Raw genomic sequence first — 57,671 nt, forward strand, 5'->3', positions numbered from 1 at the left:
TCCGCACAACAATACCCGACCAGCTATCCATTACAGCGCTCGTGGCCGTCGCCGGCCAGGTGGCCAGCGTAGGCCAGTTTGTACGCCGTGTCGGTGTCCAGCTGTCGCCATTCAGGCTGGTATACAGGTCTTTTAATGCCGCCAGCTCCACCGCATCAGGCACCACGTTCGTCTGTCCGAAGGAACGAATGCTCACCAACAGGCAAGTCAATATAATGATCAAAGAAAGTCGGCCAGCTTGTAGACGTTTTATCATAAAGGACTCGCGTTAGCGGTTTGCAGGGTTACTGGTTGGGTGCTGTAACATTTGGTGGTATAACGGGCTGCCCGCACTATAATCTTCGAGGGTGGGAAGATCTGTGCTGACGCCAGATTGTGGCGTCGGCAGGAAGCGAAGCAAAGGTGCGTGTGTCGTGGTCGTGCTGCGCAACGCCACCGGCACACTGTGGCCCCGGTAAGGGTCAGCCATGCCAGCAGTCGGAAACAAATTATCCATGTCGCTTTCATAATAATCCAGCACCATGCCGAAGGCGTCGTTTGTATCGCCGCCGGGATCTTGCAGCGGATCGGGGTGGTTGATCTGTCGCAGCCAACCCTGAATGTTATACACAAAGTCTACGCCCTGCGTTTTATTACCTAGCTCTATGCGCTTCAACGGGCCGTGCAGGTAATATTGATACGTTGCACGCAGGTACTTCTCGCCTGTTTCGGTCTTGCTCGTATAGGCCTTATTTAGCCGTAGATCTGCATCGTAGGTGTAATGATGATAGAATTCCTCCTGAGGTTTTTCTCCCCCAATGGCATATGTCAAGTTTGCGACTTGTTTCACGTGGCCAACGAAGTCATAGCTGTATTTTACGACAAAGACCATCGGCAGCTTCGCGGCCTTCTGCGCCATCCACGTTACGCGCCCCAGCTCATCATAGCTATACCAGGTGCGATTGTGCAGATTCTCCGTCATGGACACTGCCCCTAACACAAACTGCTGCTGATACGCCGTTGGCAAGTGCAGGTCATTTAAACCCGGATCGGCAAAGTCGTACGTAGTCTTAGACCAGCTACGCTTGTCGGCAGCTGACCAACTGATATCCGCATAGATTTTCTCTAATAGGCCATTTAGGCCCGACGATGCAAAAGCAGGATCGCTCATCGGTACGAACGTCAGCCCTGCACCTATATACTCACCCGACTCCACGGGCCGGTTTTGCGCATCGTAATGTGTATACGAAAAATGTTTGTCTTTGGCCTGTTGGGCGTTTTGTGAAAAACGAATGCCCCCGTCATTGCGATAAACATAGTGGGTGACGCCAGCATCCGTTTCCTGCATTTTCAACAGCCAACCCAGGAAGTTATACGTGTACGTTGTCTTATCGATACCATCGTAATGTATCCCGGCACTGGAGACGGCTTCCCAGGCCTTCATACCGTTGGGTGATATAGACGATAACAGACGACCTGCATCGTCGTAGAACTGGTAACTGGCTTCGCTCAGCGGAATGGCGTATGAAAGCGTAACGTCCGGGCCACTCTTCCATTGTGCGCGATAAAATCCGGGCCGCCAATTCAATTTGCCGTCGCCGTTGTCATCCTGCGGCACATAGGCCGCACCCGTCGCGATGTCGGTAAATTCCAGGATCCCCGCCCCCAGCACCGATACCTCCTGGGCTACCGGCATAACGACCAACACCACCGGACGAAGTGACGACACTTTTTCTGTATGGGGTAGCAACAGGAAGGCTGCTCCGGTCCCTGCATACCCCTTCACCAGTATACGGCCCGCCTTATCAACATAAGCGCACGTATATTTGCCGTTGACATCTTTTGTAATCTGTAACACGGCCTCCCCACGAAGCGGATCAAGGACAACCTTACCATCCGGGATGCCAATCTGTCGTCGGCAATCGAGGTAGTGATTCAGGTCGCCCGATACGTTGAGTGTCGCTCCGATCGTTTCATGCCCCTGCCCGAGTCTGTGTTGCTCGCCGGGCGCCGACACCAGCGAAATGGATCCGTTCAGCATCCCCTCCACCGGGTAGGTCCTGGTGTAAGGAAATTTTGATGCCGGTACGCGAGTCTCAGCCACATGCCCTCCATAATACCATCCCAACGTACCGGATACGCCGGTGCCTACTTCGGCCGGGCTCAAAACGTTATTGACATTATCAAAATCCTGGTAATCGTAGACGCCATTCACCGCATTCATTACAAAGTCGCGCTGGTATCGAAAATTCCCTTGCGACATCGGCGCGGGCAACGTCTGGCCTGCCGGTTGATCATAGCGATTCCATAGCGGCTGCTCTGCCAAAATCTCACCCGCGGAAAGATTGCGCGTTTGCGTCTGTAAGGCCTTGCCTGTGGGGCTATAGTACACTTTCGATTGGGCTACGATATGCTCTGTGGTGGCATTCTCGTCGTACGTACCATCATAGGCCGTGGTCACAATCCAGTTCAGGAGGTCCTCTGCCTGGCGTACCTGTATCGACAGCGTAAGCGTAGGCCCCCAGGTACCGGTCTCGTTGTCACGGCCTTTCAGGTAATGTGTACCCGCCGTTGACAGCCGGTCATACCGCATCATCTCCTGACTATTAAAGGGGGTTGATATCTCGGGGTTATCGCTTCCATCTTTCACCCAGTAATAAGTAGCATTCGTCAGCAAAAAGCCTTTGTCTGGATTGGTCATGATCACTTCCGTATAGCCTTCACGCTGTACCAGGCTCACCGTGGCCAGCGTAGGCCGGTAATCGATACTTACCATGAGTGGCCCTGTGGCGGCCAGCCAGCAATTGAGTGAGGACTCATAGCGACGTATATAATAATTGCCGCCCTCACTTACAGTCCAATCCGTGTTTGCTAGCCACGATTGATCCATGCCATCAATTGATCGCTGCCAATAATGAGGTCCCAACAGGTCGAAACCACGAAGCACCGTTTTGCGATACGACACGCTTCGTATCTGGGGGGTCACTGTCGTTTTGTAGATCGTTACATTGTAACCGTCGCTTTCGGGCCCTGCGCAGGCACCTGAACCAGGCTTTACATAATAAAACGCAGAGGTCCGAATATTGGAAATAGTCACCGACGTGCCCGTGGCGGTAAAACCAGCTGGATCCGAACGCCAGGTATAGGTTACACCAGCCATCGGATTGGCGACAGAGAGTGAAACGCTGCCAACATCACAAAACTTATTCGCACCTGCATTTACTATGGTCGTCGTTGCCGGAACACCCACCACATTCACGGTTTGTTGCGAGGACAACCAGGAAGTAAGCGAGCATCCTGGCACATTTTCACATTTTGCTTCCAGCGTCACCGTATGCGTTCCTCCGGTTGGAAACCGATACGTAAAGGAGGGTACATTAGGACGCGGCGGGTTTGTCACCGGAAACGACTCCTCATGCTTTACCACGCCGTCTACAGACCATTTGAATTTATTAAATTTCTCCGTTATACAATCGCTAAAAAAATAGGCATCCGTGCTCGTGCAGATCTGGACCGGCGCCTCAAAGCAAACTTGTGCACGCAATACGGGCGCATACGACAACACCATCATTGCAGTTAAGCACACTGTGAGTAATCTCTTTGTCATAACTTCCAGTATATTCAATACTCTTTCCGTACGATGATTATTTATTTTCTTGGCAAGGACACGCCGGTTTATCGTGATTAAAGGCGCAACAATTGCCAGGTGTCTGCTCCCATAACTCGGTGGGTATAGTTGACTTGTCTGTTGTGACATGCCACTGTACCTCTTCGCCGCAGTCGTTAAGATAGGTCCAGCGATAGGCGCCAGTAGCACAGTAGTTATTACCGTCCAATACACATTCAACTTTTCCGCCCGCCCGCGGAATAAAGAAAGCGTGTAGGGAGTGCGATGACTGAATATTCTTGAACGTCACAAGTGCTCCACCTTGCTCGATCAACACGATCGTGCCATCTACCAGTGTCAGCGATGGCTGCGATAGGTCAATCAATTTCCCATCGACAGCAATCGTCCACAAGCTGGATCGGCTACACGTACTTTTTACTTCGAATGCTTGATCACGATTCGGTCGGAGGCTTACCGTAGAAGGATAAATATTGCCGGTCGGACCTTCCGTGGAAACAGTAATCTGCACCTTGTAGTTTTCGGATGAACGGTGGCCGTAGGCGATATCTTTCACTTTTGCCACGCCGCCTGCGCCGTACTCCCGTTGGAAGCTTTCCTGGTAGACTGAGGTTAAACGCCCCAATCCGTCATACTGATAGGCGGTATACAAATTATTAGTTCCCAGTATGTGAGACAGCTCGCGCGACGTGTTGTAGGCATATGACATAATCCTCGCATCCGTGGCGTGTACGCGTAGATCGTCTACATACAGTGCTGTTGCATCGACATTGCCGATACGGCTTTGGAAAAGCGCTCCCGCGGCCAAGCCACCGGGTAGGGCCACATCCGCTTCACACAGATACCAATCTCCGGCCCGACGTTCTTTTGACGTCAACAGTGCCACCGTCGTTTCTGCCGAGGCTGCACCGCCACTCGGGACAAAGCGGTATACCAACGAAGCTTTCGGCTGTTGATCGGCGTCCGCACTACGCACCCAGGTGCTGATGTGCATTTTTCGGATACCATCGGCCGCTCTTACAGAGACCGATGAATACAGTCCGCGTGTACCGATGGGCAATCGGATGCTTTGAGAACCTGTATGCGCATAGTCCGCAGTAACAGCGCCCGCCTCAGACACTATACCACCTCCCGAGCGGCCATTCACGATATCTTCTCCTCCTGTATAGGCATATTCATTATACGCAGCATTTGACGCCGCCGCCAACACCATTTGTTGATCTGCTGTCATTTTGTTGGACGTATACTGTTCGTTCATATCTTTCATTTCCAGCACGTGCGACTGCGCATCATACAAGGTGATTTCGTCATTTTTTTGCCATCCCGTCGGGGCCGCCTGGCCTGCCCAGGCTGCAAAAAGCGGTACGCTACCTGCCGGGTAGAAGCCGTTGGCATTTGGCAGTGCTCCGGGCTGACCGGTAAACACATAGTATGCGCGCTTTCGCCAGATGCCCGTTTGTTTAAAATTCGTTGCTAACGTTTCGGGGTTTGCTACATTCACAGCATCCGACCACGTCTGCGCCCAGCCACTCACCAGGCTTTCACGAACCTCGTTATCTTGATTACTCATTTTGTAGGTATAACCGGAACGCAACTGGGTAAGCATGTTTGCGCCACCACTTGCCGTTGGGCCCATGTCACCATATTGTTTATACGCCGGCGCTGTTTCGCTTTCATAGGTGTTACCATAGCCATCCTTGTATCGCTCACGCGTTACGACGCCCGAATAAAAGTCGAACGCTTTACGGCTAGAAACTGTTTTTATACCAGTCTTAAAATCGGTCGCCGTTTGACCGGTTGCAATAGACGGATAGTACTCTCTTTTTGAAACAACACCGATCAAATTCGTTTCATCAGCCCTGAGGACATTACCGGCATCCGGACCGTAGGGAATTCGTCTTTCTTTCTCATACAATACCAGGCGCGCACGCACGGTACTTTCCTCCAGTACACCCTGCTTATTATAAATATTCAGGTGATCCTCGTATGCCTGATTGTCAACGAAATCATCGTGCGCGAAGCTATACTTTACTTGTGAAACAGGCATTCCGGTATCGCGGTCGTACACGTTTACTTCCCGCAAGTTTCCAATACGCGAGGTATAATCTTTCAGCGTCATTTTGTTTCGGTGTATCTTGGTGTAGGGAAAACCCTCGCCATAGTTACCGGCCACGGGCCAGGTAGATTGGGGGTGGCCCGGGTCAAGCGAAATCATGTCCTCCTTAAAGACATCAAATACATACTGCATATAGGTGGGAAGATTGACTACGACGCCGATTTTCGGAATAGACTGTTGCTTCACGGTGACCCGATTATACATCACTCCGGGCCCGGGCAATTCACGCGAGACCGCTAATAGTTTTGAGAAATTGGGCATCACCAGGTTGTAATATGCACCACTGGCCTCGCGAATCCGTTTATACTCGTGCCATCCGACCAGCGGAGACAATTCCCATCCGGAAAAATCTAAATGAACATGGCCTATTCCGATCGGTTCGTATGACGTCACGCCTCCTTCATACGTATACGAGGTTACCATCTGTTTATCCATATCGCGTACGCGGATCTCCCGCACCCGCGTGCCGCCACCGTAGCTCTCCGCTGCTGTAGGATAATAAAACAAATTACCGGCCACCAGCACGGGATACCGTATAGAGATTTCAGGGTCGATTGCCCGGCCATCACTATCATAACAGTCCCCATCCGCGTCGCGGTAGAAGCTCTTGACCTTCTTATCGCTCACAACCATATATAAATAGTCGTACAACGCCTGGTCGGTAATTTCGATGGTGTTATTTGTGATTTTCTCGATATTCGTATTCGTGAGTGTCACACTTTTTGTTTCGTAGTAACTGCCCAGGTAATTAAACTTTATACCATCACAAATACAAAACTGCTCCGGTGTGATCCATCTCCGGAACATAAAATCTAATTTGGATTGATTGAGCAGTTCCCGGTAATCCGCCAGGTTAGCCGGCGGGTTTGCGAATTTTATTACCACGGTCTGGTCCGCTACGTTCACCTTGGCGGAGTCGACGGTCATCACGTTTCGTTTATGCAATGTCGGCGTTTGGTAACGATCGCTTTCGTATGCTATTTCAATATCCGCGCCGGTCGGTGTCTGTATATTGGTAAGTGACCATGCGTCCACATCTTTTGCCGACGTTTCCGTTGTAAAGCGGTCGAGGTTTTGATTTTTCGAATCCTTATAATCGCTTTTGTAATAACCCCACATGTCGAATTTACCACGCTCATACGGTTTGTTTTTCGCATACTCAAAGGAGATTCCCGGCATTAGGTCAGCGCCGTCTTTACCCAGAAACTTGACACCTGTGAGCGTTAGTTTGCCCAAAAGCTGCACAGCGGCTGAGCCGAGCGTGGGATAAAAACTATTGGATGTATGAGGTGCCAGTGAGTAATTATAGCTAAACGAGACCGTGCGAATGCTGTGTGTCATATCTTTCCGGTCATACAATGTAATCTTGTTCAATCCCAGCAGCGACAACGACCTGCCTGGCGTGCCGGCAAATCCTCCCGTCATCAAGTCCGACACCTCGTGTCCATCCGGCCGGCTGAACGTTTCAAATACCGCTACGTGAGACTGGGTTTGGATCTTATTGAGATAGTATATTTCTTTTTTACCGGCGGAAAAAACATCAAATCCATCGATGTCGGGATTATAACCCTCGCCGGGATTACGCCATTTATAGTCATCCAGGTGTTTTTTATAATCAAACCGGACCCAGTATCCCCAGTCGCCGTCATTGACCATCCCGTCATTATTGCGGTCGACAAAGTCGGGACCGGTAACACTGGTCAGGTGCCATGTGTAGGCATACTTTTCCGGTCGGGTCACCTGGTTGTAATATAAGCCCCCTTTTTCTTGCTGGAGCTTGGTATTTTGTGATCGCGTGACCTCATCAAAGCTGTAGGCGGGCAGGGCGTAGTGGTACGTCACGCCGCTTTCATTGGTAATGGAAAAACCACCGATTTGCGCGTCGTTCGGTCGTGTGACACCAACGGCGTTCATAAAACCCTCGCGCGAAGCGGCATTCGACGATAAAATATCGCTATTCTTATACCAGTTTATATGCCGTGATCCGATCAGCCGACCGTCGTCGGTGTACCCGTCGTTATCGGTCAGGCCGGTTTTCAGATCACCACTAAACGAATAGCTCAGAGCCGTGCCCGACACCTCCAGCTCGGGAGCATCGTATTCTATCCGATTGGAAAAATCTCCGATAAATCGAAAATCGTTTTTGGCTCCGTTCAGCGCCCCTTGTAACACATAGCTGTGCACGAATGTCTTTTGTTGAGTGTCCGACACCTTCGTCTGGTGGTAAAGTTGTCGCTGGTAGAACATCGGCTTGATCGCACCTCCTAATCCCTGCGCTGTAACCGAATAAGAATCTACATCAGAAAAGCTGCCGCCCAATACGGTTTCGCCGTCGGTGTGATATCCCATACCCAGCTGGGTATCCAACAGGTCATAGGTATCAAATGCCACATAGCGTCCAGGTGTTACGTTCTCTCCATAGAGTGAGCCATACGTGCTGATGTCTTCACTCTCATCGATCCAATACCGCTGATAGGATCGCCCCAAGCGCAAATTGATGTTGGCCTGTACGATGGGAATCTCGAGTACGTCGTCCTCGTTTTTAGTGCTCACTTTCCCGGCACGGCCATTGTGCACGGAGCTGACGCCGCCCAGGGTTACGCCAGGCGTATAGTGCCCTTTAAAATCCGTCCTGATGGAGACGTCCATAATAGACTTACTGGATACGCCTACACCGCCGCTTAGCCCGCCAGCCGTGTTAAACATGACATTTGCACGGACGCCTGTTTCTGTGCCGCTACCAAAGCTCCCCCCCGCTGTGACGCCTACCTGTGTGTATGCTTGTCCGTACGGCGTCTGTCCCGCCCCATAGGTGATGCCATTAACAGCGGCCGTTGCCGACCATCCAATGCCATTGCCGCGATACGTATCGTTGGCGTAGCTCAGCGAGCCGCTCACACTGGCGGCTTTGGCTAGGCCCACGGAAACACCCACGGTATACTCGTCTGTCTCGCCACCTTCCCAAAAATCACGCGTGATGTTGTTGACGCCACTGTGATCGTCCGGATAGCCGTTTACCATACGGTTGATCGCACCGGGGTTTACATTCCACGACAAACCCACCCAGGAGGCTTCCTGATCCGGCTGAACATTTCCGTGATGCGACAGTACCACCGGATAGCTACCCGCTGGACCCGGCACCTCTAACAGTGGTACATTGTAGGTAAAGTCTCCGGTTTTTAGATCTACCACATCCGTCGTATCCACTGGCTCAAAGGTCGTCGCCTCCGGCGCTGTCGGCCCCGCCGTCAACGCCCACGATACCGCCGGTGCGACGGTACTGGCAATGATCTCCAATAGAAAAAACACGGCAAATGCCTTCAGCAAAAAACGGCCACGGATATATTTCATAGAAAAGACGAATTCAAAATCACAGACAACCTACAGCCGGCATCCGGTTCATAGCGAACAACTCATGATCGACCACGCACGATAGGGTCAACGCAAACGAGGCGTTCTGAACAACGAAAACAACAACAGGTCGCGATAGATAGATAACCCCATGCAGCCTCAAAACAAATTGACGACGCGATTTGCAACGGAGACGTTATTGGGTAGCGCGAAGATAAAAACAACTTCGGACACATCCTGTTCAACGGTAAAAAAATATCTTCCATCGTCAAAAAACACCATTAAACAGGATTCCTTTCGTTTGCGCTGTTTTGCATAATGGACAAGGAGGCATTTGCCATGCATGGAATACACGAAGACACGGCAGTACCTTTAGTTTTGGTTATGCGGATTTTTTAACATACTGCGTCAGTATAACAATCTGCTGACCATTAATACGACCTTCAATCTGACCAGCATTATCCTCCACGAGCGCGATGCCCTTCACGGCAGTACCACGCTTCGCCGTAAAACCACCTCCCTTTACATCAAGGTCTTTGATCAGCACAACCGTATCTCCCGCCGTTAGTATAGTGCCGTTACTATCCTTATGTACCACGTGCTGTTCCACTGCGGACTCCTCCTCACCTACACCACTCTTCGCCCACGCGAGCGTGTCGTCATCCAGGTAAAGCATGTCCAGAAGATCTTGAGGCCACCCGTGATGCGATAGCCGGGTGAGCAAACGCCAGGCTGTTACCTGCACCGCCGGTACCGTGCTCCACATACTGGTAGTAAGACAACGCCAATGGTTGGCGTCCAAAGGTTTTATGCCTTGTAGCTGCTCGAGGCACGTCACACAAACAAGAATGCTTTTATCTGCGTCTCCCGTACCGGGCGACACGTCATAGACTTGTAACGTTTCAGTATTTCCACAAAGCTCGCATATCGATCCGCTTCGTTGGTGCAGTAGTTCTTCTCGTGTCATCATTCCGGTAAATCTGGCCGCAATAATACACTTCTGCCTATATTCTTCCTATGACAAATGTCCGACTTGCAATCACTTATTCACCTCAACACTTCCCTCCTGCCCATCCAACACCCGCAGGTACTTCGGCGACCGCATCATCAGCATCAACGACTTTAAATAATCGTTGCCAAACCCCACCGAACGAACCACGTCGTACGAAAGGCTGCGCGTACCCAGAATAATCCCGCGACGATCGACCAACCGCAACCGGAAAGACCGCTCGTAAACCTCCTCTACCCAGCCCACCAAAATGCTGTGCTCCACGTGACGTGCAACCGAAATAAGTGCACCTTTTTTCTGGAAATGAGCGAAAAGCTCGCGATCAGCATCGAGATTCAGATCGAGATAATTGTCCGGGAACTCGCCTTTCAGATCGAAGATCTCACGTTTAAATGTGACGGCTTCCGACTCCACTTCGCGCAAAAGGAATTTCCTCCGCACAAATACAAATCCATCCAACAAATAATCATACGGATTATCGCGCAACAACGTCCACGTTCTCCCCGTCGATACCAGCAAGCCATCTAATAACCCCTTGTATCCCTTGATTTTAATACGCCTGAACCGCCTCATGTCTTCTCTTAATCCGTTTCCCCCCGCATCTGTAACAGCGAAATGGCCGCGCAAGTAACGGCAACGTAAGAAAAAAGACACTATTCCATGTAAATAAATTTCACGCATCAGCCGGCACTTTACTTGACAGGCACTAACTCACATCCCGACACCACATTAGCAAAAAAAACCACGGCAGCACCTGCTGTCATTTAAGATCCGAGTTTCCACAGGATCATAATGCCCGTGACGATAAAAAATACCGTAGCAAAACGCACCAGTGTTGTAAACTGCGCAAAGCCCGGATCCGCGTACAGCGAAGCATAGTGGCGATGATCCGGTAGCTTCACATAAAACCGCGTCCGCCCCGACCACTGGCCATACAAAGCTTTATACTCCGCGGCCGGCAGCAATCCCTTTTCCTGAAAATGCTGGAGATAACGCAACATGCCCGCTACCTTATACTGGCAGAAAAAAATAAATAACAAAAACCAACCGGCAATGAACCATCCTGTCATACAATCTTTCCTTTGCTCCGCCAGAACATAGCCAATGGTATGCTGACAAGGGCCAAATATCCTCAAAAACCCAGTACCGAAAAAATACCATAGCCCGTGATTCAACCCATCATACCCGTATCAATCCCGGGGATTAACCATACATAAGCCGTACTAAAGCCATGGTTGACGTATCCCCGCCCTATCCCCGACAGTCTGTAAAGGATTTAAACAACAGTTATAGCAAGGGGACATACGGGGCGACCGCAGGGTTTATGCAGGATAATCATTTGAACCTATTTATGACTTCTCCACAATTTTCCCACAATCTTGCATAGAAAAAATCCAGAGTATAAATTCAGGGGTTACCACACTACACGAACTGTATAAAACAAAAATACGACACGCAAGCATGGGCAAACAAACAAGCATCATCAAACTGGAAGGCAAATGCGGCGACAAGGTATACTACTGGCATCCGAAATACGGTTGGCTGATCCGTAACGTCACATCCGTGAACGCCGAACGTATCCTGACCGATCCCGCCTTTGCCCTCGTGCGCGAGCACAATGCCCAGTTTGCGCGGGGCGCGATGTTTGTCAAAGCGCTACGCGCTGCATTCTATCCGCTATTCCAGCCACTGGCCGACACACACATGACCAGTCGCATAACCAGCGCGATCGCAAAAGCGATCAAAGCCGACCCGGCAACATCTCTCAAAGAACGCCGCCTCGCGTACGGCGACCTTCGCTATCTGATCGATCTGAATTTTAACAACGAAACGTCGTTAAAGAAAATACTCACCGCCGATTATAGCACAACAAAAGCCCTCCACACCCACACAACGACCTTCACACCGCAAGGCCGCCATTTCATAAAAGCCCCCAAAAGCGCCACACACTTCCGGCTCGTCAGCAGCATAGCAACCATCTCCTACGAAGCCACTGCGGTGGCTGTAGACACTACCTACAGTGACTACATCCCCACACGACAAGGCGACGCAACGCCCATTATACTGACCAACACCTGCGCGTCGCTTCCCGAATCATTTATGACACACGCAGTGGGCGTTGAGTTTTTTCAGGAGACAAATGGCGGATATTATCCCCTGAATGCCAGGGCCTGCAATGCCCTGGCTATAATCGCTGCGGAAAAAGTTATTCAGCCAAAACGCAAAAATGTATATAAGCGAGGTGCGATCAATGTCCGAAAACATTGTCATGCTCCTCGTATACCGCTATTTGTTAGGATCGCACGGGAAAGATCGCCCGTAACCGTGCGTCGCGCAGCCAGAGACCACCCCAACCCAGGATCGCCAGGTATACCGGAAACAGAATATGGCTGAACAACGGCTCGTCTATACGGAAATTAGCATTCATCGCACCGCCCCAGAAGCCGGTCAGCAGGACGATGCCCAGAATGGCCGTTTGAGGAATCGCATACAGAATCGTCGGGATCAGCGCCAGCAATCCCATCCACACGATGTGATGATCCTGGTACCCCAGTTTGACAGTGGTCGTGATCACCGGCTCGGGCTTGACAAATTTCATCACGCCGTCCATCAGCATAAACAGGATAACGATGGCGCTCATGATACGGCCTGTCCACAGACGTGGCTTAGAGATGGTGTTATTGGTTTCCATGGTATTTTGGTTGGTTTATGATACAAAGATACCTTTCCACACCTATACCGCCGCGGTGCCCTTACGACAACAATACGGGCAAAAAGTGACAACTATCTAAAAAAACGTGAGCGAGAGCGAACTCTTTCACTCCGCTCTCACGCTCACACCCGATGGCTATCGGGTCACTCTGTTTTCTTCGTCTGTGGAACATCCGAACCGTCGCGCACCTCTTCGCTCGCCGCCAGCACAATCTCATCGCCCACGTGCAAGTCACCATAAACCTCGGTCTTACCGTCTACCGTGCGGCCTGTGCGCACCGGCGTCCACTGCGCCTTACCGCCCACCACCTTAATGACAAAGACCTTCTCCGGCGCATTGACCACGGCACGCTTCGGTACGACGAACGTGCTGTCCTTCGCCGGCAGCGGCACCACCACGTCGGCGATCATACCCGGCAGTAGTCGCTTGTTATCATTCATCACATCCATCTCGATGCGCTCCGCCCGCAACCGTGCATCCAACGCACCCGCCAGACGTGCCACACGTGCATGAAATGCCTTGTCGGGTTGTGACTTCACAAAGAAATCAACGGTATCATTAGGCGACAGATAGGCAGTATACGCTTCCGGCACCGACACTACCAACCGCAGCTGCTTTTGCTCTTGCAACGTAAACATCGGTTTCTCCGAGCCACGTCCCGACGGTCCCACGTAGGCGCCCGGGTTTACATTACGCGCAGTGATAACACCCCTGAACGGCGCGCGGATCGTCAGGTAATCACGTGTGTTTCCCACCTCACGTTGTGTGGCGCGGGCCGCCTCCAGCTGCGCCAGATCGGAGTTCATGCGGGCACGCGCCTGGTCGAGATCGTTGGGCGAAATAGTACCCGGCGTTTTGCTCGTCTCCAGCAAGCGGTCGTAGTTAGCTTTGCTCGCCAGGTATACCGCCTCCTGCGACTTGCCGCGCGACTCCGCCCCTGCCAGGCGTGAAGAGATCTCCGGCGCCTCCAGCGACGCCAGCACCTGTCCTTCTTTTACTTCCGAGCCGACATCCACCAATATCGTTTTCACAAAGCTCGTCTCACGTGCATACAGGTCCACCTGCTGGTACGAGATCAGCTCGCCCGGCACATTCAGTACCGACGACAACAACCCCTTCTTCAAGGACACCGTCTCCACGGCCGGCGCCGCCTGGGGTTTAGTTGAACCGGCCTCGCCCGCGGACGTGCTGCAACGCACCAGCGTGGCGGCCAGTACCAACGCGCCGGTAACTTTCAGGGTATTCAGATAAGCATTCATAGGATGTGCGATCATAGCGAAGTCGATGTATTCGGTATATAAAATTTGCTGTCTTTGTCTTCCGGGTCGAGCGACACGGAGTCGGTAGTAGTTTTTCCCTGCATCCAGGCAAAGGCCATCGGCAGTACGATCAGCGCGGCAAACGTCGAGGCAAACAGTCCGCCAATCACCGCCCGCGCCAGTGGCGCCACCTGGTCGCCGCCTTCGCCGTGGCCGATCGCCATGGGAATCATCCCCGCGATCATTGCAATCGACGTCATCAGGATCGGGCGCACGCGCAGCGCGACAGCCTCTTTCGCAGCCTCCAGGGCATTGCCCGTCTGTAACCGCAGCTGCTCGGCATTCGTTACCAGCAGCACCGCGTTCGCGATCGACACCCCCACCGACATGATGATTCCCATGTACGATTGCAGGTTCAGTGTCGAGCCCGTGATCAGCAGCAGCAACAGCGCACCCAAAATTACCGCCGGCACCGTCACCAGCACCACCAGCGAAACTTTGAACGACTGGAAGTTCGCCGCCAGCATCAGGAAAATGACGATAATCGCCACCAGCAAGCCCGACTGCAGGCTGTCCAGTGTTTCTGTCAACACTTTACTTAAGCCGATGGTTTCCACCGTCAACCCGCGCGGCAGCTCGCCCAGCGACGCCAGCGCCTTGTCAACATCCACCGTCGCCGCGCCCAGGTCTTTACCCGTCAGGTTCGCCGTCACCGACAGCACCGGCATGGCCCCCAGGTTATCGGCCTCTCCATACACTGTATCGGGTTCAATAGTGGCCACATCACTCAGGATCGGGCGCGTTGTATTGCGCAACAGCGGGATCTGACCTATGTCAGAAACATGCGTCATCTTATTTTCAGGTACTTGAATTTGTACACTATAGCTCAAGCCCGCCTTCTCATCCAGCCATACGTTCTTTTCGGTATACCGCGACGACGACGTCGAAGCAATCAGCGATCGCGATACATCACTCATATCCACTCCCAGCTGTGCCGCACGAACGCGATCGACGGTGATGTTCAGCGCTGGGTACTTCACCGACTGCCCCAGCTGCACATCGCGCAAGTAAGGTATTTCTTTCAGCCTGGCGATCACCTTGCGCGCATAGGCTTCGTTCTGCTTTTTATTCCGGCTGGCCACGCGCACTTCAATGGGCGTCGGCGAACCCTGGCTCAGGATCTTATCAGTAAGCTCGATTGGCTCGAAGGACACCGCCACGTCGGGCAGGTGTTCGTGAATCTGGTTCCGGAATCGTTCTTTTAAGTCGTCCATGTCGAAGTGATGCTCCTTGTTCAAGCTCACTTGCAACACCGCTTCCTGCGGACCGCCCGTAAAGGTATAGATCGGGCTGATCGAGAACAGGGACGGGTGTTGCCCTATATACGCAGAGCTGACGCTGATGTTTTCTTTTCCTACAATCCCCTCCAGCAAATGAATGGATTCCGTCAGCTTTTGTTCCGTCCGCTCGATACGGGTACCGTCGGGGGCCCGCAGGCGCACCTGGAATTGCCCGGAGTTCGTTTTCGGTAACACGTCGCGGCCGATGCTGCTCAGCAACCACGCCGCCGCGCCGATCACCACCACCAGGTAGCACAGCACCACCAGCCGTCGCTGTGGAAACAGCCGTTCAATAAACGCCACGAAGCCTACGCGAAAGCGTTCGAAGCGACTCAGCTTACCACCACCATGAGTCGCCAGTTCCGCCGCCTGGTGTCGATCGAGCACCTGCTGATGCTTCGACGCATGATCCTTCATAATCCAGTTCGCCAAAACCGGCACGAACGTCTGTGACAACAAGTACGATGTAATCATCGAGAAGCCGATCGCCAATGACAGCGGCAGGAACAATGACCCCGGGATGCCGCTCATCGACAGCGCCGGTGCAAACACCGCCAGGATACAGAACAAGATCAACAGCTTCGGAAAGGCAATCTCCTTACACGCATCCCAAATCGCCAGCGCCTTGGGTTTCCCCATATCCATGTGCTGGTGTATATTCTCGATCGTCACCGTCGACTCATCCACCAGGATCCCGATGGCCAGCGAAAGCCCGCTCAAGGTCATGATATTAATCGTCTGCCCAAACAGCTGCAGGAACAACACCCCCGAAATGATCGACGTCGGAATCGTCAGGATCACGATCAACGCACCGCGGAGATCGCCCAGGAACAATACCACCATCAACCCCGTGAGTATCGCGCCAATCACACCTTCGCTGATCAGACTCTTCACTGCGTTGATCACATACGTAGACTGGTCGAACTCATACGACAACGTAACGTCTTCCGGCAGCTGCGCCTGGAACTTGGGAATGGCCGCTTTCAGGTTCTGCACCACCTCCCAGGTCGATGCATCGGCCGACTTGGCAATACTGATATACACCGAACGCTTGCCGTTCACCTGCGCATACCCCACCGTGATGTCCGCGCCGTCCTCTACCGTGGCCACATCGCCCAGGTAAAGGTTCTGCACGTCGCCTTTAAAGAGCGGGATCTTTTCAAAGTCCTTAATATTCTTGATCGTCGTATTCGTGGGCGTGATATAGTTATAGTCGCCGATACGCACGTTACCCGACGGCGCCGTTTGATTGTTGATGCGCAGCGCCTCCACCAATTGATCGGGTGTCAGGTTGTGCGCACGCATGCGCTCGGGGTCCGCCTTGATCACGATCGTACGGATGTTCCCCCCAAAGGGCGGCGCTGCCACGAGGCCCGGAATCGTGGTAAAGGCCGAGCGCACATAGACGTTGGCCATGTCGGCCAGCTCATTATTTGAACGGCTCGGACTACTGACTACCAGTTGCCCTACCGGCAACGTCGAGGCGTCGAAGCGTATAATAAACGGCGGGTTGGACCCCGGTGGAAAGATCGCTTGCGCCCGGTTCGCAAAGGCACTCAGCTCCGCGGCCGCCTGCGCCATGTCTGTGCCCGGGTAAAAGGTAATCTTCATCAGGGTAAGGCCCTGAATGTTTTTGGTCTCGATGGCTTTGATCCCGTTCACAAACAGCATGATGTTGATGTACGGTTTGGCAAAGAAAGCTTCCATCTGCGCGGGAGTATAACCGCCGAACGGGTGAGAGAGATAAATCACCGGCAGGTTCATCGCCGGAAAAATGTCAATCTTAATGGTACGCGCGGCGTTAACGCCGAAGAACAGCATACCGGCGACAAGCACCAGGATCGAAATAGGCTTGCGAAGAGCAGATCGTATTAAATTCATAAACTAGTGAGCCTGATTGATAAATAAGGTAAAGTCGCCCGAAGCGGCTGCTTTCAGCAACAGCGCCTGCCACACATTGACATAGGCCACGCTCTGGTCGATCTCGGCGCGGTTCAGCGCATACATCGACTGCTGCAGGTCCACGATCGTCGTCAGTCCGTTTTTATACAGCACGTTCTTCTGCGTATAGGCATCCGAAGCAGCGTTATATTGCTGTGGTGCTTCTTGCAAGCTCTGCAGGCCGTTGGCCAGCCGCTGGTCCGCCAGGATCAACTGGTCCTCCAGCTGCACGCGCACCTGGTTGTATTCATGCCGGTATCCTTCTGCCACAAACTGTTGCGCCCGCGCCTGCTGCCGAACTTTGATCGGGCTGATCAAATTCCACGAAAAACTAATACCCGCCACATAGTTGTACCGCGACGGGTCTACCCCATCGCTATACCGCGACGAATAACGATCGGGAAACTCCGGTGTATAATTATAGTCGAATCCCGAGCCACGGGCCTGGTACACGCCAAAAAGCGAAATGCCCGGCAGAACACTGCGGCTCGCCACGCGGGCCGCCTGCGTAGCCTGCTCGATCCGCGCCTGATAAAATTTTACCTGGGGGTTATCCGCCACGGCCACGCCGGCATCCAATTGTTGCGGCGACTTACCCAACAACGTGCTATCGAGGACAAACTCCGTAGGCGGTACATTTAAAAGCTGCGCCAGTTGATTGCGCACCTGCTGTTCGTTGGTCCGTAGCTCGATCAGCGACAGCCGCGCCCGCGACACTTCCGCATTCGCCAGCGACGAGTCCACCCCCGGATTCAACCCTGTCCTCGTCCGCGCCCGCACGGTGCGCTGCACCGCTTCCGCCCGTTCGAGATTAGACCGGCCGTTGCGCAGAAACTGCTGCGCCACCAACAAGTTGAGATAGGCCCCGGAAATGCGCACGCGCTGTACAAACTCCTCCTGCTCCAGGTCCGCCGAATCACGATGCACCTGCGCCTTCGCCAGGTCGATGCGCGACCGCACACGACCGAACGTAAACACCTCCCAGTTGGCGCTGACAATATACAGCGCCCCAAACGCCGCATTCCAACGCTGATCACTGTACGACGGCCCCGCCGACGCCACCCCCAACACCCCCACGGCACCAAGCGGCCCAAACTGACCATTCACGGTACCATACGCCTGCTGTACTGCCGCGATCACGTTGGGCAGGTACTCATTGCGCGCATTGCGCGTAAGCGCCTCCGACGCATGCAGGTAACTGCGCTTCGCCTGAATGCTTTGATATTGTTGAACACCGGTCTCCACCGCCTCCGGCAGCGCAAGGTATTGCGCCGGATGCTCACCGGCTGCCTGCGACTGCTGAGCCTTCGCACTCAGCGTACTGGCAAGCGCCAGCAAGACCAGCGCAGCGATCTTATAAATTCGAAAAGAAGGATGAACGGCAATCCTGCCATCCGGGATCATTAACTGCATAAGAAATATATAGCGTGTGTTGCGTTCAAAAAAGCTACGACGTGGGGGAAACGTCGCGACTCGAATACTCGTTCAATCGTTTTCTAAAGAGGTAGGCTTTGGAATAGCGTAGAGCCTTTATATAGTTAAGTATACGTCTATTTCCATCGTTCTGTATGCGTTATTACAAAAGCGGTTGAAAGGCCCGTCGCGTACCTGGTTCAAGTCTTCCGACCGAAGGGAGGGCGTTCCGATAGCTATCGGAATGGACGTACCCCAATGCCAGTCTTCAGACTGGCGTGGACCACAGCCCACACCCTCCCCTAACGTCAGTTATTCACCAACTTCATCATACCCTCATTATACCGCGACCCCACATCCGGATAGCGCCGCAGAATATCTGCAACCCAAGCCAAATCCCCAACACTCAGCTGAACATCCGCAGCTCCCGCATTCTCCTCCAGATACTTTCGCTTCTTCGTCCCCGGAATCGGAATCACATCCTCTCCTTGCGCCAGCACCCAAGCCAACGCCAGTTGTGCCGGCGTAATTCCCTTCTCCGCAGCAAACGCCGCCAACGCCTGCGTCAACTTCAAATTGTTATCCAGGTGCGCGTCCTGAAACCGTGGCAACGTGCGCCGGAAATCATCCGATGCCAACCCGGCCGTATCCAATGTCGCCGTCACCAACCCGCGGGCTAGTGGACTAAATGGTATCAAGGTTATGCCCAATTCACGGCACAGTGGCAGGATCTCCGCCTCCACATCACGTGTTATTAACGAGTACTCATTTTGCAACGCCGTGATCGGATGTACCGCATGCGCCTTCCGGATAGACGCCGCCGAAGCCTCCGACAATCCAAGGTAACGCACCTTGCCTTCCTTCACCAGCTCCGCCATGGCGCCCACCATCTCCTCTACCGGTACCGCAGGGTCTACGCGGTGAGCGTAATAGAGGTCGATCGTATCGATGCGCAGGCGCTTCAGGCTGGCCTCGACCGCGGTCTTCATATAGGCCGGCGAGCCGTCAAAATACGTCGTGCCGTCCGCGCGGTAGCGAAAGCCAAACTTGGTTGCCAGAAAGATCTTATTACGGTTCGGCACTAATACCTGCGACACCAGTTCTTCGTTGCGACCCTGACCATACATGTCGGCCGTGTCCCAGAAGTTGATGCCCAGGTCGAGTGCCCGGTGTAACGTGGCGATTGACTCCGCATTGTCGAGCGGCCCATAGGCATGGCTCATGCCCATACAGCCTAATCCGACGGCAGAGAGTTTTTCAGAAGTGTTGCGTAGGGTTCTGTAGATCATGTCGCAAAGCTAGGATGTCAAGCTTCGCAACGGATTATGGATTTCAAACCAAAAATTATAAAATTCGAACAATTATTTTCGCAGCGAACGAGGGGTCGCTTGGGTTTGCTTCTTGAAAAAGTTATTGAAATACGCCGGGTATTCAAACCCGAGCGAGTAGCCGATCTGCGACACGCTCCAGTCGGTATGCATCAACAACGCCCGGGCCTCCCGGACGATGCGTTCGGAGATGTGATCAGTCGTAGTCTTGCCGGTAATTTCTTTCACCGCGCGGTTCAGGTGATTGGGGTGTATAGACAATCGCTCGGCGTAATCGTTTGCCGTGCGCAGCTTCAGCGAATGCTCCGAGGCGACCGGAAACTGACGCTCCAGCAGCTCTATAAAGAGCGACGCGATGCGCCCCGACGCGCTGGTGGGGTGATGCGTCTCCGCCGGGTGCATCTTCAGGGCCTCGTGAATGACCAGGTTGACGTAGTTACGCAATAGCTCAAATTTGTGCACATAGTCCGAATCCCGCTCGCAAACCATCTTTTCGAACAGCTCACCGATGTGCTCATCCTGCTTGGGTGATAAAAAGAATACCGGGTTGCATCCCACTTGAAACAACGGCGAATCCAGAATGCTCTCGTTGCCTTTTGTATGGATAAAACCGTCGGTAAACAAACAAAAATGGCCCGCCTGCACCTCCGAGATCGCTTCCCATGCATACGGCACCTGGGGGTTAAAGAACACCAATGCATTCCGGTCGATCTCGATCGTCTTGTCTGCAAAGTATAAATTGCCCTGCCCGCGGATCAGCGAGATCTTATAATAGTCCCGGCGGTTATAGGGTGCATAGCGGTTGCAGCTGTCGCGGCGGTATACATTAAAATGCCCGGTTTCCGAAGGCTTCGTGGGATCGTATGCCGCCGGCCGTTTGGCGGGGTAGCGGTTATAAAAATCTTCGAGCGTCTCGCTTTTTGGCTGCATCCTCAAAATTATAAAATTCAAATAACAAACGGAAGTTTGCGACGCAGGGTTACACCAACCTGCCCGGCGGCGCCACAAAAGTGATGAGCGGCAGTCTTTTGGTGACGGACGCCTTTTCTCATTGGCCAAACAATAAAAAAACGATATTTTGCCCGCATGACGCACCTTCCGCAACTCATCACCGACCTCGGGCTCATCCTGGCAGTAGCAGGCATCACCACCCTGCTCTTCAAGAAGATCCGTCAGCCAACGGTGCTGGGGTACATCCTGGCTGGCCTGCTCGTGGGGCCGTACGTCTCCCTCCTGCCCACCGTGGCAGACGCGGAAGGCATCCAGGTATGGTCCGAGATCGGCGTCATCTTCCTGCTCTTCAGCCTCGGTCTCGAGTTCAGCTTTAAGAAGCTTGTCGCCGTGGGCGGATCCGCCTCCATCACCGCCATCACCGAGATCGCCATTATGATCTTCGTCGGCTTTATCACCGGCAAGCTCCTGGGTTGGACCACCATGGACAGCATCTTCCTCGGCGCATTGCTGTCGATGTCGTCTACCACGATCATCCTGCGCGCATTTGACGAGCTCGGTGTCAAATCCAAGAAGTACGCTACGCTGGTCTTTGGCATCCTCATCGTCGAAGACCTCGTCGCCATCCTCCTGTTAGTATTGTTATCGACCATCGCCGTCAGCCAGCAGTTCGCGGGCGCGGAGCTCGGCATGCAGTTGCTCAAGCTCATCTTCTTCCTGATCCTGTGGTTCCTGGCCGGCATCTTCTTTATACCGACCTTCCTCAAGCGCACGCGCAACCTCATGAGCGATGAAAACATGCTCATCGTCTCCATCGGCATGTGCCTGCTCATGGTCATCCTCGCCGTCACCGTCGGCTTCTCCGCCGCCCTCGGCGCCTTCATCATGGGCTCGATCCTCGCCGAGACCACCCAGGCCGAACGCATCGAGCACCTGGTCAAGCCGGTAAAAGATCTCTTCGCCGCCGTATTCTTCGTCTCGGTAGGCATGATGATCAATCCGCAAGTGCTCATCGACTACGCCGTACCGGTGTTGGTGGTAACGCTCATCACCATCTTCGGCAAGCTCATCAGCACCACCATCGGCGCGATCATCTCCGGCCAGTCACTCAAACACTCGGTACAGGCCGGCATGAGTCTCGCACAAATCGGCGAATTCTCTTTTATCATCGCCTCGCTCGGCATCAGCCTGAAAGTAACCAGCAACTTCCTCTACCCCATCGCCGTGGCCGCCTCGGCCGTCACCACGTTCACCACACCCTACTTCATCAAAAAATCCGAAAGCGTTTATATTTTATTGGAACGGATGTTGCCCACCCGCTGGGTAAACGGCATCAACCGCTATAGCTCCAGCACACAGCAGCTGTCCGCCAGCAGCGATTGGAAGCTCCTGCTGCGCGCCTACGCCTTAAACATCGTCATCCACACCGTGCTGGCCATCGGCATCATCGTGCTGTCGCAGCGGTACCTCTACCCATTCATGCACACACGCATCACCGGCAGCCCGCAAGACAAGATCATCACCGTGGCCATCACACTCATCGCCATGATCCCGCCCATCTGGACCATTGCCGTGCGCCGCATCGAACGCGAGGCCTATGCGCACCTCTGGCTCAACCGCAAGCTAAACCGCGGCCCGCTCATCATGCTGGAGGTCACGCGCATTGCTGTCGCCGTCGCCCTGGTCGGCGTCTTACTTGATCGCTACTTTTCCACACCCGTGGTCCTTATAGTAGCCGTGGCCGTCACCAGCCTGGTGGTCGTCCTATTCTCGCGCAAGCTGCAGCAATTCTACGACCGTGTGGAAAAACGGTTCCTGGGCAACCTCAACGAGCGCGAGACACAAAAGCGCCGCCCGGAGATCGCCCCCTGGGACGCTCACCTGGCAGAATTCGAAGTCCCCGCCGAATCGCCCCTCATCGGCAACACCCTGCAAGAGCTCTCCCTGCGCGAGCTGTACGGCATAAACATCGGCCTGATCGAACGCGGCAACATCACCATCCTCACCCCCGACCGCTACGAGCGCCTATACCCCGGCGACCGCGTCTCCGTGATCGGCACCGACGAGCAGCTCACAAAAGTCAAAGGCCTCTTCGAAGAGTCCATCAACGGCCGCAACGAAGAAGAAGCCGCCAGGAACGAGATCATGCTGCTAAACATCACCCTACAGAAGGATACCTGCCTGATCGGCCAATCCATCCGCAGCACCGGCATCCGCGAGCAAGCCAAAGCCCTCATCGTCGGCATCGAACGCAACGGCAACCGCATGCTTAATCCAGAATCAACGGCGGTATTGGAAGAAGGCGACGTGCTTTGGATAGCGGGCAACAAAAAACGGATCAAAGACTTTATGAAAGCGCAGAAGTTACCCGCGAAGAAGTCGTCCGAAAAAGATACTTAAAACGAAAAAATTATAATGCTGTCGCTAGCTACGCAGCAGGCACGGGCGATAAATCCGTAACCCTTCACCGCACAATCCAGTTAAATACGACTATACTATAGCTAAAAAAGTTAACCATATGTACCTCGACTGGAAGAGCCGAATGTTTTTCCTCACAAAAGAAGACGTTACCCCCATCATCACCGTCATAGAAGAAGAGTTTGACGTCTGCTACCACCAGGCCGGCATGTTCAGCCGCCAGCACAGACGTGTCTTTCCTGCAGCGAAAAAGCTCCCCCACTTCGGAGCTCCCATCGCCGAAGACTGGTCCAGAGACAACCGTTACCTCATGCTGCCGCAAAAGCAGAAGCTCATCGTCCGTGACGTGCCCCAACAAAAAGGAGGAATTCGGTATGCCGTAGACATGGAGAAAAACAAAAAGAACGTAGTATACTTCCAGTTCGGCGGAATCGTCCGTGACGGCTTATTACTCGCCGGTAAAATCTCCATTTCAGACCAGGGCGGCATAGAATGCAAGATCCTCAAACGATTTGCCTCAATGCTCCGCAAGAACACCCGCTACATGGCGCCCTTCTACGTCGGAAGAAATGCCGAAGAAAAACTAAAAGCCGGCTGGCGTCTCGTCTGCTCTGAGCTACAACCCGAAGCATGCGACATGGTATGGTATAAGCCAAAAAAAATCAGAGTCGTCCGATAACAGTCAAACTAGTTAACTGAATCTATGCACAGAAAACGTTCCATGTTCTTCACAACAAAAGAAGACATTTCCCCGATCATAAACGCCGTAGAAGTTCCCGAGGGTACTTCGAGTGTCCCTCATAGATGTCCCACGGATGTCCTACAGATGTCCCACGGATGTCCTACGGATGACCTTATCCTTTAAAGGGGTGGGACATCCATGGATCAAGCGAGGATCTTGGTAAGGAAGGGGGAAAATTAAACTGGAAATATACTGGCATCGTACGGCCTTGTTTGACACGTTGGATGACCAATCACAATTCGGTAGGTATCCCACACATCCTTCGATCACCACAGCCCAGCGTACGGCCACCGATGCCGACAATCGTAATTCGCCGTTTCCGGTCAACGGGCGATCGCCGTACCGGCTGTTTTCACAAAATTCCGCCAACTAAAAATACTCCTGGTGTGCCTGATAACGGGGTTAGTGGTCATATAAAGACCGAAATTAAGGCCCAACGTCAATTTCGCGATCGGGCCTAAACCGTTTGAAATCCGTCAGAAATCGGTTGATCTTGATGATAGTTTAGCGAAAATTTTTAAGATTGCAGGATGAGAGGTCAGACTATGGAGTACATCCACCCGATACGGATCGACAGCGAGTCGCGCATTCCCAAATATCACCAGATCGTCAACTCGATCGTCGGCGATATCGAAAAAGGTATTTTGACCGTGGGCCAGCGCATACCGTCCATCAACGAGATCAGCGAAGAATATTACCTCTCGCGCGATACCGTCGAGAAAGCCTATAATTACCTCAAGGAAAAACAAATCATCGTCTCCGCAAAGGGCAAAGGCTACTACGTCGCCCGCACGGTGCTTCCCTCACGCATCAACATCCTCTGCCTGCTCAACAAGCTCAGCTCCTATAAATTACAGATTTACAATTCCTTCGTCAGCAGCCTGGGCACAAACGCCCACGTAGACCTCACCATCTTCCACGCAGATCCCAACATTTTTCTCACAGCCCTGCGCGAAGGCACCGGCCGCTACGACTACTTCGTCGTCATGCCCCACTTCAAAGACGAGCACCTCGCCCACGAAAGCACCACCGCCGACGTACTCGAAGCCCTGCGCAAAATCCCCGAAGACCGGTTGTTATTACTCGACAACTATCTCCCCGAGCTCAAACGCGACGTTGCCTCCGTCTACCAGGACTTCAAAACCGACATCTACGATGCCCTGCGCGAAGGCCAGTCACGCCTGAAGCAATACGACAAGCTCATCCTGGTATACCCGCGCAAAACCGTCTACCCTTACCCTCTCGAAATCCTCCAGGGCTTCCAAAAGTTCTGTTCCGACGCCGGCTTCGACTTCGAAATACTGGAAGAACTTTATAACGATATGGAGCTGCAGCCTAAGGATGCGTATATTACCATAGAAGAAAATGATTTGGTGCGGCTGATCAAGCAGGTGCGTGATAAAAAGTTTGTATTGGGGAAGGATATAGGAGTGATCTCGTATAATGATACTCCGTTAAAAGACCTGCTCGGTATAACGGTAATCTCCACTGACTTTCAGGTCATGGGAGAAACCGCAGCCTACATGATTTTAAAGAAGAAACGCGAAACCGTAAAAAACGTATTCCGCTTCATCGACCGCGGATCCGTATAAAAAATCAGCGCGAGTGTGAGCGACCGCCAACTCTTTCACTCCGCTCTCACACTCACACTCACGCTGATTCCATGATAGTACATGACAGTTGTGCCCACGCTCAAACACTACCTTAGCCCAACAACCCCTACGTTATGCAGGCAGTCCTTGGCATCATCTTCCACTTCATCGGCGGCTTCGCCTCCGGCAGTTTTTATATTCCCTATAAAAAAGTACAACGCTGGTCCTGGGAAAGCTACTGGATCGTCGGCGGCTTCTTCTCCTGGCTGATCATCCCCCCCATTGCGGCGTGGCTCACCCTGCCCGGCTTCGCCGAGATCATCTCCCATACCTCCGCCTCCACGCTCCGCTATACTATTTTATTCGGCGTACTCTGGGGCATCGGCGGACTCACCTACGGCCTGGGCGTACGCTACCTCGGCATGTCCCTCGGCAACTCTGTCGTCCTCGGCTTTTGCTCCGCCTTCGGCGCCTTGCTGCCTTCTATATACTATACCTTTGTCCCTACGCCCGGCAAAACAAGCTTCACGGAAATGATCACCAACCCCTGGGGCCGCGTCATCCTGGCCGGCGTCGCGATCTGCCTGCTCGGCATCTATATCTGCGGACGTGCCGGCGTGCTCAAAGAAAAAGAAATGTCTGCCGAAGCGAAACAGCAAAGCGTATCCGAGTTTAACCTCACGCGTGGCCTACTGGTCGCCATTACCTCCGGCATCCTCAGCTCGTGCTTTAACTTCGGCATCGAAGCCGGCAAGCCCATGGCCGACGAAGCCGTCGCGCTGGGCTACAACCCGCTCTACCAAAACAATGTGACGTATGTCGTATTACTCTGGGGCGGCCTGGCGACAAACCTGTTCTGGTGCATGCTGCTCAATTTCCGCCATCGCTCGTTCGGTGACTATACCAACAGCGACACGCCCTTGCTGCGCAACTACCTCTTTTCTGCATTGGCCGGAACCACCTGGTTCCTGCAGTTCTTCTTTTACGGCATGGGAGAAAGCAAGCTGGGTAACGGCGCCAGCTCGTGGATTCTCCACATGGCGTTTATCATCCTGATCGCCAACCTGTGGGGCATCTGGCTGCGCGAGTGGCACGGCGTCAGTAAACGCACGAAGACAACCATCGTTGCCGGCATTTTCACGATCGTCCTGTCGGTCCTGGTGGTGGGCCTGGGCAACGCCATTAAATAACCCGGCGGGAGGCCGGTAAGCACAGGATGCCCCCCGTCACAACGGTCGGTAGTTTTACCGCACGAGCAATACAAAGATTTGATACATGATGGAAATTCTTGAGAAACCCTTTCAATACGTAACCTACTCCTGGGACAAGGAAAAGGCAGCCGCGCTGCAAGGTGACGAAGTAGCGTTATTGATATACCGTTCCAACCTGCTGGGCGCCGACCTGCGCATTACTAACTATGGCGGTGGCAACACCAGCTGCAAGACGATTGAAAAAGATCCGCTCACCGGCCGCGAGACACCCGTCATGTGGGTAAAAGGATCCGGTGGTGACATCGGCACCCTGACCAAAAGCGGCCTGGCCGCCCTCTACGTCGACCGGCTCCACGCGCTGAAGAATATATACCGTGGTCTCGCGCACGAAGACGAGATGGTCGGGCTGTTCAACCATTGCATCTACGACCTCAACTCCAAGGCGCCGTCCATCGACACGCCCCTGCACGCCTTCCTGCCGTTCAACCACATCGACCACTTACACCCCGACGCCGCCATTGCCATCGCGGCCTCGAAGAATGGCCAGGAAATCACGCGCACGTTATTCGACGGCCGGATCGCCTGGGTGCCCTGGCAGCGCCCCGGCTTCGACCTCGGCCTGCAGCTGGCGAAAGCGCTCGAAGAAAACCCGGGCATCCGCGGCATCATGCTCGGCGGCCACGGCCTCTTCACCTGGGGCGATACCGCGTACGCCTGCTATCGCAATAGCTTAGAGGTAATCGAAAAAGCCTCAGCGTTTTTATATAAAAACTACGGCAAAAAACGCGCAGTCTTCGGCGGCGCAAAGCTCACGGCGCTTCCCGCGGAAGAACGCCGGCAACAGGCCGCCATACTCGCCCCAGTACTACGCGGACTGGCCTCCAGCCACGCCCGCATGGTCGGCCACTTCACCGACGACGACAAAGTACTGGAATTCATCAACAGTCACGACCTCGAGAAGCTTGCCCCGCTGGGCACCAGCTGCCCAGACCATTTTTTACGAACCAAGATTCGTCCGCTGGTCCTCAACCTGCCGCCCCATGCCGATCTCTCCAACACAACGGCCCTGCGCGAATCGCTTACAAAAGATTTCGAAGAATACCGGCAGTACTATACGCAGTACTACGAAAAACATAAACACCCCAACAGTCCCGCCATACGCGATCCGAACCCGGTCATCATCCTGTGGCCCGGCGTAGGCATGTTCTCCTTTTCCAAAGACAAACAGACGACGCGTGTCGCCAGCGAGTTTTATATCAACGCCATCAACGTCATGAAAGGCGCCGAGGCCATCTCGGAATATGTATCCCTGCCGTTGCAAGAAGCCTTCGACATCGAATACTGGTTGCTGGAAGAAGCCAAGCTGCAGCGCATGCCCAAAGAGAAACCGCTGTCGCGGAAGATCGCGCTGGTGACCGGCGGCGCCGGTGGCATCGGACTGGCTATCGCACGCAAGCTCGCCGCAGAAGGCGCCTGCGTCTTCCTGACCGATATACACGAAGGAAACCTGGCGCTCGCCGTAAACAGCTTCTCCAAAGATGTCGCCGCGGGCGCATCCGCCGATGTCACGAGTGGAAGCTCCATCCAACAAGCCCTGCGCCAGGCATGCCTGGCGTTTGGGGGTATCGATATACTCGTCAACTGTGCCGGGCTGGCCATCTCCAAGCCGCTGGAGCAAACCACCGAACAAGACTGGGACCTCCTGCAAGATGTGATCGTAAAAGGGCAATTCTCCGTATCGCAGCGTGGCGTGGAGATTCTGCGCGCCCAGGCACTCGGTGGCGACATCGTCAACATCGCCAGCAAGAACGCGCTGGTATCCGGCCCGAACAACGTCGGCTATGGCACCGCCAAAGCCGCGCAGGTACACATGAGCCGCCTGCTGGCCGCTGAGCTCGGCAAAGACAAGATCCGCGTCAACATCGTAAACCCCGACGCCGTAATCGAAGGCAGCAAGATCTGGGAAGGCGAATGGGCCGCCGGCCGCGCCAAAGCGTATGGCATTACCGTAGACGAGCTACCCGCATTCTACGCCAGGCGCACCATCCTCAACGAGATCATCACCACCGGCGACATCGCCAACGGCGTGTTTGTCCTCGTCGGCGGCCACCTCAGCAAAAGCACTGGAAATATTATCAACGTAGACGGCGGCGTAGCACCTGCCTTTGTTCGATAGCCTATGAAACTCGACGCACAACACCTTCAGGCACACAACCAGCAGGCGATAGCCGATCACCGCGCAGCCTTCGATTATACGGCCGCCCGTCTGACCGGGCAAGGCCTCGACGTCCCACAACTCCTCGACAAGATCGCGGCACTGCAGATCGCCATCCCGTCATGGGCGCTCGGTACCGGCGGCACCCGCTTCGCCCGGTTCTCTGGTGGCGGCGAGCCCCGCACGCTGGAAGAAAAGATTGCCGACGTCGGCCTGCTGCATGCCATCAACCGCTCCAGTGGCGCCATCTCCCTGCACATCCCCTGGGATATACCCGAAGATGCCGCCGCTATCCGCGCCCTCGCACAAGCACACGACCTGGTGTTTGACGCCGTCAACTCCAATACCTTCCAGGACCAGCCGAACCAATCGCTGTCCTATAAATTCGGCTCGCTGTCGCATAGTGACAAAGCCCATCGCCAGCTGGCCGTCCGGCACAACATCGACGTCATCCGCCATGGCGAAGGTCTGGGCTCCAAAGCCCTCACGGTATGGCTGTCCGACGGCTCGTGTTTCCCCGGCCAGCAAAACTTCCGCAAAGCCTTCCAGCGTACGCTGGAATCCTTGCAGGAAATTTATACCGCCCTGCCCGTCGACTGGAAGATCCTGATCGAGTATAAGCCCTACGAACCGAACTTCTACTCCACCGTCATACAAGACTGGGGTACCTCGCACCTGCTGGCCTCCAAGCTGGGCAAGAAAGCGTATAGCCTGGTCGATCTGGGCCACCACCTGCCCAATACCAACATCGAGCAGATCGTCGCCACCCTCATGATGGAAGGCAAGCTCGGCGGCTTCCACTTCAACGACTCCAAATACGGCGACGACGACCTCACAGTCGGCAGCATCCGCCCGTACCAGCTCTTCCTCATCTTCAACGAGCTGGTCTATGGCATGGAAGACCCCGCCTCGATCAACCCCACGCCCGCGTGGATGATCGACGCCAGCCACAACGTCAAAGACCCGCTGGAAGACCTGCTTCAATCCGTCGAAGCCATCAAGATCGCCTACACCCAGGCCCTCCTGGTCAATCGCGAAGAGCTCGAAGCCGCACGCGAGAACAACGACGCCGCACGCGCGCAGGAAATCCTACAGGATGCCTTCCGCACCGACGTGCGCCCGCTGGTCGCCGAGGCAAGACAACGGAGTGGCGGTGCGCTGAACCCCATCGGCCTCTTCCGCCATGCCAACGTACGCCGCCAGCTGGTACAAGAGCGTGGACTCAAAACCATTTCCACCGGACTCTGATCATACCATCATGCCTATACCCGTTACCGCCATCTTTGACATCGGAAAGACCAACAAAAAGTTCTTTCTCTTCGACGACGCCCTACGCCAGCAGCACCGCGAATACCAGAAGCTGCCCACCGTCACCGACGACGACGGCTTCGACTGCGACGACCTGCCCGCCCTCACACACTGGATCCGCGACACCGTCGCCCGCATCATCACGGACGGCAAGTATACCCTCCGGTACCTCAACTTCTCCACCTACGGCGCCACCCTCGTGCACCTCGACGCCGACGGCCACCCCGTCACGCCTCTCTACAATTACCTCAAAACCATCCCCGACGAGATCGTCCGCGAATTCTTTCACCGCTACCCCGAAGCCGAGAACAACATCGAAACCGCATCCCCATCCCTCGGCATGCTCAATGCCGGACTGCAGCTTTACTGGCTCAAAAAAAGCAAGCCGGCAGTCTTCGCCCGCATTCGGCATACGTTACATTTTCCGCAATACCTCTCCTACCTCTTCACCGGCGTCCTCGCCAGTGAGCCAACCTCCATCGGCTGCCATACCCGCCTGTGGGACTATACCCACCGTCGCTACCACCGGTGGCTGGTAGAAGAGCAGCTCGACCATCTCTTCCCCGCGACGGTCCACACCACCCACACGTCCCAGGTAACGCTGCACGGCCAGCCCGTCACGGTTGGCGTAGGCATTCACGACAGCTCCTCTGCGCTGGCCGCCTACATGCTGCGCACGCAAGATCCCTTCGCGTTAATCTCCACCGGTACGTGGAGCATCACACTAAACCCGTTCACGCACGAGCCCCTCTCTGTCGGTGAGCTAAGCCGCGACTGTCTGAACTATATGACCATCTTCGGCGCGCCGGTCAAAGCGTCGCGGCTATTCCTCGGCCACGAGCTCGACCACCAGCTCAACCGCCTCAATACATTATTCGGTAAAGAACCACAGTATTACAAACAAGTAGACTTAAACCCTGCATGGGTCCGGCTTGATACTCCCGAAACAAATACATTCTACCCCGAGACGTTAAACAATCCAACGCTCGTCCACGACCTCTTCCCCCAGAACCGATGGTCACCCGCGCACTACAGCACGTTTGAAGAAGCCTATCATCAAGTCATGTGGGGATTGGCCCGACTGCAAGTAGCCTCCGTCCGCCTGGCCCTCGGCAGCAGCCCTATCCGTAAATTATACCTCGACGGCGGCTTTGTCGGCAATGATATCTTCCTCAAATTATTGCAACAGCTATTACCCACCTATTCTCTCGAAGTTTCCCAGCAACCCCTGGGTTCCGCGCAAGGCGCCGCACTCATCGTCCGCAGCCAGGACCATGCGCCGGCAGTAGCATAACCTTTCAGTCACCGTTTGTCCCACTACTTCCTCAAAAAAAGAAGCTAACCATAAATATGCAGTCGCCGTAGTGGTAAACCCTCAGGTTGCTGCCGGCTGCCGTGTCCGGTGGCATGATAAGATATGGTGAATCAGGAATTTCTTATTATCTTTTTAACCGACGAATCCGCATCCACCATCCGATAGCACCGAAGGTCCGGGCTACCATTTTTGACACTTCTAACTATGCGTGACATCGGGTGATCTTCACGGCGCTTTTAAATCGTTTTGAATGTTATGGCAAGAGCACTATTCACTATATCATTTCTGTTGAGCTTCACCGTATCCGCACAAAAAAGCGATGTAAAATTCCACCATTTGAATACCAACAATGGTCTTTCTCAAAGCCATATAGTATGCATGGCGCAAGATAAAAAAGGCTTTATGTGGTTTGGTACAGAGAATGGATTAAACAAATACGATGGTTATAAATTTACAGTGTATCTCCACAACAGAAAGGACACGACGACCGTACGCGATAATCGAATAGCGGTCACGCGTGTTGATAGCAAGGGCAGATTTTGGGTGGGTACCGCTATAGGATTAGATCAATTTGATTTTCAAAAGAATGCGTTTGTGCATTTCAATATTAATGAGCCGATCTTCGATATCCTGGAAGACAAAAAAGGCAATATCTGGATTTGTACCAATACGGGATTGGGTCTGGTTGACAGCACTGGTCTTTCTGCAACAACGTACCGACCGTTGAACAAACAAGATATGTTGCTTCGATCAGTGTATGAAGATAGCAAAGGAAATCTCTGGACAGGTTCATTAGCAAACCCAACGGGTGTATTCATATTTGATCCTAAACAAAAGGCTTTTACGTTCCACCCATTTCGAAAGGAAGGAACCGACCCGGAAAAATTCAAACCGATAGAATTCAAAATCTTTGAAGATCATTCGGGCATAATATGGGTCTCTACAAACAATGGCCTTTATCGGGTTGATGCCGACACCAATAACTTTATAAAATATCCACATCAGGAGGGCAACACGAATTCCGTTGCCAGTGATAATATCCGTTGTTTAGGAGAAGATGCGGATGGAAATTTGTGGGTTGGAAATGCCAACGGCATCAGTGTACTGGATAAAACCAGACGAAATTTCGCACATCATCAATATGATCTGGACAATCCCGAGGGATTAACAGAAAATTTCATGACAACCTTTTTTCGGGACAACGCTGATAATTTATGGATAGGAAGCAGAAACACCGGAATCAATGTTCTCTTCCGAACAGGAAATAATTTCAAGCTTTATGCGCACGAAATAAATAACGACCACAGCCTGAATAACAACGTAGTAAAGGCCATTGTAAAAGACAAAGAAGGACGATTATGGCTGGGCACAGATGGTGGCGGCTTGAATCTGCTCCAGCACGATGGCTCTTTCAAGGCCTATAAACATGATCCCAAAGACCCCAACAGCTTGCCGAATAACTTAATTCTTGCCTTGTATGAAGATACGCGGGAAAATCTTTGGGTCAGTACCTATCAGGGAGGATTAAGCAGGCTGGATAAAGCAACAGGAAAATTCGAAAACATACTTTCCGGATCCGATAGCACCTCATTAACTTCACCCAGTATTTCTGTCATGCGTGAAGATAGCCACGGCAACTTTTGGATAGGAACCTGGTATGGGGGATTGTATCTGTTTGACCGATCGACTAAAAAATTCAAAAATTACAGACCCAAAAACAACGACCCGGGAAGTCTTTCTGATTTGGATGTCGGGGAAATTTATGAGGACAAACGAGGCAACTTGTGGATAGGCACGAGAAATGGGTTGAATCTTTTCAATCACGCAACTAAAAAATTTACCCACTTCTTTCATGAAGAAAATAAAGAAAACACGCTGAGTAATAACTGCATCAACTCCATCGCGGAAGATAAAAATGGAAACCTGGTAATTGGAACGCTTGATGGGTTGAATATATTTGACCCACAAAAATCCATCTTTACCGTCTATTCAAAAACATATGGCTTACCCTGCAAGTTTATTCAGGGCGCACTCTGTGATGAAGACGGGAATATCTGGATGAGCTCGTTGAAGGGGATCTGTAAATTTAATCCTCAAACAGGTGCGTATCGAAATTACGGAGTGGCCGATGGTCTGCAGGGAAACGAATTTATCAAGCATTCATTTTTCCACTATGGCGGAGAGCTTTTTTTCGGTGGCAACAATGGCGCCAATTGTATTACGCCTGCGTTAATCAGGCCTAATGTATATGTCCCGCCTATTGTCTTAACGGATTTTAAAATATTCAATAAATCCGTAGAGATCGGCGATGAGGCCCCTGAGCTCCCGCAGCATATCAATTACACAAAGACAATCGAACTTTCCCACCGAGAATCGGTCATTTCCTTCGAGTTCTCGGCGTTAAACTTTACAAACCCGGAAGACAACCAGTATGCTTATAAGCTGGAAGGCTTTGATGACCACTGGAATTATATCGGCCATAAGAATTCCGTTACCTATACGAATTTGAATGGAGGAGAATATACCCTTAAAGTCATAGGAGCCAACAACGACGGCCTCTGGAATAAGGAAGGTTTGTCGGTAAAAATTATTATTACGCCTCCTTTTTGGCTCACAACATGGTTCAAAGTACTATCGGTCCTGCTCATTGGCGTAATCTTGACAACCTTTTTTAAGGCACGCATGGGGACCGTGCACAAGCAAAAAGCAGAGCTTCAACGGCAGGTACACGAGCGCACGAAACAATTAGCATTGACCGCCGAGGAAGCACAGCAAGCTCGTCAGGAAGCTGAGCAGGCTAATCAGGCTAAAAGTACATTCCTGGCAACCATGAGCCACGAGATTCGAACACCGATGAATGGAGTATTAGGAATGTCTGCCCTGTTAGCGGAGACTTCACTTACCGCGGAACAACGCGAATATAACAACATCATTCAAAATTCAGGAGAAGCCCTGTTAACCGTCATCAATGATATTTTAGACTTCTCCAAAATCGAATCCGGTAAAATGGAACTGGAAGCAAAGGATTTTAATTTGCGTGACTGTATAGAAGAAGTCATGGATGTCTTTGGGCCTAAAGCGGCTCACCTGGGGCTGGACCTGATTTATGAAATTGAGTACAATGTGCCTTCACAAATTATTGGCGATGGCTTACGATTAAGACAGGTGTTGCTAAACCTCGTAAGCAATGCCATTAAGTTTACCGAAAAGGGAGAAATTTTCCTGGGCGTTGAGCTACAAAAAACATCCGATGTGGATAATCTGGTCCTTGCCTTTACCGTAAGAGATACAGGCATTGGTATACCACCAGACAAGCTGGAGCGCCTGTTCAAAGCCTTTTCTCAGGTAGATTCTTCCACCACGCGTAAGTATGGTGGTACAGGCTTGGGGCTGGTTATATCAGAAAAACTGATCGGGTTGATGGGAGGCGAGATCTACGTGGAAAGTACGGCAGGGGCAGGAACGAAATTCATGTTCACCATAAAAGCAGCCCCCAGCACCGAATCCACAAAAGCCTATGTACATCTCAATGTTAAGGGAATTGAAGGAAAGCATGTTCTTATCGTGGATGACAATGAGACTAACCGAACCATTCTCAAAAATCAGATGGACCAATGGAAGCTCATTCCCGTTATTGCGCAATCCGGTGAAGAAGCTATCGGTATTCTATCCGGGAAGCAGATCAACTTTGACCTGGTACTGACCGACATGCAAATGCATGGAATGGATGGAATAGAGCTTGCTCAGTATATTCGAAAGGTATATCCCCTGATCCCTATACTCTTGCTCACGTCCATGGGCGACGAGCAAGCTAAACTTCATGGCAATCTCTTTGCTGCTATATTGACAAAACCTGTTAAACAGCTGGTGCTTCACCGGCACATTGTCAACCAACTCCGTACGGGAACCAAATCTATACAGGAAGAAGATGTCGATAAGAAAAAGCTCGCTGAAAATTTCGCCCTGGAACATCCGATGAGTATCCTTGTTGCAGAAGATAACGTGGTAAATCAAAAATTAGCCGAAAGAATACTGGGTAAACTAGGATACAAGCCTGGTCTTGCTGTTAACGGAAAAGAAGTATTGAACGTTATGAAGAAAATAGACTATGATCTCATCTTCATGGATGTTCAAATGCCTGAGATGGACGGGCTGGAGACCACGCGCTTGTTGCGGCGTACAAGCCAACATCAGCCTGTCATCATTGCCATGACCGCCAACGCCATGCTGGGAGATCGAAAAATATGCTTGGACGCAGGCATGGATGACTACATCAGCAAACCCATTAAATTGGATGAGCTGGTGGTCATGCTGGAAAAATACAGCCTCGAAATTCTTAAGAAAAAAGAAAACGGGTAGCGAACAAGGCGCCTAAAAACTATCGGTAGATCCACCCCCTGCGAAATCTCCGCCGCCGCCTGTTTCTTGAACTGTCCCGGTGTTGCCGCCCAGCGATTGTGCGATCACAAACGATTCTATGTTCATATCGGACCACTTCTCACGCAGTACATTTTCGCGCGTGTAACCGTATTTAGGGCTTTTCAGATAGCGGAACAAGAGTAAACTGACAGTCAGCAGCACAGCGCCCGCGGCAGTCAGCGAAATCTCCGGATGTCCAAGACTAAAATAGTATTTGAAGGTAACCACCGAAAATGCTATCGCCAGCAGGCTTACGCGAATGAGCACGAGATCCTTTCTTTTGATACCGAAGTACAGATACCCCACGGGAATGGCCACGGTCAGGGAATAAAACACGTATGCAAAAGGAATATCCTGGCCTTCTTCAATCACCAGGTCCATAAGCTCCAGGCTGAGCTCGCGGACCACAAAATAATTCCCGGCGGCATAGATCAGCAGCAAGCTCAGTGCTTCTAAAAGCGTAAGACAAGGGCGCCACGGATTGGCCGCAGCATATGCCTTTATTTTCTTAACAGCAAAATACAGCGGTGTAAACAATGCAATGACAGCCATCGGTATAATCTGCTGCATATATCCACCGGCGTCATACAAAACGTAAAATAATAAGAATGCAAGTGAAGCAAAGGCACACGCGGTCGAGATCAGGTCGATATAACGGAAAGCAGCAATAGAAAATACAACGAAAAACGCAGACGCCATCAGCAATGGCTCCCACTCCGTCATGCCGGCAATCCCAACAAGCGTATATCCCAGGGCGTGATAGAGCAGTGCTTCGGTCACGCCCGACTTATAGTGTTTGGCGTTGTAGATAAACACACGATCGAGGAAAATGAACGAGACGATCCCATAGACCAGCGACACACCAAAAGCATACTCTTCATTGCTCCTGGTGTTGAAAACCACCAGCGCGCCCAGCCCCGTCACCCCTGCCAGGGCAATAAGCGTTGCCAGGAACAGAAGAATGCGAATAATGACATTCGGGTGGTAAAACGACGAGGGGTATTCGCTGCTGATTACCAAAAACTGCTCCTGGGAGAGCATCTCATAGTCGCGCCATTGCTTTACTTCCTTTACAATAGAAAGATTGTGAAGCCAGGTAGCGTTATAGGCACTTTTCATTCGGCGCGTTTGAAGTAATTTTTGTACTGTACGATGAAAAAGATAAATGCTCCGCAGGAAGCAAACAAATAAAACAGCCAAAGTATGACATTCTGAATCAGGTCTATCAGCATATACGTCGTACCGATGTAGGCATACACGAAGGCATAAAGCAAAAACAGAAATGATTTACGCCTGTGTGCAGAGTAAACAATAACGCCGCATCCCGCATACAGCAAGAGCAGATAAAGCGCGAAATAATCGGGGTTGACAAAGACGCCGGTGAGGGCCGCCGTCAGAAAGATCAGCGCGCTGAAGTTCATATACGTGAAGGTAAAGTGCCGCTTAACGCCCCTCCTGTCAAGTACCACGGCAACCGTGGCCAATACTGCCCCGAACACCAGCGCAATATTATAGAGCTCACCTTCTGAAAAGAAATCGCTGCTATACCATTTCTGAGGCGATACACTGATCCCCCAGAAGGAGGCCAGCGCTGTTATCGCCAGCGAGAGCACACCGAGGTGATCGAACCGATAAGCGGCATAAAAGAAAAACGCAGCGGTAACCAGTGTGGTAGCCCCCAGCCCATCGTCAAACAGCTCGTACTGAATTTGCAAATAGGTAAGGGCGGAAATAAAAAGCAGAGACCCGAGCAATACAACGTAGTCGAAATACGGCGTAGGCGCTTTCGTTTTTCCGTTCGAATACCCCGGTGCGTATCGAAAGGCATACCAGAAACACGCGCCGGTAAGAATAAAGAGACCAATAACAGCCAGGATATGACCCATGTCCCCGATGTTCTGATAAATAAGGATTCCGACACCCGTCGTAAAGAGCATAACCCCCAGATACAGGAGGATGCGAAGCTCATAGAACACAGAAAGCACCTTGCGGGTTGCGATGGGTTCGATCGTATTGTACTGATGTTCCGTGATAAGACCCTTCTCTCGCAGCTCGCGCAGATGCTCAATCCTCATGATATTGCTTTAAAAGCTCGAAAGATACAGGATTTCGGTCAATGCGCTGACCAAATCAACCCCTGATATTGTCCAAATTACACACCCTGAGCTTCTAAAACAGGTACTAGCTTTGGTAAAAAAAGAAATCATGCCAGACATCTTACACAAAGTTGGAATCAAATCGTCATCGATGAACCAAGTTTATCATGCATTGACCACACAAGCCGGCCTTGCCGGATGGTGGACAAGCAATGTTCGGGGAGAAGGCAATCACGTAGGCAACGTAATTGAATTCCGTTTCGGGGCCGGCGGCTTCGATATGAAGGTCGTCGATCTCAGGGAGCCGACCTTCGTTCAGTGGAAGGTCATTGCCGGGCCGGAAGAATGGGTAGGCACGACAATCGAATTTGACCTCAAACAAGACGGAGATTATACCATTGTACTTTTCAAACACCTGCACTGGAAAGAACCAATTGAATTTATGCACCATTGCAGCACAAAATGGGCGATCTTTCTCATGAGCCTAAAGTCGCTCTTCGAATCAGGCCAGGGAAACCCCGACCCACGTGATATTAAAATTGACAACTGGAATTAGTAACATCATAAATAACACTAAAAACAAAGAACCCTCTCTGCCTGCGCAAAGAGGGTTCTCTTATTAAGCGATTTATTCAGAATTCATATATTAACAGACATTCCAGATCAATTGATAATAATCTTTTTATAGTCTGATTGATCCCTCCAACGGATCTGCATATAATAGATTCCCTTCGCAAGTTTTAGCTCGTAATCTTTACGGAAACTTCCATCGGTCTTTTCCCCTGAATAAATATCTACTGCTTTACCAGCCGAATTATAGATGGTTACATGGAACGAACCTATCCTCTCATCATTCATCTGAAGCGTAAAGTTTCCGGATGTCGGGTTGGGATAAACTAACGTGGTTGAAGGTTCCGCTCCTTCCTGGGTTTTAAGGTTTTTCTCAAAAGGACTATCCGTTGTATTCGTCCGTGCAGCTGAATTCTCCGTAGCTGGCTCTGTCCCATACACCAGTTGTCCCTGGTAATAGATAGTAATCCCTGAATTTTCAGCCATCGTTCCGGTTTTGTACGAATGATCGTTTAGCTGGTTAAAGTTCGACCAATCACTCTTGGAGATACGATACTGGATGTTCCCCGTCGAGGTAAGCGGGTAGAACGTAATAGCCGACGGCTTGACTTTCAATTCGAGGTAAACATTCGCGTCTGTCCGCACGGGGTTGAGGGCAACGAAACTTCCACTGATCGCACCGTTGCCGATCTTGGCGTAGTCCAGCCAGAACTTTAGCGGAGACGTACCGTCTGAAGTAAACCAGTAACGTGCTGTAATGTCATTGTAATTCACGGGAACATTTCCTTCGTTCTTTATATCGACAAAGGTGCTAATGCTGTTCGAATTTCCAGCGCTTTTGGCTTCCGCGAAAACCTTCAGCTTTACTACCGGAGCTTCCGCCACAGGTTCTGTTCCCCATACGAGCACTCCATTGCGGTATAGTGTGATCGTACTCTTATCAGCATACGAAGCGTTCATACCGATGGAATGATCGTTTGCTTCATTGAAAATTGACCAATCCGTATTGGCATATCGCGACTGAATATCTCCTGAATTACCTCCCGCTGCAAGGGAGCCTGCCGAAGATGTGAAACTATATTCAATGTATCCAAGGGCATTCACTCCTGGGTTGCCAAGCGATACATATTTCATGATCACCTTACTATTTCCTAACTGTGCGTAATCAATCCACATGCCCAGGCTGCCTTTATAATTTTCTGGCGTGATCCAGTATCGCGCGGTCAGCTGATTGTACGGCACCGCTGTTATTCCCGTATTGACAATCTTCAAATGAGGTTTACCCTCGCTATTCGTAAGCGATCCGTCTGCATTGCGATACTGAATTTTCAGGTTCAGCGGCTGAGTTATCGTGAGCGTCGCGGAAGCTGGTTCGGCAGTATAATTGATATTGGTCAAAGTAGCTGCAACAGAATAGGTTCCTACCGCCGAAGGTACAATGGATGAGCCGTTATACGTTACGGTGACACTATCCAATCCGGAAGGGTTGGTCGTTACTGTTGCACCTTTAGGGGTTCCATCAAATGCCTGTGACAGGTTGCTCAAGGTAATCGTAGCGGCGGCTTTGTTAATGGTAAAGATGGCTGAATCAAAATCAAGTGTGTAGTTGTTGCTCAAAGCCAAAGTACCCTGAGTGATGACATAAGTTCCCGCATCCTCTCCAAGCTCGCGGGTCAATGAACCTGAGAAGGTGTCACCCATTACCAGCGCAGGTGTGACTGTGTACGTCCATTCAGGATCGGCAGCACCGTATTCTTTCGTCTTCGCATCAACGGATGCTGTTACAGCTTTACGTGCAATGATCAGCGTTTGTGTTTTTGGCACCGCGGAGTTAAAGAGCGCATTTCCTGCCTGGCTTGCTGTAATGTTTACGTTGCCCGCCTTGCGAATATGCACCTGGCCACTGACGATCGTTGCAACAGTAGTATCACTACTCGTATACGTAACAGGAATCGAAGCATTTGTGCTTGTAGCAGCAGGGCTAAAATCCGCATCGCCATATGTTTTAATGGGAAGAGTATTAAATGTGATTACTTGTTCTGACTTCAGGGAATCATTACGGGTATACCAGATCGGTGAAGTAATGATCCGGCTGCCATCGGCTTCTGTGATGTCTGCATAATAATAGCCCGTAGCGAGATGCGCAAGTGTGCTGTCTGTGTAAGAGAGTGTGCTTGTCGCGCTGGTGACTAACGGCGGAGGTATGACACCACTGCCGGGAGTTCCACGTATAATGGTGATGTTTGTTATCGGGCTTGTCGTAGAGCCGCTGACTGAAATTCTTGCCAACCCGTTCCCTGTAAACTCGCTCCCTACAGGTTGCTCGTTGATCGTGTAAGAAATTCTTGCCGCTGAATCTTCGCTGGCATAAAACCGCATTTTCCGCATCGCGTCAAGCAGATCGTTTTCGGTGAGTGCCGGAGCGAGAACAACCAGTCGTGCGCGTGTATGTCTTCCGAACGTCATGTTATGGTTATCATGATCAATGGTCGCGCCCATATGATAACCTTTGGCGAGCATCTTGTTATAATAGTTATAGTACTTCGCCAAAACAGTCGCAGGATTGGAATACGTTGTATTGGTCGAAAAAGCCGGACCACTTTCCAGTGCCGATCCAACAATGGCGTTATCTGCACTGGCATCATAGTTTGCTTCGACATTATTAAAGTCTCCGAAGTTCGGATGTGCTAATGTGGCGAAAGCATTTAGTCCGTGGCGGTTAATGATATTGAATAACCCGGTGCTTCCGGTATACGTGCTCTTGGGAACAAAGATCTGATGCTCCCCTGGCTCCCAACCGATGAGCGAATCAACTCCGTACACAAGGACATGGCCGCCACCACTGATCACCCCCCACTCCATGCCATACAACGCGACAAAATCAGGAGTGGTTGCATTCTTCGCGGCTGTCATACCCGGCACCCAGTTTGCCAGACGCATACCCGCCTGTGTGTGATTATGCTCTGATATTCCCAGGAAGTCCATGTTCATGGAGTTCTTCGCGAATGCATAATCATCTTCAGGCTTTTTAGTTTTATCGTCCGCGTTGCCGTCAGAATAGCTGCTGTGCGCATGCAGGTTGCCGAAATAAAAATTCAGTGTATTATTATCAAAGACTCCTGTCTGTTGTTTCCCGGTTAACGGTGCCGTCGTCAGGTATAACGGTCCACCGCTACAGTTACTGTTCAGGGAGAAGATATAGAAATAATAATTTGTATTCTGCGTAAGTCCGCTTCTGTTAAACGTTCCCTGGGCTCCTTTTTTTATGACGATACCCCCGCCAATGGAATCCCCCACAACATAACTGGTCTGATCAACAGGCAAAGAACTCCATGCGCTGTCTTTACTCATGATCACCAGGAACTCGTCGACTCCAGTAGCCGGAGTAAAAGCTCCCTGGATCAATTGGTAGTTCGAAAAACTGATGTGAAAATTGGTCGGCTGAGAAACAGGAGTCACACAAACGGGCAAGGGAGCAGTAGCCTGGGTGCCGGATAATGGATCTGTGATCAGATATTTCGGTCCGCCATCACAGGCAATGTTGTTTAATGCATAAATGAAATAATAAAAAGTGGTTCCGCTGGCAAGGTTGTTGTCCGTGAAGCTGCTGCCGGAAATTCTGGCCGCGACCGTTCCACCCCCCAGACTGCTGCCTGGATTATATATTGTTTCATCGGCTGGAGTTGCGCTTAAAGTACTATTGAGACTTCGTACAATCAGATACTCACCAGCATCCGTGGAAGCAGTAAAATTAAGTGTTATCGTTTTTGTTCCTACAGACGTAAATAGTAAGCCTGTCGGCTGATTGACGGGGCTTACACATTCGGGAAGATCTGCCTGAACATGAACACCGAGACGGTCAGGATCATCAAGGTCGACTGCATTTTGAACAGTAGCGAGAGGTGTCAGGATCCATTCTGCGGAGTTAAAAGTCGCTGAAGGAGTGGTAGCGCTCAGGCTCCTCACATAGCTATCGTCTTTCGCGTTGATGCCGGTTCCAAATGCATCAATGATGTTGTTGGCCGCATCTAAAAGTGCAATACCATCGTTCCCGTTAAAGTTGATGACTGCGTTACTGGTCTGCTGTGCACTTGCAGCCGTTAAATAAGGCACTTCGTTTCCATTCCCTGTATTTCCGATCAGTACACTACTCTTCGCCGGGATAATCATGTTCAGATTCACGATCTGGGCAGGACTTCCGGAGATTACAATGTTTCCGGCATCGCCCGAAATACTGTAAAGACCAAGCTTTAGCTGAGGTGATGCCGTGTTTACCGGAGAACTTGTTGGGTTGGTTAATTCAACCCATTTATTGACCGATGCACCTTCGTAATACTGGCTGATAAATATTTTCGATTGCTCCGCCAGCGTGATCGTTACGGTTGCTTCAGCCGCTGAGCCATCGGTATTCGCTGCCCGGTACGTAAACGTTTGAGTGGCTGCACTTCCTACCACAGACTGGTATGAAAATGTTCCATCCGCATTAAAAGTAAGTGTTCCGTCCTGGGGATCAGTAAGCTTGCTAAAGGTTAAGGCAAGCCCTTGCGGATCGTTGTCATTTGACGATACATTGCCTGTGATCAGGTCTCCATATAAGCCTGAAAAGGTATCATTTAAGGCAACCGGTGTAAGACTGGCTCCCGTACCGGTTAGCAAAACAGTAGCAGATCCGGAAACACCACCCCCGGTATGCGTGATCGTACCGCCGGCCGATCCTGTTGTTACCGGACTGAATTGGCTATACACTATAGTTGAAGTGGCACCAAGTTCGGTAGACGTATATAGTAAGTCAGTAGAAAAAGGCCCTTCGGCCAATTTTGAAATAGTAAAAGGCGCAGCAGTGGAGACCACTACATTGCTCCCATTCAGGTTGGCATAGGTAAGTGTATGAGATTGAGCTGCACTGGTTGTGCCCACGGCCTGATTGCCAAAATTAATCGCCGAAGGATTCACAGAAAAAGTAGGTGTTGCTACAGTTCCGGAAGTATACGTCAGTGAAAGATCATCAATGGCACTGGAAGGTCTGTTGCCGCTGCCGGTGCTCGTTGTTATGGCAACGATGCGGATCCAGACATTATCAGCCTGATTATCCAGGCTGCTGCCGAAATCAACTGTAATCGTGTTGTTTGTAAATGTGCTTCCGCCTGTAGTCAAAGTACCTGTTGCCGTGGCTGCTGTAAAACTTGTAGGACTGGCCCCAAAACCATAGTCCACTCTCCAGGTGGTCACGCGAGGTGAAGTGGCATCGAGGGATTGAAGTTTAAAATCTAATTTGAAATCCTTTAAATCCGATGTATTGGCCAGTTGAAGCACAAAGGCTGCACCGGGATCTCCAAAGGCTCCGGTTTGCCGTATCCCGAGACTGCGATTAGCGGAACTGCTTTGCTCGGCCGTAGTAGCCGTTGAGGTAAGATCGGTTGCGGATGCAAAATTCTTTACTGCTCCTGAAGTATTGTTCCAGGCCACTGTGGTACCACTGTATGCCTGGGTCGTCCCCAAGGCTGTTGCGCTGGCGCCAGTCCTCGCGGTAAATCCTGTTGGAAGGCCGGAGGCGATCGGATTAAAATCCTGGTTGTACGGAGACGGCCCTAAAGTGAGCTGTGCAAATGCAAAGCTGGAGGTAAAAAGGGCAAGGATAACAGGTAAGAGTTTCTTCACAATAAACTTGGTTAGGTGATTGCTTGGACAAGCGAAGGTAAGTGTCGCTTGTTAAATTAATGTTAGTTGTGGGAAGCTATTGTGAGAATTCGGTAGCCCGTAGTCGTTAGACTTAGCAGCAAATGTGTTGGCGACATGCCATTAGAAAAAGTACTATTGTTGTTTTTAATGATTCTTTTTGATTCTGAAGATCCGCTCCGCATTACCCCATGCAATTTTTTCGCGTTCCGCTTCAGTAATAGCAGCTGAGTCGATGAAAGCCACCGCCGACGGCGTGGGCTGAAAAGGGTAATCGATCGCCCACATGATTCGGTCTGCACCGATCTTATCAATGCAATAGCGAAGAGCCAGCGGATCCTCAACGCCACTGGTCGTAATCGTGATGTTACGTTTAAAATATTCGCTGGGCATCAATTGGTTTTTGCGTCCGGCGCGGGCACCCGGTGCGCCCATAAAGTCGAGCCTGCCCAGCCAAAACGGTAACGCTTCACCCATATGACCAATGACTACCTGCAACTTTGGGAAACGATCGAAAACACCGCCAAAGATCAATCGTAAAATGTGGGTACCCGTCTCTATACCATATCCCCATACCGCACCCTCGAGACGATAATCCCGAAAAGGCGCGGCCATACCGTCTGATGGAGCCCGCGGGTGAATATAAAGAGGCATCTCAAGCGCTTCCGCAGCTTCCAGTATGGGCAGGAACTGCGGATCATCGAGATACGCATTCCCCGTATGGGAGTTGACTATAAATCCATTTAGTTTCAGCGTTGTGATGGCCCGTTCCATTTCCTTCGCGGCGCCCGTTGGATCTTGTGGTGCAAAACTTGCCAGGCCGGCAAATCGATCGGGATGACGTTGTATAACATCACGTAAGCGATTGTTGGCAAGCTGCGCAAGCTCCATAGCCTGCACCCGCTCGAACATTTGAACGCCGGGCATGACCAACGATAGAATCTGCATGTCAACACCACTGGCATCCATCGTCGCCAGTCGTGCCTTATCGAAGTCCAGCAATTTCGGCAACATATCTTTTGCCGCACGGTCACGGTTAGAGACCTGCATACTATCCGACGGAGCCTCGGCCGGTAGCGAAGCAGGCACCTCGTAAAGCTGTTTCAAAAGAAGGAGATCTAAATTGGGTCCGCCTTGCCGAATCACGTTACGTATGGCATCCGCTATTTCAGGAATAGTAAACGCCTCCTCGGTAGCAATTTTTCTCACGTGCGGCCTGGATTCAACACCCGGTGCTGCCTTGGGTGAAGAAATACTGCCTGTTACAAACGGCGGCAATGTTGACGCTGCCGCAAAAGCGGATAAATTTCTCAAAACAGATCTGCGTTTCATCGTTCAAATATTTTTGCCCTAAAAGGATGTAAAAAGGCAAGTAAACCATTACCATTCAATAACCCTTTTGGGTGAGCGCTGACCTGGCTGGGGGGCCTTCACGTCAGTATGAACGTCTTTCACCTTCCCAAGCAGTCGCACGCAGAAACTGTTCCCAATTATAGCTGTCCGGATTTGTTTGCCGACTCCATAGCAGATCACGATCCTGGCCAAAATAACCATATTCAACCGCGTACTCTGCCATTCCCAAAATCTCGCGCACTAACATTTCGTTTGCGCTAAACGCGGGGAAATAATGAATAAAATCTTCTCGTGTGAATGCGGAACGATACACAGCCTTTTTACCTGTAACACGCGCAAACACCTCAACCATCTCCTGCGGTGATATCATATCGCCAATGACCGGCAAAACCTTACCAGCATAATACCCTGGATTGGACAAAATTTCCAACACAGCAGGCCCGGTAGCCGTAAGGGGATCCACAAACGGCGCACGAAAGTCCTTTGGTAAATAGATCGGGAATATAAGCGTGTCGCCCGCTCGCTGGGGCGGGTAAAACTCCATCAGGTTTGTGTAAAAAAAAGCCATATAGATAAACGAGCTTGTCACGGGAAGCGCGCGAATATATTCTTCGATCCTGGCCTTGTCTGTAAAATGAGGCGCGAACTTTTTCCCGGCGGTGATTCTATCTACATTTTCCAAACTACTGAAGACGATGTGTTGAACCCCTGCTTTCACGGCCGCGTCGGCCAACTGTTTACCGAGCTCGAACTCGTGCGTCTGCGGAGGTGCAATACCGGGTGTCATCATGAAAATCCCATCCGAGCCCCGAAAGGCTTCCACGAAATCTTTTTCATACCCAAGATCAAGTGGCAAATTCACGAGCTCAGCGCCCTGTCCGGCCAAATCAAGCGCTTCCGGTGAGTGAACCCGTCGCGTAATGCCGCGTACACGATAGCGTCCGCTCTGTAACAGCGTATGTGCAGCACTACGCCCCTGCTTGCCTGAAACCCCGACGATGGTGATGAGCGGCTTATGGCCGTGGGCCTCCTCATTTGACTTTAAATTCGACGCCATTCCCTGTGTTCTGTAAGTGAAAAATTGAACTATAAATATTATAGTTGCAAAACTATCTTGAGCATGCTACGTTTGCAATAACTATCCAGATGGATAGTCCCCAAAAAAAAACCGGATGAAAACAGAATGTGTGGGTGACTATGTTAAACTGAACGGGGAAGTCTATCCTTGTACAGTCAGCCTTACAATGGATTTAGTGGGTGGAAAATGGAAAGCGGTCATCCTTTACCACTTAAAGGACGAAGCAAAAAGATACAACGAGCTTCGCAAGGAGATGCCTTCCGTTACAGAAATGACACTAAGCTTACAGCTAAAGCAGTTAGAGAAAGACGGACTGGTTTGCAGGAAGGTCTACGGCAAGAAGCCGCCCATCAAAGTCATCTATAGTTTAACCGATTTTGGTAAAACGTTCGTCCCTGTGTTAGAAGCAATTACAGCTTGGGGCAATCAGGTCGTCCGGGAGAAAGGTGAGTTTATTTCTATTAAACCGCTTGAAAATCGCAGGTCGCGACGTGCGTAAGAATGGCCGAAATACCCCCGATCGATTTCGCAAATGGCCACCCTGTTTGAACGGGTTACAGACTATTTTTGAATCATAAACCTTTAGCATATGAAAACAAAAAAAGTTTGGGCCAACTTCAGCGTCCAGGATTTAGAACGAACCACGAAGTTCTATAAACAACTCGGCTTTAAACATAACGGAGCGTCAGACCAACTGACCAGCTTCTTCTTTAGCGACGAGAATTTTATCATCCATTTCTTTTTGAGAGATATACTTGAACCTGCCATGAAGGGGCCAATAATCGATCCAAACGTTGGGAATGAAATTATATTTACTCTTTCTGCCGACAGTAAGGAAGTGGTTGATCGTTGGGAGGAAGAGGTGCGGCAAGCGAGGGGCACGATAGTTTCTACTCCGGAAGAGTTTGGAGAGGGGTATTATGGTTTTGTGTTTGCTGATCCGGATGGGCATCGGTTTAATGTGTTTCATATGTAGGATCGTTGGCTCCCGGTAGCGACGGGGCTAAAAATCGCCAGTCGACAGCTAAGCCGATGCGGAATGACAGGTTGACATTTTGCAGATAATGGCGAGGCGAAATTTTGTCACCGCAGTGCGAATCAATGTTGGGCTCATCAGAATTTTTGACAGTTTTTTTAGTGGATTTTTTTGATTGACGGACAGGCATGTATTTTGAAAAAGGTGTTTCTGAATCGCGATTTCAAAATCGAATTTAAAACAACATGTTTAACCAAATCTTGAAAGGAGAACCAAGTTATGAGAACCCTGGTAAGACAGAACAGTAATTTATTTCCATCCCTTCCGTCATTACTTGAAGATTTCTTTAGCAGGGATTGGGCAGATTCCAGGCCGGGAAACCGCAGCTATGATTCAACTCTTCCTGCCGTAAACGTCAGGGAAACAAATGACAACTTTGCCATTGAGGTCGCTGCGCCGGGTATGAAGCGTGATGACTTCAAAGTGGAGCTGGATAACAATGTGCTCACGATCTCTTCACAGCGTGAAGAGCAGCAGGACCAGCAGCAAGAGGACAATTATACGCGCCGGGAATTCAGCTATCGATATTTCCAGCGGAGCTTCACACTGCCGGAGAACAAGGTAGAAGGCGAAAAAATAGCCGCCCGCTACGTAGACGGCATCCTTCACATCACCGTGCCGAAAAAAGAAGAAGCGAAAGTAAAGCCCGTTAAGCAGATCACCATTGGCTAATAACCGGCATATCGAACGCCGTCTCAATAGATAGCTGCGGTATGACATCCGACATGGCCTTAACCATCCGGCCTGTCATACCGCGCCTATCATGTTCATTTTTATGTCTGACGCCAACCTCGTTACTTTTAATGGACTTCGGAGAACACCTTTTGAAAGGGATCGTGGGAATGCTCCTGACGATCCTGTTATTGAGTTGGGTGCTCAAGCGTTTCCGTCAGCCCTACTTCAGTGCTTATATCATTGCAGGAATCTTGCTCGGGCCGCACGGTTTAAAGCTCTTCACCGATGTAACAACCATTGCCCAGATAGGATCGCTGGGTTTGATCATGCAAATGTTCTTTATTGGGGCGGAAATTGAAGTTCCCGCCCTGGTAAAGAATATCCGAACCTCAGCGGTTGGAACCCTGGTGCAGTTGCTCCTCAGCTTCATTTTTATCGCTGTTATCGGCAATCAGCTCGATTGGCCGACGGGCAGAATTATACTCTTTAGTTTTATTATTAGTCTGAGCAGCTCTGCCATCATTCTGGAATACCTGCACAAGAATCACGAAATCAACTCGCGCCTCGGAAACCTCACCACGGGCATCTTAATTCTTCAGGACTTCCTCATCGTTCCGATGATCATGGTGTTAAATTTCCTGGCCAATGGCGAATCAAACCCGAGGAATTTGATACTGGGGGTAGCCGTAACGCTTCTCTTCGTGTTATTGCTTCGTTTGACCGTTCTGAAGAAAAAAATATTCATACCATGGCTCGCTGGATTTAAACCGGATCATGAGTTACAGGTATTTATCGGTTTGCTACTGTGTTTCGGTTTTGCCTGGATCACCAGTTCACTGAACTTATCGGCTGCCTTGGGCGCAATGTTTGCCGGTGTTCTAATTTCTCAGAATAAATCCATGAAATGGCTGGACCACACGCTGGTACCATTCCGCATATTTTTCCTATCACTTTTTTTTATGTCCATCGGCTTACAGTTGGATTGGAGCTTTGTCGAAGGACACTTTATATTAATAGGAACGCTGGTTATGTTGATTTTCTGCATCAATAGTTTGATAAACGCTTGCGTATTCCGACTGTTTAATGAAACCTGGAAAAACAGTGTATATGCCGGAGCGTTGCTTTCTCAGATCGGTGAATTCAGTCTTGTACTCTGCACCGTTGCCCGCAGTTTGAAACTTGTCGATGATTTTTCTTTTCAATTAACCCTCGCTGTCATTTCTATTACGATGCTATTGTCTTCCGCATGGATAAGCATTATCCGGAACTCGTTGTTTCGAAATAAAATACTACAGAATTGACAGGGGTAAAACTCTTCACACTTGAAGTATCGGAAATGAATTTCGATGCGCTGGTATATCAAAAAAAACAAGACCACTCATGGGGAGCGGTCTTGTTTTTTCTAATGATACTTCAACCCAGGTAGGTCTTTAGTGTAGTGCTTCTGGATGTATGCCGCAATCGCCTGGTGGCTTTTTCTTTTATCTGTCTTACGCGCTCGCGTGTGAGATTGAATTTGTCGCCGATCTCTTCCAACGTCATAGCGCTATTCTGATTTAGCCCAAAGTATGACACGATCACATCAGCTTCCCGCCTCGTCAACGTAGATAACGCACGCTGAACTTCTTGCGATAATGAATCCGTCATTAGCTGTTTCTCAGGGTTTGACTCGTTGATGTCATACAGAACATCCAGCAAACTACCGTCCTCACCCTGGGCGAACGGTGCGTCCATCGAGACATGCCGACCGGATACTTTGAGATTGCCTACCACTTCTTCATTTGTCACGCCGATCTCGTCAGCAACCTCTTCTGTTGTTGGCTCCCGTTGAAATTTTTGCTCGAGATCCGAAAACGTTTTTGATATTTTACTTAAGGAACCGACCCGATTCAGGGGCAGTCGAACAATACGCGATTGCTCCGCCAGCGCCTGCATAATGGATTGGCGGATCCACCAAACTGCGTACGATATAAACTTAAATCCACGTTTCTCATCAAACCGCTTAGCGGCCTTGATCAGCCCCAGATTTCCTTCGTTAATCAAGTCACCGAGTGTAAGCCCGTGGTTTTGGTATTGCTTTGCCACGGAAACTACAAAGCGCAGATTCGCCTTCGTCAATTTCTCCAACGCAACCTCGTCTCCTTGCCTGATTCGTTGCGCAAGCTCTACCTCAACTTCGGAAGTAATCAAATCCACCTTACCGATCTCCTGTAAATACTTATCGAGTGACTGGCTTTCACGGTTGGTTATTTGCTTACTGATTTTCAGTTGTCTCATTGAATAATATTTAGTTGAAAACAGACTTCGAAGACGAAAAATACCTTACAACACCCGCTGCTTTAGAAAACCGCGCGAGAGAAGTGAATCGGATCGTGAAATATGGTGGCTGAATGCTGAATTACTACAATATACACAGTATTTTCCTTAATTCAATGAAACGAGTCATTTAAAGTTCCCGTCACGCCATCGCCAACACTTTTAGCCTCGCACCCTGCTGGCAGGCTGAACCGCCCGTGGATGGTCGTTTCGGCAGGTTTATCACCAGCGCCGTCTCCGCTGCGCGTATGCCTGTGGCAGCCATGCCGTGACCGGTATACACACCTTAACCGAACATGAACCACGGATAAAGCAACGCCCCTCCTGTTGGCTGATCTATGCTTTATCCATGCTTTATCCTTGGAATATCTATGCTATAGCGATGGCTTTGCCCGGCTCATCACAGCCCTTCATGACAGGGCGTCTCTGACGGATGAATAAAACAATTACCAAAATCTGAAAATTGGATGGGCTTGCTCATTATCATTTAAATTGTTTTGAATGTTTGTATTGTTTATATAGTTTATAGTATGTGTACCCAGCTTGGTATCATCCCTGGACTCACCTGTGGGATCACGTTGGGGATCACAAATGTCGCTCGTCAGTGACCTGTTGTCGGGCTCACCACTGGGCTCCCGCTGTGGATCATAAACATCCGCATTTTGTTAAACGATAATATTACATCCGCTTGGGTTACCTTTTCAAAATACGTAAATTCATCTATCCTCAAAGTTGGCCTCATTTCTGCTATCCAACGCACTAACTACCAAATGCTTGATATATGAAGAAAGCCTTACGAACATTTTTTTCTGCGTTCATGTGCATTTTCGCGCTGATCGTGAATGCGCAGCCCAAAACTGCGCCGGCATGGTCCGCGAAATTCAAAAGTGCTGTAAACTGGCAGCGGGTCCACTCGCTGGGATACCTGATCGTCAGCACCAACGATGGGCTATACGGCGTAAATCCCGGCGATGGCAAGATCCTCTGGGAGAATAAAAGTTATCCGGCATTGGACCCGGCACGTTTTCAGGAAGTAGAGGGCACGGAATTCGTCACGGTTTCTTTTCTGACGGAAAAGAGCTCGACCATTCCCATGCAGGCCATCATGGAGGTGGTTGGCGGAAAAGTGTTGTTCGATTCTCAGAAAGAACAGATCGGTGTGCTGAGCCGGCATGTGCTGCCTGGCTCGGGAAGGTTACTCGTGATCGGCGTACGTCCGAATACATTATCGGCGTCCCTGTTCATGTACGAGATCGCCTCGGGAAAACAACTGTGGACCAACGACGATCTCTTCAAGGCCGAGCCAGCCGCTACAAAAGGTTTTTTAGGAAAGCTTCAGGCCATGGGCCAGCAGCTGAGCAATCTGCAGTCGCTCACCAGCGAGCCGGTTGAGCTTCAGGATCAGAGCATGATCATCACGCATCCCAACTATGTGATCAGGCTGAATTCCGGCGATGGTAAAGTGCTCTGGAAAAACAGCATCCAGGCATCTAAACGTGCACAGGTATATTTCTCTCCATTCAAAAAGAACAACGTCTATATTGGAACGGAAGTCGAGTCGGAAACCGGCTCGGGCTTCACAAGCTCATCGTCTGCCAATAAGGGCGAGCCGCAAAAATTTTACACCAATCTTTACTACGCGTTCGACGTTGGTTCAGGAGCTGCCGTATGGAAGGAGCCTGCCAAAGAAAATGACAAGCTCAACCAGGTAATCATGCACGAGAAAGGTATTATCATCTGCCCGCGTTCATCGCAAAAGCCTACCATCAATCTGGTGGATTATGAAACCGGCAAAACCACCTGGGGCAACAAAGGCAAGGGTGTGAAGGCTCAGGGAAGCGTCGTGAGCTATATCACCACGGAGAAAGGCATTCTCATCACCACGGCCTTCGACAATGCCTGGAACAACAAGGCTGAAGAATATTACCTCAACCTGCTCGATCCCAATACTGGTACGCTGAAATACGAAAAATCCCTTAAGCTTAAGGGAGACCTGGTACAATCGGAGATCGTGTCAAAAGGATTGTTGTTCATTACCACGCGCGAAGTGAATATCCTCGACACCCATACAGGAAGCCTGCTCTGGAGCAACTCCATAGAGGCGGGTGTACCGTTTACAGGCGATAAAGTGCGTCCGTTCCCGTCCGGATCAAAGGGCGATAAAGTATATGTCTTCTCTCCCAAAGAGAGCGGTTTGTTCGAAGTCGATAAAACCAACGGCACATTTAAAAAGATCACGCCCGCAAAGGTAGAGTTTGGCGGCAAGGAGCTGCCGAAGGCAATTGATGTTGTCAGTGACGGTGTGCTGTTGTATTCCGATCAGAACGTGATGAAATTCGGATTCGACGGGTTGCTCAAGTACAGCAAATATTATCCGGCGCCACGTCAGCCGGCACTCATGCGTGCCCTGCTGGTAGCCGAGGCAGTGCGTGCCGCTTATATCGGTGCTGCTGCATCAGCGTATTCGGCTGCCTTTGCGCAGGCATCGGCGCAGACGACCGACCCTACCGGCAAAGCGGTAAGCCAGGAATTATCAAAAGGGTTCGGACAGCTGGGGCAGGCCGGGTTTGCCTATTCGTCGCGGGCTATGAAAGAGTTCAATGCCCGTTACAAGGCATCACAGAATACGCCGAACTTTGTCATGATGATGACCACGCAGCAGAAAGGCAACCAGCTTATTCAGGTAAACAAAGCGAATGGCGAGGTCGCCAGCGCGGTGGATATCAAAAACGACAAGGAACCTGAATATGACGTCGACCAGATCTTTAATTACGTTTACTACAGGCCAACCCCTTCGGAAATAGTCTGCTATAAATTGTAATGGATAACACTTCCTGGAAAGAGAGGGCCTTCACTGAAGTGCTCTCTTTTTTTTATCAACTTCCACCCCACAAGTCCCTGCATGGGCAATGAAGTCAGTCTATCAGCAAACCTTAAAAATATACCTCACAACCGGGCAGCGCTTTCCGGATACGCTCCTGCTCCGACGGGCCAAAGCGGTTGTTGACGGCGATCAGCGTCTTTAAGTTTTTCAACCTGCTTATCTCCTTCGGCAGATATTCTAATTTATTATCCGACAACACCAGCAGCTCCAGCGACGCCAGCGCGGTAATCTCATCCGGCAGGCTGGCCAGCTTATTGTGCGTCAGGATCAACGTCTTTAACTGCTGCAGGCCTTTGATCTGCGGTGTCAGGCGCTGTAAGTAATTATATTCCAGGTTCAACTGCTCCAGGCTCCTGAACCGGCCCCAGGCGGGGTCAAATTCATTCAGCTGATTATAGCCCAGCTGTAGTTGCTTCAGGTGTTTCAGCGCGCGCAGCGTTGCCGGCACGTGGCTCAGCTGATTGTGTGCCAGTTCCAATACCTCCAACTGTCGGCATGCGCCAATCGTAGCGGGGAGCGATGTCAGTGCGTTTAAGGATAAATGCAAGAAGCGCAGGTCTTGAAGGCGTCCGATTTCTTCGGGGATAACGGTGATACTGTTGGCCGCGGCATCGAGCTTTACGAGTTTCAACAAGGAGGCGATGTCCGGGGGAATGGCTTTGAGCTTGTTGTTCCGGATGTTTAGTACTTCCAGGCGAGACAACGCAAAGATGTCCTCGTCCCAGGTTTCGAAGTGATTGCGCATGACGTTCAGAAACCGGAGGTTGGTCAACCGCACAAGATCCGATGGCACCGAAAAGAGTGACTGATCACGGAGGTTCAACTGTGTCGCCGCCGCGTCTTTGGCAAGCGCATCCTGTACGGCATAGTATACCGGTGCGTCCAACGGGTTCGCATGTTGCGCAGAGGCGGTATACGTCGTTGCCACCAGGACAGACAGGAACAGGTACTTTTTCATGGCATCGCTTTACAACAGCAAAAGCGCCCGGGCTTTCACCCGGACGCGCTGCCATTGCGTCACACAAACTATTTTAACACTTGAATTTTATATTGGCTTTCGCCTTCGTCGATCTTAACCTTGAGGATCACCAGCTGGCTCGCCGCGGTCACGTCGTGCAGATCATACGTCAGCGTCTGCTCACCACGCCTGCCCTTGCCGCTAGCGAGTGTGGCCAGCTTGCGGCCCATCAGGTCGAACAGCTCGAGGGCGAGGTCTTCGCCGCCGGCTAAGTTCAACCGCACGACGATCATGCCGTGTGACGGGTTCGGGAATACCGACACGTGACTGTTGCCCGGTCCTTCCGGCAAGCCTGTTACCGGATCCCCTTCTTTCTCTACCACGATATAGTCTGCTTTCGTTACCGGGGCGCTGACGCCGGTGGCGTTGGTGGCTACGAGCGTTACGTCATATACACCCGGCGTTGCGTAGGTCACTACCGGCGACGTTTCACTCGAAGTGGCCGGCGTACCGCCTTCGAATGTCCACGCCCATGCGGTGGCGCCGTGTGTGCTCAGGTCGGTGAACGTTACGTTTTCGCCTGTTTTGATCTTTACGCGGTCTGCCGAGAAGTCCGCTACCGGCGGCTGCGCGCCCAGGTCGGCGTTCAAGGCAAATATCACCGTGGCGGAGGCATCAAACTTCACATCGTTGCCGGTCGCATCGGGTTGTGCGGCGTTGTTGCCGTTCGGGTGCTGTACGGAGAAGAAGCCATATTTGAAGTCAGGCGAGAAGGTCAAGCCCGTAGGCTCCGAACCGGCCGGCATCGACGCGAACAGCTCCACTTTCGGGTTGGACTGCGTGTGGTCGGGACGTACTACCCAGATGTAGTAGTTGTCGCCGTCCTGCAGCACCCACAGGTTGCCTTTGTCGTCGAAGGTGAGGTTGTCGTTACCGCCACCCCAGGCTTCGGTTACTACACCTTCTTTGGTGGTGATGCTGTACGACGTGCCGCCCACAAACGTTTCGAAATCAGTTACGGTTCCACCGTCACGGAATCGGTACACGCGGCCTTTGCCTTTGGACGTGAAGTAGATCTTGCCGTCAATCGGGCTGATCTCCACATCTTCTACCCCATCGAAGTTTGTGCCGCCCAGCGAAGACGCCAGGCTGATGGTATTGTTGCGATCGTCTTTGGTCGTGTTCGGCACTTTCACCCAGACCGCTGTGCTGCCGGTAGGGTCGTTGCTCGACAGCGGCTGGTCGAGCTTCAGTACATACAGTGTACCGGCGGTGAGGTTACCGGCCACGTCGGCTACGAACTTATATACGCAGTGTGTACCACCGTCTTCGCCGTAGTATACGGTCTTGCCGTCGGCATGTACGACCACGTTTTCGTGGTTCATGCGACCCAGCGCCCACAGCTTATCTTGTTTACCGTCGCCATCGTAGTCTTTCACTTTCGAGGTGACCGGGTCGATCTCCACGGCCCAGCCTGCATCCTGGTAGCCATCGCCGTTTGAGTCGCCACCGTCAAGACTTTCCTCGCAGGTGATTACGGTACCCCATAGCGTAATACCACCGGAGCAGTTACGGGTTGTAGTCACCAGGGCATTGTTATACAGGTCCACGGCTTGCGTCGTGTCTACCACCCACAGGTTATTGTCCTTGTCGAGGTGCAGGTCAACGATCGATACACCGCCGGGGGTATTCTCGTGGTTCACCGACAGGTGTCCAAGCTCGCTGCTACCATCGATCGGTACATAGGCTGTAAAGTCGTGGTTGCCTGGTACGGTGCCGCTACCCTTTGTAAACGGGGTGCCTTGCTTGAAGATCAGCTGGAAACGGTGTTGCTCCGGTATGATCATCTTTGTGGTCTGCCCCGTGGGGTGGATCGACGTGAAGCAGGCAATATGGTTGTCGGTACATTGTACCGGCGGGTTCACGGACGGTGCATCTTTGATGTACAGGTCGAAGCCCAGGTCGGAGCTGCTGCCGTCGCGGTTGTGAATCTCTACCGCTAGCTGGTTGCGGCCGTTGCGGAAGACAGTCTTCGGCAATCGGAAGGTATAATAAGTGGTCTCTGCAGCACCGTCCACGATCGTAGACGAGAATGTCTGTGCGTTGATCGCACCTTCGGGCATGTTGTCGCGGATCACTTCCAAGCCGTTGATGTATACCAGTGCGCCGTCGTCGCGGCGCATACCGATCTCGACTTCGTCGGCGATAACCGAGGTATCGACCATGATATCGCGGCGGAAGTAGGTCGTGATATACTTGTTGCCTCCGTCCGGACCATACGAAATGGTCGTTTTCACGGGGTCGCCATAGCCGAGGGCGCCTTGTCCGATGGCCCATGCGCGGTCGTCAGTATACGTGGTGTCTTTCCAGGCTACGGCGTCCAGGCTGATACCCTTGTCCAGGTAACGCCAGAGTGACTCTTTCACCAGGGGGTACGTTGCCGCCGGCAGCGGCGGTTCGGTAAAGCCTACCGCCAGATCAAAGCTCAGGTCCGAGCTGCTGGCCGAAGCCTGGTGCAGCTCCACAGCGATCACATTCGTGCCGTTGCGCAGCAGGTTCTTTGTCTTATAGCGGTAGTATGCGCGCTCGTCGGCGTTGTTTACCGTCGCCGAGGCGAATGTGTTGTAGGCTACGGGACCTTCCGGCATGTTGGTGCGGAAAGCTTCGGTGCCGTTTACGTATACAATCGCGCCGTCGTCGCGCAGCACATCAAAGAGCAGGGAGTCGTACGCCGTGCGATCTTTTACTTCGAAGAGATGACGCAGGTAGTAGGTCGTACGTTTG

The 57,671-nt window shown here is 51.4% G+C and carries 36 protein-coding genes (1 of these 36 running past the window's edge); 15 read left to right on the forward strand and 21 right to left on the reverse strand.

Annotation, left to right across the window (positions count from 1 at the left end):
• From K7P01_RS30230 to K7P01_RS30255, 6 genes are all read right to left on the reverse strand, one after another.
• On the reverse strand, nt 1-256 hold a 256-nt coding region (locus tag K7P01_RS30230; RefSeq protein WP_267298339.1), incomplete at its 3' end, for a hypothetical protein.
• A gap of 12 nt (nt 257-268) precedes the next feature.
• Complete coding sequence (locus K7P01_RS30235; RefSeq protein WP_267298340.1) at nt 269-3,586, reverse strand: Ig-like domain-containing protein; 3,318 nt, start codon at nt 3,584-3,586, stop codon at nt 269-271.
• 37 nt (nt 3,587-3,623) lie between these two features.
• Nucleotides 3,624-9,071, reverse strand: a complete 5,448-nt coding sequence (locus K7P01_RS30240; protein WP_267298341.1) for a hypothetical protein — start codon at nt 9,069-9,071, stop codon at nt 3,624-3,626.
• A 382-nt stretch (nt 9,072-9,453) separates the two neighbouring features.
• Nucleotides 9,454-10,041, reverse strand: coding sequence for a PhnA domain-containing protein (locus K7P01_RS30245; protein ID WP_267298342.1), 588 nt, complete (start codon nt 10,039-10,041; stop codon nt 9,454-9,456).
• A gap of 69 nt (nt 10,042-10,110) precedes the next feature.
• Entirely contained in the window at nt 10,111-10,653 is a 543-nt protein-coding gene (locus K7P01_RS30250) for a hypothetical protein (protein WP_267298343.1), read from the reverse strand.
• Between the two features lie 191 nt (nt 10,654-10,844).
• Nucleotides 10,845-11,150, reverse strand: coding sequence for a hypothetical protein (locus tag K7P01_RS30255; protein ID WP_267298344.1), 306 nt, complete (start codon nt 11,148-11,150; stop codon nt 10,845-10,847).
• Nucleotides 11,151-11,541: 391 nt separating this feature from the next.
• Here K7P01_RS30255 and K7P01_RS30260 point away from each other — a divergent pair, with 391 nt between their 5' ends.
• On the forward strand, nt 11,542-12,474 hold the full coding sequence (locus K7P01_RS30260; protein WP_267298345.1) for a hypothetical protein: 933 nt from the start codon (nt 11,542-11,544) through the stop codon (nt 12,472-12,474).
• On the opposite strand, the gene K7P01_RS30265 is transcribed toward K7P01_RS30260, so the two are convergent.
• From K7P01_RS30265 to K7P01_RS30290, 6 genes are all read right to left on the reverse strand, one after another.
• On the reverse strand, nt 12,374-12,772 hold the full coding sequence (locus K7P01_RS30265; protein ID WP_267298346.1) for a DoxX family protein: 399 nt from the start codon (nt 12,770-12,772) through the stop codon (nt 12,374-12,376). The two genes, K7P01_RS30260 and K7P01_RS30265, sit on opposite strands and share 101 nt — an antisense overlap.
• A 164-nt stretch (nt 12,773-12,936) precedes the next feature.
• A complete protein-coding gene (locus tag K7P01_RS30270) occupies nt 12,937-14,067 on the reverse strand; it encodes an efflux RND transporter periplasmic adaptor subunit (protein WP_267298347.1) in 1,131 nt (376 codons plus the stop codon).
• Complete coding sequence (locus K7P01_RS30275) at nt 14,064-17,273, reverse strand: efflux RND transporter permease subunit (RefSeq protein ID WP_267298348.1); 3,210 nt, start codon at nt 17,271-17,273, stop codon at nt 14,064-14,066. Before K7P01_RS30275 ends, K7P01_RS30270 begins: the two co-directional genes overlap by 4 nt.
• A 3-nt stretch (nt 17,274-17,276) precedes the next feature.
• Nucleotides 17,277-18,746 (reverse strand): TolC family protein, encoded by a 1,470-nt coding sequence (locus K7P01_RS30280; RefSeq protein ID WP_267298349.1) that lies wholly within the window; start codon nt 18,744-18,746, stop codon nt 17,277-17,279.
• 308 nt (nt 18,747-19,054) lie between these two features.
• Nucleotides 19,055-20,035 (reverse strand): aldo/keto reductase, encoded by a 981-nt coding sequence (locus K7P01_RS30285; RefSeq protein WP_267298350.1) that lies wholly within the window; start codon nt 20,033-20,035, stop codon nt 19,055-19,057.
• A gap of 72 nt (nt 20,036-20,107) precedes the next feature.
• Nucleotides 20,108-21,004: a helix-turn-helix domain-containing protein gene (locus tag K7P01_RS30290; RefSeq protein WP_267298351.1), complete on the reverse strand. Its 897-nt coding sequence runs from the start codon at nt 21,002-21,004 to the stop codon at nt 20,108-20,110.
• Nucleotides 21,005-21,160: 156 nt separating this feature from the next.
• Between K7P01_RS30290 and K7P01_RS30295 the strand changes: the two genes are divergently transcribed.
• The 8 genes from K7P01_RS30295 to K7P01_RS30330 all read left to right on the forward strand — a co-directional run bounded on the left by K7P01_RS30295 (nt 21,161) and on the right by K7P01_RS30330 (nt 36,185).
• Nucleotides 21,161-23,425, forward strand: coding sequence for a cation:proton antiporter domain-containing protein (locus K7P01_RS30295; protein WP_267298352.1), 2,265 nt, complete (start codon nt 21,161-21,163; stop codon nt 23,423-23,425).
• Nucleotides 23,426-23,543: 118 nt separating this feature from the next.
• Nucleotides 23,544-24,122: a hypothetical protein gene (locus tag K7P01_RS30300; RefSeq protein WP_267298353.1), complete on the forward strand. Its 579-nt coding sequence runs from the start codon at nt 23,544-23,546 to the stop codon at nt 24,120-24,122.
• Nucleotides 24,123-24,730: 608 nt separating this feature from the next.
• A complete protein-coding gene (locus tag K7P01_RS30305; protein ID WP_267298354.1) occupies nt 24,731-25,777 on the forward strand; it encodes a GntR family transcriptional regulator in 1,047 nt (348 codons plus the stop codon).
• Nucleotides 25,778-25,911: 134 nt separating this feature from the next.
• Nucleotides 25,912-26,967 carry an L-rhamnose/proton symporter RhaT gene (rhaT, locus tag K7P01_RS30310; protein WP_267298355.1) on the forward strand — a complete coding sequence of 352 codons (1,056 nt, stop codon included), beginning with the start codon at nt 25,912-25,914 and terminating at the stop codon, nt 26,965-26,967.
• Nucleotides 26,968-27,055: 88 nt separating this feature from the next.
• A complete protein-coding gene (locus K7P01_RS30315) occupies nt 27,056-29,164 on the forward strand; it encodes a bifunctional aldolase/short-chain dehydrogenase (protein WP_267298444.1) in 2,109 nt (702 codons plus the stop codon).
• A gap of 3 nt (nt 29,165-29,167) precedes the next feature.
• The gene (locus K7P01_RS30320; RefSeq protein ID WP_267298356.1) at nt 29,168-30,451 is read left to right on the forward strand and encodes a TIM barrel protein; all 1,284 of its coding nucleotides are present in this window, start codon (nt 29,168-29,170) and stop codon (nt 30,449-30,451) included.
• A gap of 10 nt (nt 30,452-30,461) precedes the next feature.
• On the forward strand, nt 30,462-31,805 hold the full coding sequence (locus K7P01_RS30325) for an FGGY family carbohydrate kinase (protein ID WP_267298357.1): 1,344 nt from the start codon (nt 30,462-30,464) through the stop codon (nt 31,803-31,805).
• A gap of 276 nt (nt 31,806-32,081) precedes the next feature.
• On the forward strand, nt 32,082-36,185 hold the full coding sequence (locus K7P01_RS30330; RefSeq protein ID WP_267298358.1) for a hybrid sensor histidine kinase/response regulator: 4,104 nt from the start codon (nt 32,082-32,084) through the stop codon (nt 36,183-36,185).
• A gap of 12 nt (nt 36,186-36,197) precedes the next feature.
• Here the strand turns inward: K7P01_RS30330 and K7P01_RS30335 are convergent, their stop codons facing one another.
• Nucleotides 36,198-37,364 carry a hypothetical protein gene (locus tag K7P01_RS30335; protein WP_267298359.1) on the reverse strand — a complete coding sequence of 389 codons (1,167 nt, stop codon included), beginning with the start codon at nt 37,362-37,364 and terminating at the stop codon, nt 36,198-36,200.
• Nucleotides 37,361-38,320 (reverse strand): DUF2157 domain-containing protein, encoded by a 960-nt coding sequence (locus K7P01_RS30340; protein ID WP_267298360.1) that lies wholly within the window; start codon nt 38,318-38,320, stop codon nt 37,361-37,363. Before K7P01_RS30340 ends, K7P01_RS30335 begins: the two co-directional genes overlap by 4 nt.
• Before the next feature lie 172 nt (nt 38,321-38,492).
• Here K7P01_RS30340 and K7P01_RS30345 point away from each other — a divergent pair, with 172 nt between their 5' ends.
• Nucleotides 38,493-38,897 (forward strand): SRPBCC family protein, encoded by a 405-nt coding sequence (locus K7P01_RS30345; RefSeq protein ID WP_267298361.1) that lies wholly within the window; start codon nt 38,493-38,495, stop codon nt 38,895-38,897.
• Nucleotides 38,898-39,004: 107 nt separating this feature from the next.
• Here K7P01_RS30345 and K7P01_RS30350 read toward each other — a convergent pair whose 3' ends face one another.
• From K7P01_RS30350 to K7P01_RS30360, 3 genes are all read right to left on the reverse strand, one after another.
• Nucleotides 39,005-44,569, reverse strand: a complete 5,565-nt coding sequence (locus K7P01_RS30350) for a cellulose binding domain-containing protein (RefSeq protein ID WP_267298362.1) — start codon at nt 44,567-44,569, stop codon at nt 39,005-39,007.
• Between the two features lie 165 nt (nt 44,570-44,734).
• Entirely contained in the window at nt 44,735-45,919 is a 1,185-nt protein-coding gene (locus K7P01_RS30355; RefSeq protein ID WP_267298363.1) for an amidohydrolase family protein, read from the reverse strand.
• Nucleotides 45,920-46,022: 103 nt separating this feature from the next.
• On the reverse strand, nt 46,023-46,997 hold the full coding sequence (locus K7P01_RS30360; RefSeq protein WP_267298364.1) for an NmrA/HSCARG family protein: 975 nt from the start codon (nt 46,995-46,997) through the stop codon (nt 46,023-46,025).
• Between the two features lie 115 nt (nt 46,998-47,112).
• Here K7P01_RS30360 and K7P01_RS30365 point away from each other — a divergent pair, with 115 nt between their 5' ends.
• The 4 genes from K7P01_RS30365 to K7P01_RS30380 all read left to right on the forward strand — a co-directional run bounded on the left by K7P01_RS30365 (nt 47,113) and on the right by K7P01_RS30380 (nt 50,030).
• A complete protein-coding gene (locus tag K7P01_RS30365) occupies nt 47,113-47,517 on the forward strand; it encodes a winged helix-turn-helix transcriptional regulator (RefSeq protein WP_267298365.1) in 405 nt (134 codons plus the stop codon).
• A 90-nt stretch (nt 47,518-47,607) separates the two neighbouring features.
• On the forward strand, nt 47,608-47,994 hold the full coding sequence (locus K7P01_RS30370) for a VOC family protein (RefSeq protein WP_267298366.1): 387 nt from the start codon (nt 47,608-47,610) through the stop codon (nt 47,992-47,994).
• A gap of 279 nt (nt 47,995-48,273) precedes the next feature.
• Nucleotides 48,274-48,726: an Hsp20/alpha crystallin family protein gene (locus K7P01_RS30375; RefSeq protein ID WP_267298367.1), complete on the forward strand. Its 453-nt coding sequence runs from the start codon at nt 48,274-48,276 to the stop codon at nt 48,724-48,726.
• A gap of 53 nt (nt 48,727-48,779) precedes the next feature.
• Nucleotides 48,780-50,030 (forward strand): cation:proton antiporter, encoded by a 1,251-nt coding sequence (locus tag K7P01_RS30380; RefSeq protein WP_267298368.1) that lies wholly within the window; start codon nt 48,780-48,782, stop codon nt 50,028-50,030.
• Nucleotides 50,031-50,142: 112 nt separating this feature from the next.
• Here K7P01_RS30380 and K7P01_RS30385 read toward each other — a convergent pair whose 3' ends face one another.
• Together K7P01_RS30385 and K7P01_RS30390 are read right to left on the reverse strand one after the other, a co-directional pair.
• Nucleotides 50,143-51,006 (reverse strand): sigma-70 family RNA polymerase sigma factor, encoded by an 864-nt coding sequence (locus K7P01_RS30385; RefSeq protein ID WP_267298369.1) that lies wholly within the window; start codon nt 51,004-51,006, stop codon nt 50,143-50,145.
• Between the two features lie 181 nt (nt 51,007-51,187).
• Complete coding sequence (locus tag K7P01_RS30390) at nt 51,188-51,310, reverse strand: hypothetical protein (RefSeq protein ID WP_267298370.1); 123 nt, start codon at nt 51,308-51,310, stop codon at nt 51,188-51,190.
• 516 nt (nt 51,311-51,826) lie between these two features.
• On the opposite strand from K7P01_RS30390, the gene K7P01_RS30395 reads away from it, so the two are divergent.
• Nucleotides 51,827-53,866, forward strand: a complete 2,040-nt coding sequence (locus tag K7P01_RS30395; protein ID WP_267298371.1) for a PQQ-like beta-propeller repeat protein — start codon at nt 51,827-51,829, stop codon at nt 53,864-53,866.
• A gap of 112 nt (nt 53,867-53,978) precedes the next feature.
• On the opposite strand, the gene K7P01_RS30400 is transcribed toward K7P01_RS30395, so the two are convergent.
• The gene (locus K7P01_RS30400) at nt 53,979-54,887 is read right to left on the reverse strand and encodes a leucine-rich repeat domain-containing protein (RefSeq protein ID WP_267298372.1); all 909 of its coding nucleotides are present in this window, start codon (nt 54,885-54,887) and stop codon (nt 53,979-53,981) included.
• Between the two features lie 68 nt (nt 54,888-54,955).
• Nucleotides 54,956-57,671, reverse strand: partial view of a LamG-like jellyroll fold domain-containing protein gene (locus K7P01_RS30405; RefSeq protein ID WP_267298373.1) — the 3' portion only. 6,032 nt of this gene lie beyond the right edge of the window; the window shows 2,716 of its 8,748 coding nt (coding positions 6,033-8,748); the start codon falls outside the window, past its right edge; it ends in the stop codon at nt 54,956-54,958.

It is taken from the genome of Parachryseolinea silvisoli, assembly GCF_021190955.1.
In the GTDB taxonomy this organism is placed as follows: Bacteria; Bacteroidota; Bacteroidia; order Cytophagales; family Cyclobacteriaceae; genus Ohtaekwangia; species Ohtaekwangia silvisoli.

Bases quoted from the DNA above. Each gene is read 5' to 3' on its own strand.
- K7P01_RS30285 (WP_267298350.1), bottom strand. From the start codon at position 20,035: ATGATCTACAGAACCCTACGCAACACTTCTGAAAAACTCTCTGCCGTC.
- K7P01_RS30395 (WP_267298371.1), top strand. From the start codon at position 51,827: ATGAAGAAAGCCTTACGAACATTTTTTTCTGCGTTCATGTGCATTTTC.
- K7P01_RS30315 (WP_267298444.1), top strand. From the start codon at position 27,056: ATGGAAATTCTTGAGAAACCCTTTCAATACGTAACCTACTCCTGGGAC.
- K7P01_RS30245 (WP_267298342.1), bottom strand. From the start codon at position 10,041: ATGATGACACGAGAAGAACTACTGCACCAACGAAGCGGATCGATATGC.
- K7P01_RS30260 (WP_267298345.1), top strand. From the start codon at position 11,542: ATGGGCAAACAAACAAGCATCATCAAACTGGAAGGCAAATGCGGCGAC.
- K7P01_RS30300 (WP_267298353.1), top strand. From the start codon at position 23,544: ATGTACCTCGACTGGAAGAGCCGAATGTTTTTCCTCACAAAAGAAGAC.
- K7P01_RS30265 (WP_267298346.1), bottom strand. From the start codon at position 12,772: ATGGAAACCAATAACACCATCTCTAAGCCACGTCTGTGGACAGGCCGT.
- K7P01_RS30360 (WP_267298364.1), bottom strand. From the start codon at position 46,997: ATGGCGTCGAATTTAAAGTCAAATGAGGAGGCCCACGGCCATAAGCCG.
- K7P01_RS30280 (WP_267298349.1), bottom strand. From the start codon at position 18,746: ATGCAGTTAATGATCCCGGATGGCAGGATTGCCGTTCATCCTTCTTTT.
- K7P01_RS30235 (WP_267298340.1), bottom strand. From the start codon at position 3,586: ATGACAAAGAGATTACTCACAGTGTGCTTAACTGCAATGATGGTGTTG.
- K7P01_RS30320 (WP_267298356.1), top strand. From the start codon at position 29,168: ATGAAACTCGACGCACAACACCTTCAGGCACACAACCAGCAGGCGATA.
- K7P01_RS30335 (WP_267298359.1), bottom strand. From the start codon at position 37,364: ATGAAAAGTGCCTATAACGCTACCTGGCTTCACAATCTTTCTATTGTA.
- K7P01_RS30290 (WP_267298351.1), bottom strand. From the start codon at position 21,004: ATGCAGCCAAAAAGCGAGACGCTCGAAGATTTTTATAACCGCTACCCC.
- K7P01_RS30240 (WP_267298341.1), bottom strand. From the start codon at position 9,071: ATGAAATATATCCGTGGCCGTTTTTTGCTGAAGGCATTTGCCGTGTTT.
- K7P01_RS30270 (WP_267298347.1), bottom strand. From the start codon at position 14,067: ATGATCGCACATCCTATGAATGCTTATCTGAATACCCTGAAAGTTACC.
- K7P01_RS30340 (WP_267298360.1), bottom strand. From the start codon at position 38,320: ATGAGGATTGAGCATCTGCGCGAGCTGCGAGAGAAGGGTCTTATCACG.
- K7P01_RS30375 (WP_267298367.1), top strand. From the start codon at position 48,274: ATGAGAACCCTGGTAAGACAGAACAGTAATTTATTTCCATCCCTTCCG.
- K7P01_RS30305 (WP_267298354.1), top strand. From the start codon at position 24,731: ATGGAGTACATCCACCCGATACGGATCGACAGCGAGTCGCGCATTCCC.
- rhaT (WP_267298355.1), top strand. From the start codon at position 25,912: ATGCAGGCAGTCCTTGGCATCATCTTCCACTTCATCGGCGGCTTCGCC.
- K7P01_RS30250 (WP_267298343.1), bottom strand. From the start codon at position 10,653: ATGAGGCGGTTCAGGCGTATTAAAATCAAGGGATACAAGGGGTTATTA.
- K7P01_RS30385 (WP_267298369.1), bottom strand. From the start codon at position 51,006: ATGAGACAACTGAAAATCAGTAAGCAAATAACCAACCGTGAAAGCCAG.
- K7P01_RS30325 (WP_267298357.1), top strand. From the start codon at position 30,462: ATGCCTATACCCGTTACCGCCATCTTTGACATCGGAAAGACCAACAAA.
- K7P01_RS30355 (WP_267298363.1), bottom strand. From the start codon at position 45,919: ATGAAACGCAGATCTGTTTTGAGAAATTTATCCGCTTTTGCGGCAGCG.
- K7P01_RS30330 (WP_267298358.1), top strand. From the start codon at position 32,082: ATGGCAAGAGCACTATTCACTATATCATTTCTGTTGAGCTTCACCGTA.
- K7P01_RS30400 (WP_267298372.1), bottom strand. From the start codon at position 54,887: ATGAAAAAGTACCTGTTCCTGTCTGTCCTGGTGGCAACGACGTATACC.
- K7P01_RS30390 (WP_267298370.1), bottom strand. From the start codon at position 51,310: ATGGCTGCCACAGGCATACGCGCAGCGGAGACGGCGCTGGTGATAAAC.
- K7P01_RS30295 (WP_267298352.1), top strand. From the start codon at position 21,161: ATGACGCACCTTCCGCAACTCATCACCGACCTCGGGCTCATCCTGGCA.
- K7P01_RS30365 (WP_267298365.1), top strand. From the start codon at position 47,113: ATGAAAACAGAATGTGTGGGTGACTATGTTAAACTGAACGGGGAAGTC.
- K7P01_RS30255 (WP_267298344.1), bottom strand. From the start codon at position 11,150: ATGACAGGATGGTTCATTGCCGGTTGGTTTTTGTTATTTATTTTTTTC.
- K7P01_RS30380 (WP_267298368.1), top strand. From the start codon at position 48,780: ATGGCCTTAACCATCCGGCCTGTCATACCGCGCCTATCATGTTCATTT.
- K7P01_RS30275 (WP_267298348.1), bottom strand. From the start codon at position 17,273: ATGAATTTAATACGATCTGCTCTTCGCAAGCCTATTTCGATCCTGGTG.
- K7P01_RS30345 (WP_267298361.1), top strand. From the start codon at position 38,493: ATGAACCAAGTTTATCATGCATTGACCACACAAGCCGGCCTTGCCGGA.
- K7P01_RS30370 (WP_267298366.1), top strand. From the start codon at position 47,608: ATGAAAACAAAAAAAGTTTGGGCCAACTTCAGCGTCCAGGATTTAGAA.